General features: G+C 52.9%; 43 protein-coding genes and 2 riboswitches (2 of these 45 only partly in view). Of the genes, 17 read left to right on the top strand and 26 right to left on the bottom strand.

What is annotated here, in order from left to right; all coding sequences use genetic code 11:
• The 10 genes from NSQ73_RS32355 to NSQ73_RS32310 all read left to right on the top strand — a co-directional run.
• A protein-coding gene (locus tag NSQ73_RS32355) for a diguanylate cyclase (RefSeq protein WP_340990718.1) crosses the window boundary here: on the top strand, positions 1-773 show its final stretch. 1,045 nt of this gene lie to the left of the window's left edge; the window shows 773 of its 1,818 coding nt (coding positions 1,046-1,818); its start codon lies beyond the left edge, outside the window; its stop codon occupies positions 771-773.
• A 201-nt stretch (positions 774-974) separates the two neighbouring features.
• Entirely contained in the window at positions 975-2,501 is a 1,527-nt protein-coding gene (locus NSQ73_RS32350) for an MDR family MFS transporter (protein ID WP_340990287.1), read from the top strand.
• 5 nt (positions 2,502-2,506) lie between these two features.
• On the top strand, positions 2,507-3,067 hold the full coding sequence (locus tag NSQ73_RS32345) for a PadR family transcriptional regulator (protein WP_340990285.1): 561 nt from the start codon (positions 2,507-2,509) through the stop codon (positions 3,065-3,067).
• A gap of 235 nt (positions 3,068-3,302) precedes the next feature.
• Entirely contained in the window at positions 3,303-3,521 is a 219-nt protein-coding gene (locus tag NSQ73_RS32340) for a hypothetical protein (RefSeq protein ID WP_039299476.1), read from the top strand.
• Between the two features lie 54 nt (positions 3,522-3,575).
• Positions 3,576-4,553, top strand: a complete 978-nt coding sequence (locus NSQ73_RS32335; RefSeq protein WP_340990283.1) for an aldo/keto reductase — start codon at positions 3,576-3,578, stop codon at positions 4,551-4,553.
• 283 nt (positions 4,554-4,836) lie between these two features.
• The gene (locus NSQ73_RS32330) at positions 4,837-6,126 is read left to right on the top strand and encodes a hypothetical protein (protein WP_340990281.1); all 1,290 of its coding nucleotides are present in this window, start codon (positions 4,837-4,839) and stop codon (positions 6,124-6,126) included.
• A gap of 1 nt (position 6,127) precedes the next feature.
• Positions 6,128-6,724, top strand: a complete 597-nt coding sequence (sipW, locus tag NSQ73_RS32325; protein WP_039299468.1) for a signal peptidase I SipW — start codon at positions 6,128-6,130, stop codon at positions 6,722-6,724.
• A gap of 99 nt (positions 6,725-6,823) precedes the next feature.
• On the top strand, positions 6,824-7,420 hold the full coding sequence (locus NSQ73_RS32320; protein WP_042133025.1) for a TasA family protein: 597 nt from the start codon (positions 6,824-6,826) through the stop codon (positions 7,418-7,420).
• A 69-nt stretch (positions 7,421-7,489) separates the two neighbouring features.
• Positions 7,490-8,080: a TasA family protein gene (locus NSQ73_RS32315; RefSeq protein ID WP_042133023.1), complete on the top strand. Its 591-nt coding sequence runs from the start codon at positions 7,490-7,492 to the stop codon at positions 8,078-8,080.
• 172 nt (positions 8,081-8,252) lie between these two features.
• Complete coding sequence (locus NSQ73_RS32310; RefSeq protein ID WP_042140681.1) at positions 8,253-8,585, top strand: helix-turn-helix domain-containing protein; 333 nt, start codon at positions 8,253-8,255, stop codon at positions 8,583-8,585.
• Positions 8,586-8,733: 148 nt separating this feature from the next.
• On the opposite strand, the gene NSQ73_RS32305 is transcribed toward NSQ73_RS32310, so the two are convergent.
• A complete protein-coding gene (locus NSQ73_RS32305) occupies positions 8,734-8,883 on the bottom strand; it encodes an anti-repressor SinI family protein (protein WP_083442555.1) in 150 nt (49 codons plus the stop codon).
• Positions 8,884-8,911: 28 nt separating this feature from the next.
• Positions 8,912-8,996: riboswitch (cyclic di-GMP riboswitch) on the bottom strand.
• A gap of 518 nt (positions 8,997-9,514) precedes the next feature.
• On the opposite strand from NSQ73_RS32305, the gene NSQ73_RS32300 reads away from it, so the two are divergent.
• Together NSQ73_RS32300 and odhB are read left to right on the top strand one after the other, a co-directional pair.
• Entirely contained in the window at positions 9,515-12,382 is a 2,868-nt protein-coding gene (locus NSQ73_RS32300; protein WP_340990279.1) for a 2-oxoglutarate dehydrogenase E1 component, read from the top strand.
• Positions 12,383-12,440: 58 nt separating this feature from the next.
• Complete coding sequence (odhB, locus tag NSQ73_RS32295; RefSeq protein ID WP_340990277.1) at positions 12,441-13,733, top strand: 2-oxoglutarate dehydrogenase complex dihydrolipoyllysine-residue succinyltransferase; 1,293 nt, start codon at positions 12,441-12,443, stop codon at positions 13,731-13,733.
• 451 nt (positions 13,734-14,184) lie between these two features.
• On the opposite strand, the gene NSQ73_RS32290 is transcribed toward odhB, so the two are convergent.
• From NSQ73_RS32290 to NSQ73_RS32270, 5 genes are all read right to left on the bottom strand, one after another.
• Positions 14,185-15,168: a hypothetical protein gene (locus tag NSQ73_RS32290; protein WP_340990275.1), complete on the bottom strand. Its 984-nt coding sequence runs from the start codon at positions 15,166-15,168 to the stop codon at positions 14,185-14,187.
• Positions 15,129-15,710 (bottom strand): RNA polymerase sigma factor, encoded by a 582-nt coding sequence (locus NSQ73_RS32285; protein WP_340990274.1) that lies wholly within the window; start codon positions 15,708-15,710, stop codon positions 15,129-15,131. Before NSQ73_RS32285 ends, NSQ73_RS32290 begins: the two co-directional genes overlap by 40 nt.
• A gap of 444 nt (positions 15,711-16,154) precedes the next feature.
• Entirely contained in the window at positions 16,155-17,423 is a 1,269-nt protein-coding gene (locus NSQ73_RS32280; protein WP_340990273.1) for an L-lactate MFS transporter, read from the bottom strand.
• A gap of 135 nt (positions 17,424-17,558) precedes the next feature.
• A complete protein-coding gene (locus NSQ73_RS32275; protein ID WP_340990271.1) occupies positions 17,559-18,290 on the bottom strand; it encodes a LytR/AlgR family response regulator transcription factor in 732 nt (243 codons plus the stop codon).
• Complete coding sequence (locus NSQ73_RS32270) at positions 18,287-19,891, bottom strand: LytS/YhcK type 5TM receptor domain-containing protein (protein ID WP_445669724.1); 1,605 nt, start codon at positions 19,889-19,891, stop codon at positions 18,287-18,289. Before NSQ73_RS32270 ends, NSQ73_RS32275 begins: the two co-directional genes overlap by 4 nt.
• A 206-nt stretch (positions 19,892-20,097) precedes the next feature.
• On the opposite strand from NSQ73_RS32270, the gene NSQ73_RS32265 reads away from it, so the two are divergent.
• The gene (locus tag NSQ73_RS32265) at positions 20,098-20,676 is read left to right on the top strand and encodes a nucleotidyltransferase family protein (protein ID WP_340990268.1); all 579 of its coding nucleotides are present in this window, start codon (positions 20,098-20,100) and stop codon (positions 20,674-20,676) included.
• 140 nt (positions 20,677-20,816) lie between these two features.
• Here the strand turns inward: NSQ73_RS32265 and NSQ73_RS32260 are convergent, their stop codons facing one another.
• Positions 20,817-22,334, bottom strand: a complete 1,518-nt coding sequence (locus NSQ73_RS32260; RefSeq protein WP_340990717.1) for a methyl-accepting chemotaxis protein — start codon at positions 22,332-22,334, stop codon at positions 20,817-20,819.
• An 808-nt stretch (positions 22,335-23,142) separates the two neighbouring features.
• Positions 23,143-24,606 (bottom strand): NAD(P)/FAD-dependent oxidoreductase, encoded by a 1,464-nt coding sequence (locus NSQ73_RS32255; RefSeq protein WP_340990267.1) that lies wholly within the window; start codon positions 24,604-24,606, stop codon positions 23,143-23,145.
• Positions 24,607-24,730: 124 nt separating this feature from the next.
• Positions 24,731-24,830: riboswitch (purine riboswitch) on the bottom strand.
• Between the two features lie 215 nt (positions 24,831-25,045).
• Here NSQ73_RS32255 and NSQ73_RS32250 point away from each other — a divergent pair.
• On the top strand, positions 25,046-26,140 hold the full coding sequence (locus NSQ73_RS32250; protein WP_171720320.1) for a GGDEF domain-containing protein: 1,095 nt from the start codon (positions 25,046-25,048) through the stop codon (positions 26,138-26,140).
• A gap of 93 nt (positions 26,141-26,233) precedes the next feature.
• Here NSQ73_RS32250 and NSQ73_RS32245 read toward each other — a convergent pair whose 3' ends face one another.
• Positions 26,234-29,374: an EAL domain-containing protein gene (locus NSQ73_RS32245; protein ID WP_340990264.1), complete on the bottom strand. Its 3,141-nt coding sequence runs from the start codon at positions 29,372-29,374 to the stop codon at positions 26,234-26,236.
• 293 nt (positions 29,375-29,667) lie between these two features.
• Here NSQ73_RS32245 and NSQ73_RS32240 point away from each other — a divergent pair, with 293 nt between their 5' ends.
• On the top strand, positions 29,668-29,811 hold the full coding sequence (locus NSQ73_RS32240) for a hypothetical protein (RefSeq protein WP_171720322.1): 144 nt from the start codon (positions 29,668-29,670) through the stop codon (positions 29,809-29,811).
• A gap of 229 nt (positions 29,812-30,040) precedes the next feature.
• Positions 30,041-32,353, top strand: coding sequence for a TPM domain-containing protein (locus NSQ73_RS32235; protein WP_340990262.1), 2,313 nt, complete (start codon positions 30,041-30,043; stop codon positions 32,351-32,353).
• A 130-nt stretch (positions 32,354-32,483) separates the two neighbouring features.
• On the opposite strand, the gene NSQ73_RS32230 is transcribed toward NSQ73_RS32235, so the two are convergent.
• Positions 32,484-33,365 (bottom strand): LysR family transcriptional regulator, encoded by an 882-nt coding sequence (locus tag NSQ73_RS32230; RefSeq protein WP_340990260.1) that lies wholly within the window; start codon positions 33,363-33,365, stop codon positions 32,484-32,486.
• A 118-nt stretch (positions 33,366-33,483) separates the two neighbouring features.
• Between NSQ73_RS32230 and NSQ73_RS32225 the strand changes: the two genes are divergently transcribed.
• The gene (locus tag NSQ73_RS32225; protein ID WP_340990258.1) at positions 33,484-33,936 is read left to right on the top strand and encodes a rhodanese-like domain-containing protein; all 453 of its coding nucleotides are present in this window, start codon (positions 33,484-33,486) and stop codon (positions 33,934-33,936) included.
• 137 nt (positions 33,937-34,073) lie between these two features.
• Here the strand turns inward: NSQ73_RS32225 and NSQ73_RS32220 are convergent, their stop codons facing one another.
• The 16 genes from NSQ73_RS32220 to NSQ73_RS32145 all read right to left on the bottom strand — a co-directional run.
• Complete coding sequence (locus NSQ73_RS32220) at positions 34,074-39,413, bottom strand: GH92 family glycosyl hydrolase (RefSeq protein ID WP_340990256.1); 5,340 nt, start codon at positions 39,411-39,413, stop codon at positions 34,074-34,076.
• Between the two features lie 25 nt (positions 39,414-39,438).
• Entirely contained in the window at positions 39,439-41,145 is a 1,707-nt protein-coding gene (locus tag NSQ73_RS32215; protein WP_340990254.1) for an S-layer homology domain-containing protein, read from the bottom strand.
• A gap of 23 nt (positions 41,146-41,168) precedes the next feature.
• Complete coding sequence (locus tag NSQ73_RS32210; RefSeq protein WP_340990252.1) at positions 41,169-44,813, bottom strand: PA14 domain-containing protein; 3,645 nt, start codon at positions 44,811-44,813, stop codon at positions 41,169-41,171.
• A 408-nt stretch (positions 44,814-45,221) separates the two neighbouring features.
• On the bottom strand, positions 45,222-46,010 hold the full coding sequence (locus tag NSQ73_RS32205; protein ID WP_039299406.1) for a formate/nitrite transporter family protein: 789 nt from the start codon (positions 46,008-46,010) through the stop codon (positions 45,222-45,224).
• Positions 46,011-46,418: 408 nt separating this feature from the next.
• Entirely contained in the window at positions 46,419-47,513 is a 1,095-nt protein-coding gene (locus NSQ73_RS32200; protein ID WP_039299403.1) for a toxic anion resistance protein, read from the bottom strand.
• Positions 47,514-47,526: 13 nt separating this feature from the next.
• Entirely contained in the window at positions 47,527-48,252 is a 726-nt protein-coding gene (locus NSQ73_RS32195) for a hypothetical protein (RefSeq protein ID WP_340990250.1), read from the bottom strand.
• A 36-nt stretch (positions 48,253-48,288) separates the two neighbouring features.
• Positions 48,289-49,344 (bottom strand): ATP-grasp domain-containing protein, encoded by a 1,056-nt coding sequence (locus NSQ73_RS32190; protein WP_340990248.1) that lies wholly within the window; start codon positions 49,342-49,344, stop codon positions 48,289-48,291.
• A complete protein-coding gene (locus NSQ73_RS32185) occupies positions 49,341-50,174 on the bottom strand; it encodes an HAD family hydrolase (protein WP_340990246.1) in 834 nt (277 codons plus the stop codon). The genes NSQ73_RS32190 and NSQ73_RS32185 overlap by 4 nt, the downstream gene beginning before the upstream one ends.
• Positions 50,171-51,325, bottom strand: a complete 1,155-nt coding sequence (locus tag NSQ73_RS32180; protein WP_336102886.1) for a cysteine protease StiP family protein — start codon at positions 51,323-51,325, stop codon at positions 50,171-50,173. The genes NSQ73_RS32185 and NSQ73_RS32180 overlap by 4 nt, the downstream gene beginning before the upstream one ends.
• Complete coding sequence (locus NSQ73_RS32175; protein ID WP_340990716.1) at positions 51,322-52,614, bottom strand: phosphoribosyltransferase family protein; 1,293 nt, start codon at positions 52,612-52,614, stop codon at positions 51,322-51,324. Before NSQ73_RS32175 ends, NSQ73_RS32180 begins: the two co-directional genes overlap by 4 nt.
• Before the next feature lie 76 nt (positions 52,615-52,690).
• The gene (locus NSQ73_RS32170) at positions 52,691-53,899 is read right to left on the bottom strand and encodes an HpcH/HpaI aldolase/citrate lyase family protein (protein WP_340990245.1); all 1,209 of its coding nucleotides are present in this window, start codon (positions 53,897-53,899) and stop codon (positions 52,691-52,693) included.
• A 232-nt stretch (positions 53,900-54,131) separates the two neighbouring features.
• A complete protein-coding gene (locus NSQ73_RS32165) occupies positions 54,132-54,875 on the bottom strand; it encodes a TerC family protein (RefSeq protein WP_042132991.1) in 744 nt (247 codons plus the stop codon).
• A gap of 27 nt (positions 54,876-54,902) precedes the next feature.
• Positions 54,903-56,225 (bottom strand): TerD family protein, encoded by a 1,323-nt coding sequence (locus NSQ73_RS32160; protein WP_076243522.1) that lies wholly within the window; start codon positions 56,223-56,225, stop codon positions 54,903-54,905.
• 93 nt (positions 56,226-56,318) lie between these two features.
• Entirely contained in the window at positions 56,319-56,900 is a 582-nt protein-coding gene (locus NSQ73_RS32155) for a TerD family protein (protein ID WP_042132987.1), read from the bottom strand.
• A gap of 51 nt (positions 56,901-56,951) precedes the next feature.
• A complete protein-coding gene (locus NSQ73_RS32150; RefSeq protein ID WP_042132985.1) occupies positions 56,952-57,527 on the bottom strand; it encodes a TerD family protein in 576 nt (191 codons plus the stop codon).
• Positions 57,528-57,556: 29 nt separating this feature from the next.
• Positions 57,557-57,671: the 3' portion of a TerD family protein gene (locus NSQ73_RS32145; protein WP_042132983.1), read on the bottom strand. The gene runs 482 nt beyond the window's last position; the window shows 115 of its 597 coding nt (coding positions 483-597); its start codon lies off the right edge, out of view; its stop codon occupies positions 57,557-57,559.

Below are 57,671 nucleotides of genomic sequence, written 5' to 3'. Positions count from 1 at the left end.
GCAGCGAGATCTTCCCGCAGGGCTGTCTGGCCTTCTCCGCAGGCGTAGCCGGGTACCGGCCGGATGTCCACTTCAAGTCAGAGCTGGTCGACCATGCCGATCAGGCGTTGTACTATGCCAAAAAACAAGGCAAGAACATGGTCCACGTCTACGGTAACCAGTCTCTCTTGGAACGTGACATCGATTTCAGCCAGGATGTGCGCGATATTGAGCAGCAGCTTAATCTTTTTATGTACAAGGATCTGGAGACCTTCAAGCATTCCAAACGCGTATTCCGCTATGCCATGGACATCAGCGAGCTGCTGGCGCTGGACAATCTCTCCAAACGGCAGTTCACGCTCGGCGCACTGATCCACGATATCGGCAAGCTGGAGATTCCCTGGGGCATACTTAACAAGAAGGATAAGCTCGCGCCGGAGGAATGGGAGATGGTCAAATGGCATGTCACCTGGGGCAAAGAGATGGCACTTACCAACAATAAATACAAGGATCTTGCCCCTTATATCGAGCTGCATCACGAACGCTATGACGGCAAAGGATATCCTTACGGCTTCAAGGGAGAAGAGATTCCCCGGCTATGCCGGATGCTGACCATTATCGACTCATTCGATGCCATGACGACAGAGCGTCCGTACCAGCCGACCAAATCATTCGCGGAAGCGATTGTGGAGCTGCGGGCCTGCGCGGGAAGCCAGTTTGACCCGGATCTGACCGAGCTGTTCATCAGGTACATAGAAGCCCGTGAGCTGCGTTCAAGCGATGCTGCCATGTAGGAAGAAGCGTGCAACCGCGCTGCGAATAAGGTTCCGCCCGTCAGGGAATACCATACATAGAAGTCCTGCCGTTCTTGTTGTACAAGGGCGGCTTATTTGCGTCCACAATTTACTTTAATTTTGAAAAAAAGATTGCCACCCTATTCAAATTTGAATATAATAAGATTTCATCTTGAATAATGAACGTAAAGGAGTTTGTAAATGCATACTAAAGAAAGCAATCTTAAGCTCGTCGTTGCCGGACTGCTGCTCGGCATTCTGATGTCCGCGATGGATAATACGATTGTGGCCTCAGCTATGGGCACCATCGTCTCAGATCTAGGGGGACTCGATAAAATCGTCTGGGTAACCTCCGCTTATATGGTCATGGTTATGGCCGGAACCCCCATCTTCGGCAAATTGTCCGATATGTACGGGCGCAAGCGCTTCTTCATCTTCGGACTCATCGTGTTCCTGATCGGCTCCGCCCTGTGCGGTACGGCGGCGAGCATCACACAGCTCAGTATCTACCGGGCGATTCAAGGGGTTGGCGGCGGTGCGCTGATGCCGATTGCCTTCACGATTGTATTTGATATTTTCCCGCCGCAAAAAAGAGGCAAGCTCACCGGATTATTCGGTGCTGTCTTCGGGATCTCCAGCGTAATCGGGCCTTTGCTGGGCGCTTATATCACTGATTTCGTCGGCTGGAACTGGATTTTCTATATTAATGTGCCGATTGGTATCGTCTCCTTCTTCCTGATTATGACGTCCTACAAGGAATCCGTCTCCCATGCCAAACAGCGGATTGACTGGGGCGGCGCCTTCACGCTGGTGGCAGGAATTATCTGCCTGATGTTCGCGCTTGAGCTTGGCGGCAATCAGTATGCCTGGGATTCAGCAACGATTCTCGGACTGTTCGCCGGCTTCGCCGTATTCCTGATTGCCTTCATCTTCATTGAGCAGAATGCGGCAGAGCCGGTCATCTCGTTCAACATGTTCCGGGGGCGCCTGTTTGCCACCAGCAGTCTGCTCGGCTTGTTCTACGGTTCGGCGTTTATCGTAGCTACGGTATACATTCCGATCTATGTCCAGGGGGTATACGGCGGCTCCGCCACCAACTCCGGTCTGATCCTGATGCCGATGATGATCGGTACGGTCATCGGCAGCCAAGCCGGCGGTCTGCTCACCACCAAGACGAGCTTCCGCAACATTATGCTGCTGTCCGCAGTGTGTTTCGTTGCCGGAATCTTCTCACTCAGCACACTGACACCGGATACTTCCCGTCTGCTGCTGAATGCGTTCATGGCACTGACCGGTTTCGGGGTCGGGTTCTCCTTCTCCGTACTCAGCATGTCATCCATTCACCATTTCGATATGCGCCAGCGCGGTTCAGCTACCTCCACCAGCACCTTCCTGCGCTCGCTCGGGATGACGCTGGGGATTACAATCTTCGGTATTATCCAGCGCAACAGCTTCACTTCGGAGCTTAGCACGGCCTTCGGAGACGGCGGCCAGGCCTCTTCATTCGGTGATCCGCGTTCTGCTCTGACCCCTGAGGCCCGTGCACAGATTCCGGCACCGGTGCTGGAGAAAATCACGAATTCACTGTCTAGCTCGATCGCACATACCTTCATGTGGGCTATTGTTCCTGCGGTGCTTGCCGTTGTCTTTGTCCTGCTGATGCCCAAAGACCGCCTGACGATTCAGCCTAAGGAATCCCAGCCTGCTCCAGCTTCCGGGCAGAGGTAAGCACCATGTCCATGAAGCTGCTGATTCTGGGGCTGCTGCTGGAACGGGATATGCATCCTTATGAGATTACACTGGTCATGAAGGAACGCACGATGGACCAGTTCATTAAGCTGCAGATGGGCTCCTTGTATTATGCAGTCGACAAGCTGGCCGAGGGCAGCCATATTGAAGCTGTAGAGGTTATCCGCAGCACGGACCGGCCGGATAAAACGATCTACCGGATTACCGATAAAGGCAAGGAATTGATGGAACAGCTCATTCTGCAGCAGATCAAGAAAAGCGATCAGCTGCATCATCCGCTGTACATGGCCCTGGCCCTCTCCCGCTACATTGATCAGGAGAAGGTGGAACGGCTGCTGGAGGAACGTATCCGCGAGACAGAGCACCAGGTGAACTTCGCTTATCAGGTGTATGAGGAGCATATCTCCATTGTGCCCCGCTCGGCACTGCATCTGATGTACGGCCGGTACGAGCACTGTCTGACCGAGCTGAAATGGCTGAAGCGGCTCCATGAGGATGTTGTGGCCCGCAGGCTGAGTGACAAAGGCAGCCCGATTATTCCGTAATAAGTATAGAATTTCAGGAGGATTGTTCCGCCGCCGTTACAGGCAGCCGGGGCAGTCCTCCATTTCATTTCCAAAGCCTGTTCACACAGGAACCTGCAGTTTATCACAGGTTTCTGTGTTTAATTAGCCCGAATTGTGTTTATTAGGGAGCAAACTGCCGGCAAGGCTCAGGAGAATTGTCTAGCACATTCCCATCCTTGCCCTGCAAATATTCCGAAAGGGAAGTGAACTTAAGATGAGCCATAGTGACGATAAGAAGCCGATAAGAGACGAACGTGACCATCCCGAGCAATACCCGACGGACAAACCAAGCTTATTCGACCTTGATGAAAGCGAACAGAATGTAGATCCGATTCCGGTCGAGGATCTTACACTCGAGAAGCAGGAGGAGAAGGATAAGGAAGGCACGAAACACCGCTCCTCCAGCGACAAAAAATACCATACCGGATTCTAAAGGTGTACACTTAACTTAGAGCATTCAAAAGTTATAGCTTATGGAGGGATACAATTGCTGAAAGCGTTACCACTTAACAAACGCGGAATTCCCGCCAGCCGCATTGCGCTGGGCTGTATGGGGCTTGGCGGAGGCTGGGACCATGAACCGGTTACAGCGGAGAACATTAAGCAGGGGCATGAGGCGCTGGATGCGGCGCTGTCGATCGGCATCAATTTTTTTGACCATGCGGATATCTATACCCGGGGCAAGGCGGAGACGGTGTTCGGACAGATCTTCAGGAAGCGTCCGGGTCTGCGTGATGAGATCATCCTGCAATCGAAATGCGGCATCAGGCTGATGGAGCCGGGGGATATCACCAATATGTTCGACTTCTCCAAGGAGCATATTCTGTCCAGTGTAGACGGAACGCTCTCCCGGCTGGGCACAGAGTATATTGATATTCTGCTGCTGCACCGCCCCGACCCGCTGATGGACCCCGAGGAAGTCGCCGAAGCACTGCGCCTGCTTAAGGCAGCCGGCAAGGTGCGCCACTTCGGTGTCTCCAATATGAGTGCTGCCCAGATCAAACTGCTGGAGACCTATTGTGACGAGCCCTTCATCGTCAATCAGCTGCATATGAGCCTGGCCAAAATCAGCTGGGTCGATGCCGTACTCAGCGTGAACCGGGAACAGTGGAAAGACCTCACGTTTCCTGAGGGTACAATAGAGTATTGCCGCGCGGGGAACATCCAGCTTCAGGCCTGGGGCCCGCTGGCCCAGGGGCTGTTCAGCGGACGGCCGCTTGACGGACAGCCGGAGAACGTGGTGAATACAGCGGCCAGAGTACAGGCGCTTGCCGCTGAGAAGAATACAACACCTGAGGCCATCGTCCTGGCCTGGCTGATGACGCATCCTGCAGCCATCCAGCCTGTAATCGGCACCGTCAATCCGCTGCGCATCGCAGCCTGCGGAGGGGCTGATAAGATTGAGTTCTCCCGCAAGGAGTGGTACGAGCTGTACGTCAGCTCACGCGGAGAGAAGCTTCCTTAAGGAGCGGACTTCACTACAAATGGAAAAGGTTATGCCATCCGTATTTGTTATGCGGATAGCATAACCTTTTTTCGTTCTCAATAAAGAACATTTGTGAAAAACAGCGATATATCAAGGTAATTAAAGATAATCAGATGCATTCGTGCTTTATTGCGAACAATTCGCTGAAATTGACATTTTTCTTTTCCCGGGTGCGCAGTGTATGATTTCATTACGAAAACGTTCTTAATAAAGAACGAAAATAACGAATATTAATCAGTAAGCCATGAGAGGGGGCCTACCTTTGTACCCCAGATCCGCCAAACGGCGTAAACGGAAATACACGAAACTCGGTCTTCGGATCCTGCAATCCGGTGTGGCTGTATCTGTTCTTATAATGTATACCTCCAATCAGATTGGCAGTACTTACGGAGAGTATAACACTTCCCAGGAACAGAACACCTCTATCGGGCTCTGCTCCGTATTTCCGGGTCAGATCGAACAGCTGCTGTCAGAGTTCAGCGGACATGTCCGCACAATTACCCAGCTGAAGTCTTCTCTTGGCAGCCACATTACGAGCGGGAACTATAACACTCCCCCGGTCTCTGTAGAACTGTCAGCGGAGGAACTGGATCAGATCTCCAGTGAGATCTCGGAACAAATCCGGCTGGCAAGCGATACAGTTAGCGCACTGGATACACAGCTGAGCCTCAATGCAGGTATCTGGCAGCAAATTCTGCAGGAAATTGGCAGTGCAGCAGCCATTCTGCATCAACTCGGAGGATATATGGTTAATCTCGAACCCAATTGCCTGGAAATCCGTGACGCCCAGTTCTTCGAACAGCTGCAGGAAGGTCTCCATCAAAGCGGGGTGCTGTCGGAATCCCTGACGGATACATTAACGGGCATTGTGCATTATCTGAATACGATTCATGATTTCGGCGGCTCGCTGCCGACCGGTAATCCTGACCGGGTGCTTCTCCGGCAAGAAAGCTTCGGCTTCCCTGCCGAGGAACCGATTTTCTCACTCATGACCAGAGCCTACAATGCAGACCCCAATGTATCTCCCGCCTTACAGTCAAGCTACGATCAGTTAAGTGCAGAATTAACAGTCTCCAGAGACAACCTATCGTCCACAATCTCCACGCTGCAGGAACAGCAGGTACACATTGCTGAAGCGAAGGCGGCGCTGGAGGAGAAAGCCAAGGCTGAAGAAGCGGAACGGCTGGCGCTTGAGAAATCCAAGGCTGAGGAAGCGGAACGGGATGCACTGGAGAAGCAGAAACAAGAGAACGATCAAACCAAGAATAATGCGCCCGCAGCCAGCATTCCTGGAGAAGATAAGACCATCGATGAACCTGCTATAGAAGCTCCTGAGGGAGAAAAACCGGCTCCTGCACCCTCACCGGATGCAGAGGTTACCGCTCCGCCTGCCACACCGGCACCGGAAGCCAATCTTCCGGAGGCGGCTCCAGCGGCAGACTCACCTGGGGAGCTCCCGGATAGCGGTACAGATACCGCGCAGCCAACAGCTACAGTTACACCTACAGCTACACCTGCTCCACAATCGGATACCAGCAAAGGCGGGGAATAATATGCGCATTAAAAAGATAGTCAGCACCACATTGTCCACACTGATATTTATGATTTTCCTGGTGCTGGTAACAGCAGTAGTCATCTCCAAAGCCTCCGGAGGCGAACCTTCCTTCTTCGGCTATCAGATCAAGACGGTGTTATCCGGTTCTATGGAGCCAGGCATCCAGACCGGATCTATAGTAGCGATTAAGCCGGGCGGGGATATGACCCGTTTTCAAAAAGGCGATGTGATTACTTTCATGAATCCCGATAACCTCCTGATTACACACCGTGTGGTCGATGCTTCAATAAACAGTGCCATAGGTGAAGCCAGCTATACCACCAAAGGGGACAATAACGATGCAGCCGATACCTCAGCGGTCAGCTCAACAAATGTGGTAGGCCAATATACCGGCGTCACCGTCCCTTATGTAGGATATGCCATGAATTTTGCGGTCTCCAAAGCCGGAAGCGTAATGCTGATGATTATCCCCGGGCTGCTCCTGCTCCTCTACGCACTGTATTCCTCCTGGAAAGCCGTAGCGGCACTGGAGAAGAAGAATGCAGGGCCAGCGGTGACCGGCGGACCGGATACCCTTCCAGACATTGTGCAATAAACCGATTGTCCTCTCCCGTTTACGAAACGCGGAGCAACAATAAATTTTCCCCGAAGACAGGTAAAGACAAAAAAAGAACGATGAGAGAGGGATGAACAAATGAACGTTAAAAAAACATTAGGTCTCGGCGTTGTATCGGCAGCACTCGGATTAACCCTGGTCGGCGGAGGAACCTTCGCTTACTTCAGCAGTACCTCCACCACTGCAGCTTCTTTTAACAACGGAACTTTATTACTTAATTCGGACCCCTCCGTTATTGTCAATCTCAGCAATCTTAAACCGGGGGATACGATCCTAAGAGATTTTAAATTGAAAAATGACGGAACGCTCAATATTCCCAAAGTTGTTCTGCGTACCTCATCTGTCATTACAGATGCCCAGGGGGATAACGGCGCCCATAATCTCAAAGACGATATTATTGTGACGTTCCTAGTTAACAAGGATAAGGTAACATCACCTGTCCTGGTCGTTTCACTGGCCGAACTTGAGCAGCAAAGTCCGGATCTTGTAGCCAAGGGAATTCTCGGCGGAATCTTTGGTGTAGAGAACGGGGGCATCAAAGCAGGCACCTCAGATAAACTGAGCGTACAGTTTGCCTTCAAGGAAACCTTCCAGCCGCAAAACTACTATCAAGGCGATACACTGGCCCTGACCCTGAACTTCGAAGCCAACCAGGAAAAAGGCGCCCTCAAATAATCTATCTGTATATGCATTCCTGATCACCGATCTTAAAAAAACATAATATACTCGAGGAGGAAATTAATTATGGGTATCAAAAAAACATTGGGTCTTGGCGTAGCATCGGCAGCACTGGGATTGTCTTTAATCGGAGGGGGCACCTTCGCTTACTTCAGCTCCACAGCAACCAGCACGGCAACCTTCGCGGCAGGCACGCTGAAGCTCGGCTCTTCCTTTAATACACCTGTTGCCCTGACCAATCTGAAACCGGGTGATTACACCGTACGCACGTTCACCTTGTCCAATGACGGCACCCTGGATATCAAACTCCTAACGCTGGCCACCAGCTACACTGTAACTGATGCGAAGGGCGATAATGCCGGCCAGGATCTTGGAGATCACTTCAAAATCAAACTTCTCGACAGCTCTTATACCAGCGGTCCGCTTGCCGGCCATGTGCTGTCCGAGATCTCCCTGAAGGACCTGAAGAACACTTCCAGCTATGATCTCGTAACGGCGGGTGTACTGCCGGGAGGCATCGCCGCTACCCAAACCAAAACCTTCAAGATTGCTTTCGAATTCGTTGACAATACCCAGGATCAGAATATCTTCCAGGGTGACGGCTTGGCGCTGAACTGGACATTCAATGCTACGCAAGGTTTGGGAGAAGCTAAATAAGGCTATTAAATTATATACACAAAACGGCATATCCTCCCTCATCCGGGCTGGATATGCCGTTTTGTCTCTCCCCGCCAGCTTCTGGCAGGAACAAGGGTTTTTGTCCGTTTTGCGAATTTTTGTTATACTGATAACAAAAAGTACGGAGGGCGTTGTAATCGTGTCAGATAATATGGGAAGCCGCATCCATAGGCTCCGGCTGGAGAAGGGTTATTCTTTATCCGAGCTTGCGGATAAAGCTGACGTGGCGAAATCATACTTAAGTAATGTCGAACGGAATATCCAATCCAACCCCTCCATTCAATTTATCGAAAAAATTGCCGATGCACTCCAAGTATCCATTCACGTATTACTGTATGGCGGAATTGCAGAAACTGCAGAGCCGGTTCTCGATGGAGAATGGTTCAGGCTGGTTCAGGATGCGATGGCCTCTGGTATAAGCAAACGTGAATTCAAGGAGTTTCTCGATTATCAGAAATGGCGGCTGGAGCAGAAGGATAACTGAAATACCCCACAAAGTGAGGCAGCAGCCTCGATGATTACCCAGGTACTTTGCGGGGACCCCGAAACAACATGTAAATTCCAACAGAAGAGGGCACAGCGTGTACACCGCTGTGCCCTCTTCTGTATGTATCCGTACAATGCTGAATGCCCTACATCGCCTGGAGTGCTTTTTCAGTAAAAAAACGCCGAATCTCGTCTGCCTGGATGCCAGCCTGCTTAGCAGACATTAGCAAATGCACCCATTCTAAATCCAGATCAACTGCCTGCAGTTCGTCATTCCCCTGGTTGGACTTATCCAAGAAATCTCCTCCTAGAATTTTCGCGTCCCCAGGCAGTCCGGCCATCATAGTATTTCTACTTTAGATCCGAGACTTTGTGCCCCTGTCTTTCGGCAGGTTTACCCTTTACTGGACCCTTTACATGAAAGGATCTGAAAAGAATCGATGAAACCGTTCTCCGCAATAACATTATACAAGATCTTACATGAAAAGTGTGTCGTTTTCTGGAATTTTTTTATGTTAAATCGTGAAGACCCTTAGCTAAAATTGCCAATAGCTTGTATAAATAATCCCAATTCATCTTCAATCCGTCCAAATTAGTTTAAATATACTAAATAGATATTAATCCCGTAACACAATATAGAAACAATTACCCATTTCTATGATTTACAACCACCTAAATCCCTTAATTTTTTATTAATTTTAACGATATTTTATTTTTCCGGCTTCACCCGGGAAATTTATGATTGTTCCGTATGAATCCCCTGCTGAATCATACCGTTTTGCGAACGGATTGCACGAAAGTATGAATTGATTACCCTGCCGGAAAGTAGCACAATAAGATGAGAATGAAACCGCAAACATCGCAGCTCCGCTAAGCGGTGTTCCTAATATACCGCATGTGGAGTTTATCCGTTAGGAGGACCTACTCATGGCCGTCAAAGAGCCCTATAACGAATCTGTCTGGAGCAAGTATTACGGTCCCAATCTGGGCTACATTCAGGAGAAATACGAGCAGTTTGTCAAGGACCCCACTTCCGTAGAGCATCATTACCGCGACCTCTTCACAGTATCCGGCCCGCCTCCCCTGGCTCCGGATGCCGTCAAGACGCCTCCCCCCGCCATCTCAGGAGATACAGAGTGGCTCAGGAAAGCCGTTAAAGCTTCCAAGCTAATGGCTAACATCCGAATATACGGCCATATGGCTGCCGATATCGATCCGCTGGAGCGGAGCACCAACCCGATGGCGAAATGGCTGGAGATCGAGACCTATGAGCTGACGCGCGAAGATCTGAATGCCCTGCCGGCTTCATTGATCTGGGAGAATGCCCCTGAGGGCGTGCATACCGCTATGGATGCCGTTCACAGAATGCGCCAGGCCTACACACAGACCATTGCCTATGAATTCGGGCATGTGCATGACGAGCGTGAGCTGCGCTGGCTCAACAGCCAGGCGGAATCCACAACGTCGCCTGCTCCACTGAACCATGCGGAACGCAAAGAGCTGCTGAAACGCCTGATTCAGGTAGAGCAGTTCGAGACCTTCCTGCATAAGACCTTCGTCGGCCAGAAGCGCTTCAGCCTGGAGGGCAATGATGCCCTCGTGCCTATGCTGGATGAAATTGTCCGCGCTGCCGCACATGACGGCGCAGAGCATATCCTGATGGGTATGGCCCACCGCGGAAGACTTAATGTGCTCGCCCACATTCTGGGCAAACCTTATGATATTATTTTCTCGGAATTCCATCATTCGCCGAACAAGGAGCTCTTCCCGTCCGAAGGCTCCATGGGTGTCACCTATGGCTGGAGCGGGGATGTGAAATACCATCTAGGCGCCGACCGCGCCGTCCGCGAAGGCGAAACTGTGCGTACCCGCATCACGCTTGCGAACAACCCGAGCCATCTCGAGTTCGTGAATCCGGTCGTTGAAGGCTTCACGCGTGCAGCCCAGGAGGAACGGGGCACCCCAGGCCTGCCTAAGCTGAATACGGACAAAGCCATGGCCGTGCTTATGCATGGCGATGCCGCCTTCCCTGGTGAAGGCATTGTTGCGGAAACACTTAATATCGGCAAATTGCAAGGTTATCAGAATGGCGGCACTGTGCATATTATCGTCAATAACCGGATCGGCTTCACCACCGAAAGTGAAGATTCCCGCTCCACGCATTACGCCAGTGATCTGGCGAAGGGCTATGAGATCCCGGTAGTGCATGTCAATGCCGACGACCCCGAAGCCTGTATTGCTGCCGTCCGTATGGCCAGCGCTTACCGCCATTTGTTCAAGAAGGATTTCCTGATTGATCTGATCGGGTACCGCCGGCACGGCCATAATGAGATGGATGATCCGGAAACCACCCAGCCGGTGGTTTATGGCAAGGTCCGCAACCACCCTACCGTCTACCGCGTTTATGCGGAACGCCTGCAGCGCGAGAAGGTCGTTACAGCCGATGAGGTGAAGAACATGATTGCCGAGGCCGAGAGTGTGCTGCAGCAGGCCTTCGAGCAGATGAAGGAAGGGAAACAGAAGAACGCCGAGTCCAAGACTTCGGTCGTCCTGGATACGGGAACACCGGTGCACCACCCTACAGCGGTTCCGCTGGCTAGCCTCCAGGAGATTAACCGTGAGCTGCTGAGCGTACCGGCCGACTTCACAGTCTATCCGAAGCTGGAGCGGATTCTGCAGCGGCGCAAGGATGCGCTCAATGACGGTGAACGGGTAGACTGGGCGCTGGCCGAAACCCTGGCCTTCGCTACCATTCTGAAGGACGGCACGCCGATCCGCCTCAGCGGACAGGATTCACAGCGCGGCACCTTCGCTCACCGCCACCTTGTCCTGCATGACAGTGAGAGCGGGGAGCTCTTCTCCCCTCTTCACCAGCTTAAGGATTCCCGCGCCTCCTTCGGCGTCTACAACAGCCCGCTGTCCGAAGCCTCTGTACTCGGCTATGAATACGGCTATAATGTGTTCGCACCGGAGACCTTCGTGCTCTGGGAAGCGCAATACGGCGATTTCGCCAATGCCGCCCAGGTCATTATCGACCAGTTCATCTCCGCCGGACGCGCCAAGTGGACACAACGCAGCAATCTTGCGATTCTGCTGCCGCATGGATATGAAGGTCAGGGACCGGAACACTCCAGCGGCAGGCTGGAACGTTATCTGCAGCTCTCCGCCGAGGAGAACTGGACCGTAGCGAATCTGACCTGCGCGGCCCAGTATTTCCATCTGCTGCGCCGTCAGGCTGCACTCTGCGGACAGCCCGACGCCCGGCCGCTGGTAATCATGGCACCGAAGAGCCTGATCCGCAATCCGCGCAGTACCTCGGCCGGTGCTGATCTCGCATCCGGCAGCTTCCAGCCCGTGCTTCCGGAACCGCTGCTCGGCAGCAAGCCCGAAGAGGTCAAGCGCCTGGTGGTATGCAGCGGCAAGGTCGCCATCGACCTGCAGACTGAGCTGGAAGCCGCCCGCGGACAGGACTTCTCCTGGCTGCATATTCTCCGCCTGGAGCAGCTGTATCCGTTCCCGGAACGTGAGCTTGGCGCTCATCTCAGTTCGTTCCGTTCCCTGCAGGAAATCATCTGGGTGCAGGAGGAACCGAAGAATATGGGCGGCTGGAGCTACGCCGAACCCCGGCTGCGCGCCATTGCCCCGCAGAATGTTACCGTCCAGTATATCGGCCGTCCGGAGCGCTCCAGCCCGGCCAGCGGTTATGCGGATGTGCACAGCTTCGAGCAGCGGCGCATCGTTAGAGAAGCCCTGAAACTAAACGCTCAAGTACAAGCACCTGTACCGTCTTCCTGACAGCAGCAAGGCGGTCTCTCGATAACGTAAACTACTATATTTGGGGAGGTAACGGCCTGTGTCCGAAATTAAAGTACCCGATTTGGGCGAATCCATTTCCGAAGGAACGATCTACAAATGGCTGGTTAAAGAGGGCGACACTGTCGGCCAGGGCGATGTGCTCGCGGAGCTTGAGACCGACAAGGTCAACCTGGAGATCAGTGCGGAGGAGGATGGTGTCATCTCCTCCATCCTGCGCCAGGCGGGCGAGAACGTTGCCGTTGGCGAAGCTATCGGCATTATCGGCAGCGCCGACGGTGCGGCAGTAGGAGGCGGCAAGCCGGAAGCGGCGAGTGCAGCGACGGGCAGCAGTGCCTCTGACGGCGGTAAGCCGGAAGCGGCAAGTGCTCCGGCCGCCTCCGAAGGTGCGGCGGCGGGCTCTGCGGCCCTGGCTTCGCCGGGGGCGCGCAAGCTGGCCCGGGAGCGGGGCATCGACCTCGGCGAGGTCAGTGCCCGCGACCCCATCGGCCGGATCGGCCAGGCCGATGTGAACGGCCATGGCGCAGCCGTGCCGGAGGCCGCTGCGCCTGCAGCTCCGGCGGCGGCGGCGCGGCCGGAGCCGGTGAAGCCGCCCGCGCCGGCGGGCAAGGCGCCGCATGCCGAGGACGGCAAAGCGACCGAGCGCAAGCGCATGTCGCGCAGACGGCTGACGATTGCCAGCCGCCTGGTCGAAGCGCAGCAGACGGCTGCCATGCTGACCACCTTCAACGAGGTGGACATGACCGCTATTCTCGACATCCGCAAACGCCGCAAGGATGCCTTCAAAGAGAAGCATGAGGTCGGACTCGGCTTCATGTCCTTCTTCACCAAAGCCGTGATCGGCGCACTCAAGGCTTATCCGCTGCTGAATGCCGAGATCGATGGTGAGGATCTCCTGCTGAAGAAATACTATGACATCGGCATTGCCGTAGCTGCCAAAGAAGGCTTGGTCGTGCCGGTCGTCCGCGATGCCGACCGGCTCAGCTTCCCGGAAATCGAGCGCAAGATCGGCGAGCTCGCCTCCAAAGCGCGCGCCAACACGCTCAGTCTGCCGGAGCTGCAGGGCGGTACCTTCACGATCACCAACGGTGGTGTATTCGGATCTCTGCTGTCTACGCCGATCCTCAACACGCCGCAGGTCGGCATTCTCGGCATGCATAAGATCCAGCTTCGTCCGATCGCCTTGGATGAAGAGCGGACAGCCAACCGTCCGATGATGTATGTCGCCTTATCGTACGATCACCGGATTGTGGACGGTTCAGAGGCGGTAGGCTTCCTTGTTAAGGTCAAGGAATTACTGGAAGACCCTGAAGCGCTGCTGTTGGAGGGCTAAGCCCTCCTCCCGGGGCATGCTTCATTCCTCATACGTGTGAACACCAAAGGCATCCGTAGAGCGTATTCGCTCTACGGATGCCTTTTTGGATGCCTTTTAATACCTAAATTGAATTCAATCTATTCACTTAAGCTGCTGGCTGCTCAACGATGAATATTTGGACTTCCGGCTGCTGTTTAAGCAAGAGTTGCCCGATTCATCCTTTGCACATGGAGTGCTTATTAAAATCCTGCACAGAATACAACATTTCCCTCAATAACACGGCCTAAATCTATAATTGTTGTACAAAAGGCAGCAATTCCCTCGTTCCAGGCCGATTAACGAAGCTATTGTTGTATTTCATACAACAATCCTCCTGAACAGCCGGTATTTATGAACCAATGTTGCAGTACGTACAACATTTATGCCCGTATAGACTGAACTTAACAAAATCACTCACCAGAACCGCCCCCTACAGCCCGCCCCGGATCAATTTGCCCGCCAAATCCAGCAGCTGCTCCTTGGTCAGCTTCCGGTCACCGTAGGTGGTGACAATATAATACGCATCCTGCTGCTCGTTGTACCAGTTCAGGTAATGGTAGCTTATATCCGGCCGTACCTCTGGCTTGTCGGCGTGATTGTATACGATCTCACGGCCCTCTACCTCCAGCTTCTCTGCGGCCACCTCCGGTCTTAGCATGACCTGCACATTGCCTCCATGCAGCAGGGTAGCCCCTATTTCGATGACCGCCCCTTCTCTGGTATACTTGCCGCCAATAGAAGCCGCTTCGGTCCACGGGATCGCCTTCATGAACAGATTGCGGCCGGTATTCTGCTTCGCCTCAGCCATCAGTTCGTCAAGAGTCTGACGGTAAAGCGGATTTTCATCGCGTTCCGCGACTAAGGGTGAGCCGGGGTGTATCGTGCCATACTTAAATTCATAACCTCCGGCTTCCTTGGGCAATACAGGCGTCTTCAATTTATTCATCTCTCCAAGGAAAGCCGGGTAATCGGTCAGACGCAGCTCCTTGCCTGCAAACTGCAGTGCCGATTCCGCCCCTTCAGGAAGCTTCTCTCCTCTGACGAAATAGGCGATCAGTTCCCCCGGTTTGGCAAAATCCATCAGCTTCCATGCATATTTGTTATACGCAGCCGGCGGTCCCGGATTGGGGTTCTCTGCCTGATGCTGTACCTTCACCTCGCCTGCCTTATTCCGGATCTGAATATACTCCGAGGCAGCGTAGGCTGTTACTGTGATCAGCAGCAGCATAACCAGCATCCCTGTGAACGCAGCCGTTTTACCGGCGAATCTGATCCCGCGCGGACTCCGCTTCTGTTCAGTCCCCCGCACACGGGCCATAACTCTGTCAGTAACCTCAATTACGGATAGCTGCTCTTCACGGACTGCAGCGTCTCTTATATCTTGGTACTCATTGCCGATTCCTGCCCGTTCCATGATATCCCCTCCTCCGCTTGCATCGTTTCCCGCACTTTTCGTTTGATCCGCTCCATCCTTTTGTGCAGCGCATTGGGACTGATATTCAGAATGGCGCTGATCTCCAGAAAGGTCTGCTCTTCAAATACCCGCAGAACAAGCAAATTCCGTTCCTCCAGCGATAGCCGTCCAAGTGCAGCCTCCAGCGCCGGACTGTATAGCCGCTCTTCCAGCGTCTGCTCCGGACCGGCCGCTGCCGCCGTATCGGGACGGAACACCCGCAGGAAGTGCCCCTGCATCCGCCGCCGGCGCAGCAGGTTCAGACAATGATTGCCGGCAATCCGGTACAGCCAAGCCGAGAAGCTAACCGTAGGCTTGTACCCTCTGATGGATTGATAGGCTTTGACCAGCACATCCTGCACCGCATCCTCGGCATCCTGCCTGTTCCCCAGCATCCGGCAGCAATACCGGTAAACCGGCTGCTGAAAAGCATCCACAATGAACGCAAAGGATTCCTGCTCCCCTTGTTGAACCCTGATAATGACCGCCTCTACCTGCCGCATATCCGGCATATTCTCCTGTGACGTTGCCCTCACCTCCTTGCTTGTATAACTTTATAACACCTGACTTCTGCAAAAAGTGCCTAACGGCACAACTTTATTCGAGTAGAAACGGTTTTGCAGGCTTCATCCTATGTAGTCTTTCAATCCAATATAATATAACTTTAGCAGATTTATTGAAGGCTGATTTATGCACGTTCCACCTCTCATCCGGCCCCCTCCGGACTCTTATCCCTCACCATAGAACAAAAAAGAGACATCCCCCTCCGCTCACGCGGAAGTATGGACATCTCTTCTCCGAAACCAGTCTTTTGGTCTCCAACACTCTTTCTTTACTACACTCGTTGCCCGTCATTCTCTTACTTTACGACACTCTTTATACAGTACTCTTTCTCTACGACACTCTTTGTCTCTGTCTCTTTCAAGCCAACATCAACCTATATATGGTTAAGCCGTATGCCGTGAAGGCTTCAGGCTCATTCCCTTTACTTTTGCCTGCCCTGCTACCGGAGGCTTCAGGGAAACCGCCAGGATGCAGGCCAGGATACACAGCAGACCAATCACGATGAACGTAGGCTTGAACCCGCCCAGGAACGCGGCGATGAACGAGCCGGACAACGCACCGATGCCGAAGCCCTGATAGACAATGCCATAGTTCTTGCTGTGGTTTTTCAAGCCGAAGAAGTCACTGACAATCGCCGGGAACACCGTAATATTACCTCCGAAGCAGAAGGCAATCGCCGCCACACAGGTGAAGAATATGCCGTAGCTGAGGGTCGCGTAGCTGAGAGTAAACATCGCTACAGCCGTAACAGCCAGCGTTACACTAATCAGCTTCAAGCGGCTCATGCGGTCGGATAATGCACCCAGAATCAGGCGTCCGGCCGTATTGAAGATCGCGATCATCGCTACAGCATTCGCCGCTGCCGCAACATCCAGTCCGGCCAGTTGCACACCGATATCCTTCACGATGCCGATCAGATAGAGGCCGCTCATGCAGGCGGTGAAGAAGATCACGAACAGCAGGTATGCTTCCTTCGTGCGGAGCATTTCTTTAACAGTGTAGTCTTTCGGCGCGATAACAGCTCCAGCGGCTGTCTTCATGCGATTCCCGGCAGCCGCACCCACCGATGCCGGGGCCGCCACCGGCGCTTCCCGGACCAGCATTGAGCCGATTACGATCATAATCATCACTATGAAGCCCCAGTACAGAAAAGCATTCGACACGCCCGCCGACTCAATCATGCTGCCGTTGATATATTTGAAGATCAGACTGCCCGTGCCGTAAGCACCTACGGATACACCGGAGATCAGTCCCTTGTTCTTCGGGAACCACTTAATTAAGTTGGATAGTGAAGTAATATACGCTGTACCGTCTGCGTACCCCACAACTACGCCAGCCAGCAGGTAGAACATCGGGAGGGAGCTGGCCTGCGAACTTAGAATCAGACCAAGCCCCAGCATAATCCCGGCAGCAGCGGTCAGTCTGCGGAGGCCGAACCGGTCCTGCAGTTTCCCCGCGAATAGTGTCGCGAAGGCCAGGGCAAAGCTGGTGATGGAAAAAGTTATCGAAACAGAGCTGAGCTCCCAGCCGAATTTGCTGACAAGATGGGCATTGAACAAGCTCCAGGTGTAGATTGTACCGAGTCCCATTTGCATAATCACTGTACCTAGCACGATGAGCCACCGCTTGCTGCCTGGCGTAGTCGTAGTCATGGGTGATTCCCTCTTTCTCTCTAATATCGCTTCCAAAGTCGCTTCAAGGCTTGCTTTGCCTCTTCATTGTAGCGAAAAGATGCTGACTTAAGAGAAATCCGGAATGAGATGACGCAAACGGGGAATGAACTGCCGCTAGAGGCGCATGATCTGCCTGAATTCCTTCACCTTGCCGCGGCTGACCGGCACCTCGAAGTCCAAATCACGCAGCCGGAGCAGATAGGTGTTGTTGAACCAGGGGATGATCTCCTTGATCTTGGACAAATTGACGAGATACGACCGGTGGCAGCGGAAGAACTGCTCCTGCGGCAGGCGGCTATGGAATTCGCTGATGCTTAAGGCCATGCTGTACTCCTCATCTTTGGTAATGACGCTCGTTGTTTTCTCCTGCGCCGAAGCATAGTAGATCTCGTCCGTATCGACGACGATGATCTTTTCATTTTTCCACAGATTGACCTTACCGCTGCTGAGCTTGACCGGCTCTTCTTCCCCCTGGCGGCTCCTGGCCGCAATGGCCCCCTCCAGCTTCTGCAGCATCGCTTTGATCCGCGTCTCACTGTAAGGCTTCAGGATATAGTCGAACGCTTCGATCTCGAACGCCTCGGCGGCATGCTCCTTATAGGCTGTGATGAACACAATATAGGGCTTGACCGCGAAACGGCTAATATTATGGGCCAGCAGCACGCCGTCAACCGAAGGAATATTGATATCCAGAAAAATCACATCCACCGTATCCGTCTGCAGATACTTCAGCGCATCCAGCCCGTCTTCGAACTCGGCGGCAATCTTGAAACTGCTGTGTGCCTGTATCAGAAAAGCAAGCTCCTGCCTCGCCAGCACTTCATCCTCGACAATTATCGCTCTCATCGCTGCTCCTTTATCACATCAAAGTAAATTTCCGTACCCTTGGCAAGCCGGCGGATCGTCAGACCCGTGCCATAGATCAGCTTCACCCGCTGGTGCACGTTGTACAGTCCGATTTTGTTCCCTTCCATGCTGCCGCTGTAGACCTTGGCAATCGTCTCTTCACTAATTCCCGCTCCGGTGTCGGCAATTCTCACCCTTACGCTGTCCCCGTGGTCTTTGACTGAAATTTCTACAGTGCCATTGCCCTTCTCCTTCAAAATCCCGTGGACAATCGCGTTCTCCACCAGCGGCTGAATAATCAGGCTTGGAATACGCACCGCCACCTCATCAATATCGTACAGAACGGTCAGGCGGCTGCCGAAGCGGGCCTTCTCAATCTCCACATAATGCTGGACCTGCTGCAGCTCCCGGCGGATATCAATGGACTCATCGGTCAGCTCCAGATTATATCTCATATACCCCGACAGGTTGACGATCAGCTCGCGCGCCTTGTCCGGATCGATCCGGATCGAGGAGATAATGGCATTCAGCGCATTGAACAGAAAATGGGGGTTGATGCTCGTCTGCAGTGCCTTCAGCTCAGCCTTGTTGGCCATCTCCTTGATCCCCTCCACCCGCGAAACCTCCATTAGTGTAGAGATGATCTGTGACAGCCCGACTGCCATTGCCTGCAGGGAATAGGTGATTTTATGCGCATTGGTGTAGTAAATCTTGAGCGCCCCCGTCACTTCACCCTTCTCCTTCAGCGGAATAATGATCAGCGAGCGGATACCCCGGTTCATGTACTCGGTATCGTCATCGCGGATGGTAATCTCCCCGCTCTTCAGCGTCTGCTTGGTCTCTTCACTGATAATCTCATTGGCCTCGGCATAATACTCTTCACCGACACCGACATAGGCCAGAATGAACCGTGTATCGGTAATCGCCACCGCATCCGCTCCGATATCCTCCTGGATAATCCCGCAGATGGTACGCAGCGACTCTGGATTAATATTGCGGAAATACGGAAGCGTCTTATTGGCAATATCCAGCGCAAGCTTGGACTGCTTAGCCGCAATCCGTTCCTTCTCCCCTTCGACACTCTGCACGAGCGTAACAATCAGCCCGACACTGATCTGACCGATAATCATCGGAAAAGCAATCTTCGACACAATATCCACACCCAGCGAATAAGGGTCCGCCATAATCAGAATCAGCGCCATCGTCAGCGCCTCACAGGCCATCCCGGCCGCGATACCGGCGATCCAGCGTCGTTCAGGTGAGGTGCGCCGGTAGATGATCCCCGATACAAGCCCTGCTGTGATGCTTGTAATTAGACACGGAAGCGAGGTGACCCCGCCGATATCAATCAGGAAACGGTGCACCCCCGAGATGATCCCGGTAATCAGCCCGACCCAGGGGCCGAAAAGAATCCCGCCAGCCATAATGGCGATAATCCGCACATTGACCAGCGACCCTTCCACATTAATCCCGCTGTAGGTTCCGAAGATGGCGAACAGGCTGAAGATCACCGTTACAATCGCCAGCTCCTGCGGCGCATATCCCCCTTTGGCAAAAATCTCTTTAAAGCGCGGCAGCCGGGTCAGTACGAACAGACACATCAGCAGCAGCGCTGCCCGCTCAAACAATTGCAGCAGAATACTCAGGTTATGTTGCACATTCACGCCCCCATCGGACAATCTATCGGTTCATTATAAAGCCTTATTTTTCAGAAAAAAAGGCCTTCTGCGAAGCATACACTTTCCGCTCCATCCGGGCTATAATGGATTATTGTCTTCATTTCAGCAGAGAAAGAAGAGATTATACAATGATAATAACCAGTGAAGCAGACATTCTCCGGCGGGTGAGGGAAGATGACTGGATGATGGATATTCTGAAGGCTGCCGGAACTTTGCAATTACCGGACTGGTGGGTCTGCGCCGGATTTGTGCGGTCGAAGATCTGGGACGTGCAGCATGGTTTTACGGAGAGAACACCCCTCGCGGATATTGATGTGATCTATTATGACCCCGGCGACCTGCGGGAGGGAGTGGAGAAATCCTGGGAAGCCCAGCTGAAGAGCCGTTATCCCGGAATTCCCTGGTCAGTCAAGAATCAGGCCAGGATGCATACCGTCAATAACCTGCCGCCCTATCACTCGTCCACTGACGGCATGTCCAAATTCCCCGAGACGGCAACGGCGCTTGGACTCTCCCTGGACGGGAATGGGGAAGTAATTCTGGCCGCACCTCATGGAATTTCGGATGTCATTCAGCTGGTATTGCGGCCCTCGCCTTACTTCGCCACCCATCCGCATCTGCTGCCTATTTATGAGAAGCGGATTGCAGGCAAGAACTGGCAGAGCATCTGGAGCGGGCTGCGCAGCCTCTCCGCTGACGTTACCTAGTCCGGGCCGAGACCCGGTACAACCCGCAAAGAGCAGCAGGTGCTCCCTGACCGGGGCAGCCTGCTGCTCTTTTTTACAAGACAATGTTATCTGCTTCGTACAGTTATTCTTCCTCAGCTATCCCGCCGAAACACTCTAGTTTACACCGCCAGATCTATCCCCACCACACCTACAATCTCTCCGCGGCCATCCTTAATCGCTCTGGAGAGCGTAATGCAGGAACGTTTGGTAATCGCCGAAACATACGGCTGCGAGACGTACTGGCCTTCATTCATGGCCCCGTTCCACCAGTCACGGCGTTTGGCATTCAGGAGTCCTGCCGCAGGCTCGGAGTAAATGAACGTGCCATCCGTCCGGTTGGACCAGATCGCCTGCACATCCGGAACCTTACGGATACAGGAAGCAAGGACGCTGCTATGGCTGTCCGCATCCGGTGAATACAGCTCCTGCTTAGCTGAGAGCTCCTCCAGCAATACCTGCATTTCCTGCAGCCGTCCCTCGTACCCGCTCATCTCAATCACCCCGCGCCCCGCAATTGCATTCACTGATTGCTGCAGGGATTGCGACTCTATGAGCAGGCTGGCGCTGATATTATTCAGCTGGCCGATCTGGGACCGCTGCCGGGTGACCTGCTCCAGCGTCAGGTCCACACCTGCGATGGTCTCGTTGACAATACCCACTGCACCGCTGAGTTCGGCTGTCACCTCATCAATCAGCCTGCTCTGCCGCGCAGCCGCAGCGACCGATTCAGCTACCGCCGTCCCCACCTCTTCTATTCTGTCCGAGATATCGCCGAGACGCCGCTTCACGGTTGCTACTTCATTCACACCGTGCTCAACTGCAGACTGCTCTTTCGTAACCGACTCCAGCACCTGCCGCACTCCGTTATTGATATCGAGCAGCACCTCCGTGGAGCGGTCTACCGAACTCCGGCTCTGGTCAGCTAACTGCCTGATCCGGCTTGCTACTACCGCGAAGCCCCGACCCTGCTCACCCGCCCGCGCAGCTTCAATAGAAGCGTTGAGCGCCAGCAGCGAGGTTTCGTTGACAATACCGACAATCAGCGAGTTAATCTCCTCCACCATGGCAATATGGCCGCTTAGCGTCGTGAATTTGTTCAGCATATCTCCGCTCTGCTCCTGCAGCTCCTCCATGACCTCATCTGTATTCTTCAGTGAATCCACCATTTCAACCATTCCTGAGCGGGTCGTCTGCATGGTCGCCCCCAGCTTCCCGGTCAGCTCCTCTATATGCTGCGTCACCGCCGCTACTCCGCCCATGGTAGCAAATGCACCCTCAATATTGGCCTTAGCCTCATTACTGCGCGTCTGCAAATCCACTTCGTATGCATGTGAATAGTCTGCCGTCTGCTGCAGCCCTTCCGTGTGGCGGCTAATTTCCTCGAGTGCCCCATGCAGCCGGTCCGAGGTGACAACAATCTCATTGCCCAGCAGCTCCACCTTGCCCCGGGATTCCGCCAGCTGCCGGTCCTTGAGGACTCCGCCGTGATAGCTGTCCAGCGCAAGTCCGCCGAGCGCCGCCATTAGCAGCAGATAGATAACCTTATGCATCCAGTACATATCAACCCATAAGCTGTACACACCTATAAGCAGCAGTAAAACAACGACTAGAACAGCCTTCCCCCGGCGAATACCCATCTTCAACGTTCACTCCACTCTATCATGTTATGTATTCTAACATTATATCAGCAGAGTAAAATTAAGGAAACCATTTCTATACCTATCCTACACTTACGGCGTGTATAAAGAACAAAAGGGATATGGCGAGGACGTCAGGGCGTGGAACACGTGGCGTGGAACATGCGGCGAGGACGCAGGGCGTCGAACACGTGGCGTGGAACATGCGGCGTGGACTCCAGGGCGTGGAACATGCGGCGAAGACGCTGCGAGGCATGCCGCTCAGGTATCCGTTCCACCCCACTCCGCACCGCGCCTGCCACAACAAGTGGATAAACGTATCTTAATTTGCCCGTTTCTTACGAATGAACGGAAGCAAGTGGATTAACAGCACCTATTTATGTTAGTTTTCGCTACTTTGGCCGAATTGGGGTAATTTAAGTGTTCTTTTTCCAACTATTGGTTTGGCAGCACCTTTTCGCGCATCAGCAAGTGGAGGAAATCCATCTATTTCTGCTCCGCTAGCTTCAAGCTAACTAGCTCCAACTTTTCCCGCTCCCGCATATCCTTCAGACTCGACAAACCGGTAAAACAGTTGAAACGAGGAGTATTGGTTGGGTTGGGTTGGGTTGGGTTGGGTTGGGTTGGGTTGGGTTGGGTTGGGTTGGGTTGGGTTGGGTTGGGTTGGGTTGGGTTGGGTTGGGTTGGGTTGGGTTGGGCGCCCGGGGAGATTCAGACTCCAACATATAACCTCCCCAAAAAAGGACAGCCGTGTACACCGCAGCTTCTGCGTGTAAGGCTGTCCTTCCCGGCATCCACCTGGGCGGTTCTACAAAACTGCCGGTTGCATGGTGCCCTCTTGTTTAATCTTAGCCATCATTCCCCGGGCGATCCATACTCCGGCCGCTCCGGCCTGTGCAAGGCCGCGGGTAATGCCTGCACCGTCGCCGCCGCAGTAGAGCCCGGAGATCTCGGTCTCGAATTGCTCTGTCAGCTTAGGCCGGGCAGAATAGAACTTCGCCTCAACTCCATAGAACAGCGTATGCTCGGAGGCAATACCCGGTGTAACCTTCTCCAGCGCCTCGACCATTTCAATCAGGCTCTTCATCGTGATGTACGGCAGGACCAGACCCAGATCGCCAGGCACCGCTTCCTTCAGCGTGGGCTCGAGGAACCCTTCCTTGATCCGTGTCTCCGTGGAGCGGCGGCCGCGCAGGATATCGCCGTACTTCTGCACGATCACGCCCCCGCTGGACAGATCATTGGCACGCTTACAGATTTCCCGGGCATATTCATTCGGTTTATCGAACGGCTCGGTGAAGGTATGGGAGACCAGGAGGGCAAAATTGGTATTCTTGGAGCCAAGCGCCGGGTCCTTGTAGGAGTGTCCGTTCGCTGCCATCACGCCGCTGTGATTCTCCACGACAACATGTCCTGAAGGGTTGCTGCAGAAGGTGCGGACCCGTGTCCCCACAGATGTATTGAAGACGAATTTCCCCTCATAGAGATGTTCGTTAATCTCACGCATCACCACATCAGAGGTTTCCACACGCACCCCTACATCCACCTGGTTATTATACATTTTGAGCCGGCGTTTCTTCAGCACCGCAGTCAGCCAGGCAGATCCGTCACGTCCTGGAGCAATCATTACCTGATCCGCCTCATGGCTCTCACCGTTCTTCAAGGTAATGCCCGTAATACGATGTGCACCGTTCTCCTTGACGGTAACAATATCCTCTACCTCAGTCTTGTACAGCATATCAATGCGCGTCTTCAAATATTCGTATATGGATTTCAGGATTTCCAGATTCTGTTCTGTTCCCAGGTGGCGGACCTGCGCACGCAGCAGCTTAAGCCCTGCCGCATACCCCCGCTGCTCAATCCCGCGGATGCTCTCGGTAGTCGGGTCGGTAATAACCGGCGTTGCGCCGTGCTCCAGGTTGATGCCGTCAACATATTCAATCAGCTCCATCACCCTGGAAGGAGGCAGATAATCGGTCATCCAGCCGCCGAACTCGGTCGTGATGTTGAATTTGCCGTCACTATACGCACCTGCACCGCCAAAGCCGGCAGTAATCGAACAGGCCGGCAGACATCCGGCGAATTCCTTACGGCCCGAAGCCGGAGGGCAGAGCTTGATTTTTTCCTCCAGAATCGGGCAATTCCGCCGGTAGATATCATGGCCCTTGTCCACCAGCAGGATCTTCAGCTCCGGCGCTTTAAGTGTCAATTCATAGCAGGCGAATATTCCGGCAGGACCGGCTCCAACAACAATCACATCATATTTACTCATAGGTTCTCTGTTCCTCCCAGGATGAAACGGCTGCCCCTGCAGTGGATAAGGGCTGCTCTGTTTCTGCGATAAATATAAATTCACTTACGCAAACAGCACAAAAATCCCGACCTCTTCATAGGTATGCAAAATGCACCCTATTCGTAGCCAGGAATTTACGGTCCCCTGTAGAAACCCCCAAACCTTATCATTGAGGATATACGAACAGCTTAGCTCATTATTGTGAGCCAATTGGAATTCTACAGAAATTATGCGAATGTGTCAAGGATATATCGCATTAATAATTCGTGTTTGAATTATTATATCAGCATAAATAGCTATAAATACCTAGTGTTAATCACCAAAACACGAACAATGATCACAGTATCGGATTAGGGAGGAAAATCGGGGTAATTGTCGAATATATAAGTATATTGCCACTGGAAAAGAGGAACATCTTATGCACATCCCACCGCCAACTCCTCGCCAAATGTACTGGAACCGTGTCCTCCTCAACACCTTTTGGATGGTCCTGTTTGTTTATCTGGCAAGCCAGCTATTTGTTGCCTTATCCATGTGGGGCCACCGGCCTGAGCTCTCAGGCGGGCAATATTTCATTAACCACATATTGATCCCCGACTCCATACTGCTCGTCTTGCTTCTGATTCTCGAGGTTGTACATAAATGGAAACCGCTGATGTCCGAGTTCTCAATTATTGTCGCAAGCCATCTGTACGGCATTCTGATGATCATGAATCTGAGCACGGAGTTTCATGTGAAGCCGCTGATTATGCTGCTTCCGCTGCTGGTATCCATGATCTATCTGAAGGACAATTATCTGAAGGCTTCCTCAATTATTTGCCTGATCTATATCATTATGCTGTTCCTCAACACAGCCACCTATGACTATACCCTGCGCATCCAGAACATTATTATCACCCTTATCTTCGCAGGAACTTCTCTGGCCGGGTTCGGCGTCATTGCACGGGGACGGGATCTAATGCAGTCACTGGAGAATTCGGTGAAGTCGGAGCAGGATCTGCGCATTCAGAATATTATTATGGACAGGCTGTCCAAGATTGACCCCTTGACCGACTTGTACAATCATAAGACCTTTCATGAATATCTGGGCTGGCTGATTGAGCATCAGCAGAACAATCCTTTTCCCCTGCAGCTGGCGGTTCTCGATATCGACAATTTCAAAAAAGTAAATGACCAGTATGGCCACTGGGTTGGCGATATTGTACTGAAGCAGGTAGCTGCAGTCATGCTGCAGCATATCGGATCGGATGACTTCGCCGCCCGGTACGGGGGTGAAGAGTTCGTTATCATTCTGACCGCCAAGCCGCTGGAGGATTCTGTGCGGATTATGGACAAGATCCTAACCGGAATTGCCGGCCTGCCCATTAATGAAATGGAGAATAAATCGGTTACGGTCAGCATCGGCATGCATGATTATGATGGAACCGATTCGAAGAGCTCCACTTTTCAGCAGGCAGACGATGCCCTGTATGAAGCCAAAAAAACAGGTAAGAACAAAATCGTTATCTTCTAGCTGCGAATAAACATTTTTATAGTTCAAAAAAAGCGGGTCCACAGGCATATTATCCATGCCCGGGACCCGCTTTTACTATGTAATCTATAAGCTCTAATTCAGATGATCTACTTCATAACGCTTCTGCGGCACGAGCAGTTCAATTACTTTGCGCTGCGGCACCGGCCGGCTGATCAGGTAGCCCTGAACCTTGTCGCAATTCGATTCCTTGAGGAAGGCCAGCTGGCTGGCATCCTCCACGCCCTCGGCTACAACATCCAGGCCCATCTTATGCCCCAGAATAATGATCGTCTGGACGAAGGACTCACTAAAGGCTTTATCCGCAAGGGAATCAATGAAAATTTTGTCCATTTTGAGTGTGGAGATTGGCAGCTGCTGAAGATAGCTTAAGGAGGAGTACCCCGTCCCGAAATCATCCAGCGCAATCCGGATGCCGCGTGACTTCAGGAATTCCAGCTTGCTGACGGTGCTCTCGAACGATTCCATAAATATGGATTCCGTAATCTCCAGCTCCAGACTGCTCGGCTCAAGACCGCTCTCTTCCAGACTATCCAGCACAATCTCCACGAAATCATCCTGCAGCAGCTGAATAATGGAGATATTCACTGATATTTTATAAGAGATTCCGGTAAGCTGGTGGATGCTGTTCATGAATTTGCAGGCTTCCCGCAGCACCCATTCCCCGATATAAATTATCAGCCTGGAATCCTCGGCAATCTTGATGAAGGAGAGCGGAGAGACAAAACCGAGTACCGGACTGTTCCAGCGGATCAAAGCCTCGAATCCCGAGATCAGTCCCGTATCGATCTGCACCTGCGGCTGATAATGCAGCTCAAATTCATTATTGTTCATGGCACTCCGCAGATGCTTCTCAATGTTCATCCGTTCATTAAATGCCGTATGCATTGATTTGTCATAAACCACATAAGTGCTTTTTCCTTCTTCTTTGGCCCGGTACATCGCTACATCAGCATTCTTCAGAATCTCCTCCGTCGTCTCCCCGTCCTCCGGGTAGAAGGAGATCCCGATGCTGCAGGAGACGTACAGGTTGCTCTCGCCGATGAGGAAGGATTTGCGGAAGGAGCGCATAATGTCCTCGGCCAGATTCAGCACATCCACGCGGCTCTCTATGTCTTTGAGAAACACTACAAATTCGTCGCCGCCGAGCCGGGAGAGCATGTCCCCTTCCCGGACTACCGACTGCAGGCGCTCGCTGGCCTTGCGGATCAGAATGTCGCCGGATTTATGTCCTAGCGTATCATTAATATACTTGAAGTTGTCTGTGTCTACGAACAGCAGCGCTGCTCTCCCCCCCGGCCGGCGGAAATAATTCTCCATCGTCTCCAGCAGACAGATCCGGTTCGGCAGATTGCTGAGCGAATCCACATAAGCCAGGCGGTGCATGTTCTTCTGATTCTCCAGCAGCATCTCATATTGCCCTACAAGCTCCTGCTGCGTAGCCGTAAGCTGCTCATAGGTCGCTTCAAGCTCCTGATAGCTGTTGTTCAGATTGAACTCCGCCTGCTTCCGCTTACTGATATCAATCAGCGAGCCAAGGAACAGTACGATTTGGTCTCTCGGGTCCACAATTGCCTTCCCCCTAACCTCAAACCAGACGTAGACATCATCCTTGGTCTTCATCCGGTACTCGGTTTCGTAGATCGGAGTCAGCCCCGTAAGATGCTCCTGTCTGGCTTTGCGTGCGGATTCCTGATCATCCGGATGAATGATGCTGAGCACGCCGCCTTCGAAGGAGTTAATCTCTTCCTCGGTGTAGCCCATAACCTCATACCAGCGGTCCGAGAGCTTGTAGAATCCGCTATCCCAGTCGAGCTCCCACATATAGGCACCTGAGCCTTCGGAGGCCAGACGGAAACGCCGTTCACTGACGCCCAGCCGGTTGAACTGGTCCTGCAGCTCAACTTCAGTTGCCGCAAGCTCCTCATAGGTAGATTCCAATTCCTCGTAACTCAGCTGCAGCTTAAGTTCGTTCTGTTTGCGTTCATCGATATCAAGCCCGACCAGGACAAATATATCCTCCGCCTGATCATCCATCCCCTTAATCAGGGTAGTGCGGATGGAGAAATAATGCGCAGCCGGAGAATGCTCCGGGAGCTTCAGCTCCACATTAGTCACATAATCAAGATAAACCGCTTTGGTAAGGAGATCCCGCAACACTGCCGCTCCGCCCTCAAGACCAGGCAGGTCATCGATACTCACGCCGAGCACATCCTTCTCTGAAAGCCCGGTCATTGTCTCGGCATATTGATTGAAGCGCACGCACCGCTTGTCTCCATGAACCGCCCATATGATCATCCCGGTATTCTCGATCACATCCTCGAAGAATTCCTGTTCAGAGTGAATTGTCCGGCGCAGACGCCGGATATAGATCCGGAGCAGCACAGCGCCGAATACCAGCAGGATAGCCCCTATGGCCACTCCTGAGATGATTCTGTTACGGATCATCGACTGATGATAATCCGAGTGAGCGAAGAAATATTGCTGATACAGCTCTTCGAATGCCCCGGAGCGTTCCAGCCGCTCAAGTCTGGCATTCACATAAGACACCAGCTCCGGCTTGGTCTTGCTGATGCCATAAGCGACATCCTGAGGATAAAGATTGTTCATTTTGCGGACAATCGTTCCGGTCAGCCCCTGTTCAACAATCAGATAATCCACAACCCCCTGATTCTCGAACAGCAGATCAATCTCGCCCTTGCGCAGAGCCTCCACTGCTTCAGGTACGGTTGCATATTCTATGTATTGTGAGGATGAGATTCCCACCTTATTCTGCAGAACAGTTTCCGAATACTGTCCCTTGCCTACACCGATTTTGTAATTTTTCAACGTGCCCAGCTTCACTTCTTCACTAAGCTCCTGGCGGGAATAGACGGAAATATAGCTCCTCAGCACAGGTCTGGAGAACAAGGTATCCTGCTTTCTCTCCTCGGTTACGGCCATGAGTCCGGTCGTGTCGATCTTGCCCTCGGTCAGCAGGCTGTATGTACTCTCCCATTCCCCGGTGCTGTATAGAATAAGATAATCCTTTTTCTCAAAAATCATACTCGTCAGATCAATATCAAAGCCTGTCAGATATCCGTTCTGTATGTACTTGTAAGGGGGATATTCCAGTTCTGCCTGGTACTTAATATCCTGTCTTTCGGCGTGAGCGGCAGCGGCGGGTGTAATCATGAGCACGATGCCAATTAGAAGCAAGAGTTTACACCGCTTCATCGCAATTCTCCTTTGTCCCATAAAAATCGGCTAAACGCATTTATATGAAGCTGTATTCGACAAAAAATGGTAAGGTTCCTGCTAGTTATGCTTCAGTTCTGATAAAATGTGCAAATTCTGCAGAATCGTTTATTTATAAATTCTTATATTTTAAAATAAGAAACTTTATATTTGTATTGCTTTTTGGGAGCAAAATGTGGATAATAGCAATAACGGTTGATAATGATTATCATTATTGAATATCTAGTATTCATTACTTGACTATATCTGAGTTAAAAGGAGACTGAACACCCATGAACGCAGCCACCACCCGGACCGCATTACAGGTTGACGATTACCTGGATCTGCTCAATCTTGCTGTAAAAGTCGGAGATATGAAATGGCAAAAAGAGATCAAGTCCAGATTGCAGTATATCCTCTGTCTGCAAACCCGGTAGATTATTCCGCGCACAACAGCTAAGCCTCCCTGTCTATGGCAAGGACGCCATTGCTGTTAGTTATAGAAGAATGGATATGGCCGCATTTCCTTAACGGGAATGCGGCTTTTTTTGTGGTACACGGGGGGATAATTCCGGGACGGCTGCATCTGAGGTCTCCGGAATGTTTAATGATATAATGATTAGCATAATATAACGAACAACAGCCCATAGATCGGAGTGTGCAGACTTGAGAAAAATCCTCGCCTTGGTCTTACTATTATCCTTGCTCCAGATCCCCGGCGTCTATGCTGCGGATATTCCTGTACAGCAGGGAGTTGTTACTGATGAAGCCGGCTTACTTACTGCCCAGGAAGCAGAAGCTATCACCCGGATGGCCGCAACGGACCGCTATACTCTCCATATCCTGACAATAGACTCTCTTGACGGCGCGGACCCAGCCAGTTATGCAGATGAGGTATACGATACCTGGAACTTGAAGACCCGGGATATCCTGCTTCTGATCGCTTACGGAGACCAGCAGACGGAGATTAACTTCGATAATCCGGAGCTGCAGAACTCGCTCAATGCCTGGTCGCAGAACCTCGGCGGAGCTTCAGGCAGCGCGGCAATCACTAAGCTGCTGGAGACTTACTTCAATCCTTATGCCAGAGACGGTGATTTCGCGGGAGGAATCAGCTCTGTCATTAAGGAGCTGCAAGCCGTCGGCAGCGGACCGGGCAGCGCTGCCGGAGGAACTGCTGGAGGTGGTACTGCGGGTAGCGGATCAGGCGGCAGCGGCGGAACAGCCGGAAGCAGTGGATCGGGGGCGGCCGAAACCGGCACCGGCGGACTCTCCTTCTTATCGCTCGCCGCTATTGTTGCCGGAGCCGCCTTACTGGTGTTCCTGCTGTACGTACTGATTACAGGAATGCGCCGCCGCAGCGGGCTTGCCAGGCAGCAGGAACAATTGTCTGACCTGCTGGTACGTGCGAATCGCGCCCTCGAATCCCTTCAGCCCTTCCAGGGAATCGTGCAGGGCAAGACCGGAGAACTGGTCGAGGGTATATCAAAGCGCCTGACCTCGCAGCTGGTCGACATATCAGCGCTGCAGACCACCGGGCAAGGTGCCCTGCCGCCCTTCTACCGCCTGTCCGCCCTCAAAGCTGCAACAGAACAGCTTCAGCAGACGGAAGGTAATTTCCGCACTTCGCTTGAAGAGGAAGAGAAGAATATCGCTGTCATCAGCGAAGCCGACCGGAACGTCAAGCAGCGGATCACCGAATTGAAGCAGGATGCGCCAGAGCTTGACGGACAATTGCAGCAGGCGGCCCAAGCGACCGGCTATCCGCTGCAGGAAATCGCCGAGGACCTGCAGGAGCTGGCCGCAGAAACCGCCAAGGCTGACCAGCTGGAGCTGTTTGACCCGATTGCCGCACAGGATATTACCGAAGAGGCGCAGGAGCGCCAGGAGCAGATTGAGCGGGACCTGCAGGATGTAGATGCTTTTGACGATAAACTGAAGGCGTTCCCCGGGGTTCTGGCCGCTGCCCGCAGCCGCATTGCCGGGCTGATTGAGCAGAACTCCCTGCACAATATGAAGGTTAAGCCCTATGACAGTCTGGAGCAGGCTTCGGCTGCCGCCGGGTCCCTGGAGGCGCCGCTGCGCAGCGGCGACATGGATGAGGTGCGGCGGATCGGTGCCGCGCTGGACGCGCTGCTGGCTGAAGCCGTCGCCATGACGGAGCGCCAGGCCATGATCCGGCAGAGCAACCGCGCAGATCTGGAGACGGTGCGCAGCAAGTGGGGCAGCTTGACCCAGCGGCGCAATGAGCTGCAGGGCAAGCTCACCGAGGCGGGGAACCAGTTCGCCCGCCAGCATCTGGACAGTCTGGAGAAGACGCTTGAGGAGACAGGCGCCGCACTGCGGCAAGGCGCAGGCGAAGTGCCGCAGATAGAGACCTGGACCAGCGATGCACGCGGTGAATATGAGAATGCGCGCAGCGGACTTGACCGGCTGCTAACGCTGCAGGACGAGACTGAAGGCAAATTCAGCAGTATCGACAGCAGTCTGAGCTCTCTGTACGAACGTCTGGACAGCCTGAGAAGGCTGTTCACGGAAGGACAGAGCAGGGTCGATGCGGCACAGAGTCTGCTACATAGCAGAGGTATTGCTGCACAGAGCCGCTTCCAGCTGTCCCTGCTGCCGGAGTATGCCGAGCTGGAGCAGCGACTGTCCGCCCGTCCATACAATCTGGATGAACTGGAGAGTACAGGACGTTCTTATGCATCGCAGATTTCCAGCTTCGTGGAGGAAGCGAACCGGCTTGTCCGCCAGAAGGAAGAGGCAGAGCGGGCGGCCCGCCTGGCAATGATGCGGGAACAGCAGCGGAGAGAACAGGCCCGCAAGCGGATGTCCTCAGGGCCGCCCTCCTCGGGCGGATTCGGCGGCGGACGTTCCTCCGGCGGCTCCTCCTGGGGCGGCGGAGGCCGGTCGTCGGGCGGCTCTTCCTGGGGCGGAGGCAAGTCCGGCAGGAATTCTTCCGGCGGCTCCAAGTGGTAGACGGCGGATTGCCGGGAGCGGCATAGACATATTTAAGACGGCTTCAGCCAGGATGTATGGCTGAAGCCGTCTTTTTCTGAAGAACCTGTATAAGTCTCGGGGGTGGCTGATGCTGAGAATGTAAGATGTGTTATACAGGCTCCTGCAGCTGCATATGGGCAATGAACTCCATGAATACAGGGGATAGCCGCTGCTCCTTGCGGTAGATAAGCTGAATATAGAACGGCTCAAGCTGCCCGGCCAGGGGAATTCCGGTTAACACGCCGGTGCACAGCTCCTCTTCTACCGCATACCGCGGCAGAAAGGCCGTCCCCCAGCTGTGCTTCACGGCCTGCTTGATCCCCTCGAGATTCCCGAACTCCATATCTACACGCGCAGTTATACCGGATTCCCTGAGCACATGCAGCAGCTGCTTCCGGTACGTGCAGGTACTCTCTGTCAGCACCAGCGGTTCCCCCTCCAGATGCTCCGGGGTAACCGCCTTTTCGGCTGCCAAGGGATGCTCCGGATGGGTGATCACATACAGCTGCTCCTCCCGCAGCGGCAGAGTGACCAGTTCCCCCGACGCATACGGAACATCGAAGATCAGACCGAAATGGGCGGTTTTATCTTTGACTGCGGCGATGATATCTTCTTCAGAGCCGGGCTGTACCCGCAGCTGCATTCCGGGATGCTGCTCCCGGTACCGGTGCAGCCGGTGAGGCAGATAATAAGCGGCCAGCGTCTCAATGGCGCCAATATTCAGCACTCCCTGATCACCCCCGGAGATTATCCCTTTAGCTTCCGCACTCAGCGCCAGCATCTGCCGGGCATACGGGAGCAGATTGCTGCCGGCGAAGGTTGGAATCATCCCCCTGCCCGAACGCTCCAGCAGAATGGCTCCGTACAGCTCCTCCAGCTTGGCAATCTGCGCCGTCACACTCGATTGTGCGTATCCCAGCACTTCTGCCGCCCGGGTATAACTTCCGTGGTCCGCCACTGTACAAAAGGTCCGCAAATAGGTTAATTCCATACACAGCTCTCCTGAATTATCAATATTTTCGATATTTAGTATCGCAGACTATAGATAACTCCAATTATAGTTCCCTTATATAATAAAACCAACCCATTTAACCAAGGAGGACTCCGCAATGAAACTACAGGCGAAATCTCAAGTACTGGCTGCTCCGGCGGGAGCCTCCGCAGATGCGGTACGCTATTTCACGGCCAAAGCAGCATTCGAGACCGATGTGGCCGATGTGGCTTACGATCTGCGTGAAGGGATCACCGGCTTTCAGCTGGTCGATGTCCGCGATGCCCGTTCATATGAAGAGGCTCACCTGCCGGGAGCCCTCTCCCTGCCCTCCGGGCGGATAAACCACACTTCTCCGGAGCTGCCCACAGATGATGTACTCATTCTGTATTGCTGGGGACCCGCCTGCAATGGAGCCAGTAAAGCTGCAGCCAGACTGGCTGCCCAGGGCTACCTCGTTAAGGAGATGCTGGGCGGTATCGAGTATTGGCGCAAGGAAGGGGGCAGACTGGAGGGCACCCTGCAGGAGGAAGCGCCGCTGTACTTTAGCATGCCTGCCGGAAAGCAATAATACGGAGCCTTTCCCCTAAGCGTATATTTCCGTGAGAGACGCGGCTTTTTATCATTTTATGAAATTAAAGAAAATCAGCAGCAAAGAAGGCCCATAGGAGACAAGTCTCCTATGGGCCTTCTGCAGCAATCACTCCATCATTTCTTCGTGAAGATTAGTTTATCGAGGTTGCCCACATAATTCAGACTCGAGGTAGTCGAGCCCTTCAGTGAGACATACAGATGCTGCTTGCCGGTCAGTGTCTGACTGAGCAGAGCGCCTGCTGTCTTGTAGTTCCCCCAGGCTCCGCCTGTATTGGGCAGACTGACCGTTCCGATCACGGTACCGTCTTTGCCGCCCAGCCGGATCTCAGCTGTGATGTCAGCCGGGGCACGATTGGTCGGCGCATCGTACTGGATGGACACGTAGTTCTTGCCCTGTACGCCGAAATCAACATTCTCAAAGGAGAACCAGGCTCCGGTAAATGTATTGGCAACTACAGTTCCGCCGTTGTTGCCCTCAGTTTTGAGCGGATTGCTGTTGAAGGTATTTTTGGCGTCAGACCACACGGTCTTGTTCTCAAATTCCACAAGAACATCCGGTTCAGCTGCGGCCAGAGAGAAGGACGCATTGTCAAAATTACCGATATACTTGAAGGTTGAATCCGTTGTGCCCCTAAATACCAGGTAGATGTCCTGCATGCCGGTAAGATTCTTGCTCAGCGCGCCGGACACAGTCTTGTACGTCCCCCAGGCATTTGCAGTCGGCGGTGCTGACAGAGTGCCTGCAAGCTCACCGTCCACTCCGCCCAGACGGACTTCAACGGATGAATCTGCGGCCGTATTCGTTGAATTGCCTGTATACTCCAGCGACCACTGATTCACGCCCGTGCTGCCGAAGTTCATTCCCTTGTACGCCAGCCAGGCTCCGCTAAAGGTATTGGCAACCTGCTTGCCGCTGGTACCGTTCTCGGTCTTCAGCGGACCGCCGTTGGCCGGATTATTATCCGTGGACCAGGCATCATAGCTCTCCAGCTCCAGCTTAGTGTAGTCTGTCCGGATCGCCTGGTAGTCCCAGATGAACTTGTCCAGATTGGCGATATACGGACGATTGCTGTCTGTACTGCCCTTCAGCACGAAGAACAGGCTCTGCTTGCCGGTCAATGTACGATTGAGAATTGCTGCCGCCGCCTTATATTGCGTCCACCCTGCACCGGTATTCTTAAGCTCCACATTGCCGAGAAGCTCGCCGTCTACAGCCCCAAGCCGCAGCTCAAGCACCGCATCCGCCGGTGTCCGGTCAGAGTTTGCATTATACTCGACCGTAATCCGGTTTGTCCCTTTGGTTCCGAAATCGATATCCGCAAAGGATAGCCACGCGCCGGTGAAGGTATTGGCGACCACCGCACCGTTATTGCCGTCTTCAGTTTTCAGCTTATTGTTGTTGAACGTATTGACCGCATCCGACCAGGCCGTGCGGTTCTCAAATTCTACCGTCCCCGTATCCACTACCGGTGGCTGCGGTTCTTCCGCCGGGTCAGGTATAACCGGAGGCTTCACCGGTACCGGCAGCGGTTCAGGCAACGGAACTTCCCCGCCCGGCTGCTCTCCTCCAGGTTCGCCTGGTTCACTTGGTTCACCAGGGTTCTGCGGTGCCGGCTCCGGCTGCGATTCAATAGGATCAGCCAGCCACAATGAGTCGTAGATGTTGCCGTTATAGCTGTCCACCAGGTAGACATTCACCTGATACTTACTGGCGTTCACACTGAAGTTCTGCGTCAGCTCGAAGCCTCCGGACTGGACCGGTACGGCACTGGACAGCAGTGCCTGCTCTCCGCCGTCCATCAGCTGAATTACAGCAACCGCCGAGTCTACATAATCTCCTTTGAGAGTTCCTGATACCTCTACGGTCATATTGCCTGTGCGCTTCACGTCTGCCTTCAGATCGTATACATCCCATAGGATGTCCGAGGTGTACGGGACATTAGAAACCAAGGCATCGCCTGTCATGACATTCCGGTCTTCATTTGCTTGGATGCGTACTTGTACAGCACCCGCCGCAAAAGCCTGCGGTCCGACCGTCTGCGGATTCGCTGCAGCCGTCTTCCAGCTCACACCGCCGTTGGTACTGTATTCATAGTCGGCCGGGCTTGTGAAGCCCTGTACTGCCGTCCAGCCGAAGGTATTGGCTGTATCGTCCACCAGCGGAGCTGTTGGCGCGTCAGGCTTCATCATTTGCTTGACCGTCTCCAGACTGAGATCAAATGCGATATCTGAGCTGCTGAAGTTTACCTGATGCACTTCTGCGGCAAGCACGTTGATGCCTTCCTGCAGATAATCCGGATTGATCTCATAACGGTTCCAGTCACGTTCGTCGCCGACTGTAGCATTGGCATTGGTATCATAAGCCGCAGCCCCGTCCGGCATGTTCGTCCGGATAATCTCATGTCCGTTCAGATAGACTATAGCGCCGTCATCACGGATCAGACCGGCATCCAGCTCCAGTATGTCCTGCAGCTCAGATGCATTGAATGTTGTGCGGAAGTAGGACGTCGTATATTTCTTGCTTGCATCCGGGCCGTAGCCGATCACGGTTCTGGCGTATCCCTTGTTGTCGTAGCCGAGCGGTGCCTGCCCGGAGGACCAGCTGCTGTCATTGAAGCCCGCTAATGTCCAGCCACTCGCCGGGGCTTTGCCCTTATCATAATATTTCCACTCTGAACCTTCGCTGATCAATGAATTCCGGGAGAGTGTGTTCTCAATGTCAGCATCATAATCTGCTGTAGGAGGTGCCGATTTGGCCGAAGCTCCCCAAGCATAATTAGGCGTATCTCCCATATCAAATTCCAGCGTGCCCCCGTTCATCAGATCATCATAGCCGATCCAGGCCTGATCAAACGATTGACCGTTCAGGGTGGCGGATTGGATGAACCGGTTGGCGGAGGAGACATTGTCCGCTTTAATAGTAAAGGTCTTGCCATTATCCAGATGTAGGGTCAGCTCCGAGAAAACAGGTGAGCCAATCAGGAAATTGGCGTCTCCCGGATTGCCGGGAAAAAGGCCCATTGCGCTGTATACATACCAGGAGGACATTCCCCCCGCATCGTCGTCCATAGAAGGCAGATAACCTTCAGGATCAGCACGGTAGACCCGCGATTGGATCGGGTAAGCATACGGCCCGTGGTTGTGGTATTTCTGAGTAACCACCTCGGTAGTATATTCTCTGGCATAATATTGGGTCAGATAAGGATAACCCAGATAGTTGAACAGATAGGGTACGTCGATGTCGGGCTCGTTGATAGCCATGTACTCATTCCGGGCAAAGAAATCCTGCAGCTGCTTCGCCATTTCTGTCTTGCCGCCCATCAGCTTGGCCAGACCATTGATGTCCTGTGTAGCGGACCAGCGGTATGTCCAAAGATTGCCCTGATAGGCATACTTGTCCACTGCGGTTACATCCCCCTTGGCTACCGTTGTACCATTCGGGGTAAAGAATCCGGTCTTAACACCGTTCTCGTCGACCTGATTCTCATTCCACAGACTCTGATAGGAGAGTGCGAGCTTCTTATATTTCTCATATATGCTCTTATCGCCCAGCAGCGCAGCAAGCTTCATCGGAAAATAGGCACTTTTCGCCTTCTCCAGCTTGCCGGAAATTTCGCCGTCCGAAATCGAGAAGTTGTCCGCATCGACTGCCATTCCTTTTAGCGCCGTGTACACGTCATAGTCCGTGAAGCCTTTCGCATAGGCATCGAGAATGACGGCACCGTTGAATTCATTGCGCACCGTCGGGCTTGGCCAATAACCGTCCCCCCATTGCGTGTAGGTCCCTCTGGTCTTGTAAAGGTCAACCAGCGACTTCACCATGTTGTTATACTTCTGCGGCTCCAGCACAGAGAACAGGGAGTATTTGCGGAAATCATCCCAGGTCGTCCAGCCGTTATAGTATTCAAAATCCTCACCAAGCCCGGAAGCTTGGCGTACCGTATTCTCATCCCTGCCCGCCTTGAACGTTCCGGCTGAGCTGGTTACGTTCTTCGGATGCAGGTACGTATGGTACATTTGCGTATAAAATACTTGCTTATTCTCTTCATCTTCATCCTTGATTTCCACTTTGCCCAGAACATCGCTCCAGGTGCTGCGGATCTTGGCATGCTGGGCGTCAAAATCCCAGTCAGCAATATCCTGCTTCACCTCGGCTCTGGCCTGTTCCACACTTAACGCCGACAGACCGACCTTAGCCTGGATCACTTTGCCGCCATTCGTATCGAAATTAACCCAGACTCCGCTGTTCGCCCCGGTACGGACTTCTTCCGTTCCGGTTGTATCGCCCTGCCAGGAGGTGTAGGAATCGAAATCATGGTCAAACTGGATGGAATAATACAGCTTATAATACCCGTTGCCGCATACGTTCTTGGATTGGATCATGCCCGTAATTTCATTGCTGCCTTCCACCTTCAGGTTGGCATCAAGCATTCCGGCATAGGAATTGGAGAGATCCACGAGTACAGAACCCGTCTTCGCGGATGCCGGGAATGTATAGCGCTGGAAGCCGACATTGTCCGATGCCGTCAATTCTACGCCGATTCCTGATGCCAGCGTAACACCGTAGTACCCGGCAGAAGCCTGCTCACTGCTTTTATCGTACAGCTGCTTATATTCATTCACATTCTTCGTGAACGAACGCGTCTCAGGCATCATCAGGATGTTGCCGCCTGCCCCACTGCAGCCTACACCGCTGAAACGTACCTGCGAGAAGCCTTTCAGGTATTTATCCTGATAATAATAGCCGCTGAACGCCCCGCCGTCGCTGTCAGGTCCCAGGGAGACGAGTCCGAACGGCGTCGACGGTCCCGGATTCGTCTGACCGTTATCTCCCAGGGTGTTGATAAGCGGATCAACATAATCCACCGGGTGCAGATTTACTGCAGGATAGGCCGGATATTTCCCGGCATCTACCCCATATACCTGCAGCTCATACAGCCGGACAGTATCGCCGCTCGCTGCAGCTTTGCTTACATAGAACCGGAGATAGCGGGCTGTCACCGGCTGGGGCAGATACCGGTCAACGACCGTCTGCACGTTACCCTGCACAACATCCACATCGCTCCAGCTCTGGCCGTCCTCGCTCTTCTGCAGCCGGAAATTCTGTGTATTCCAGAACGGGCTGTTCGAGCTCTCATTGATACCGGCGTTGTAAACCGTCCATTGGTTAATCGTGTAATCCTTACCAAGGTCGAGCTTCATCCATTTGATCTTGGCGGTTGTATTATCGCACCACTTCGTGTCGTTCTTGCCGTCTACAGCAAATTGCGGCCGTTCATTCACATTGCATTGACCTGAGGCCGTAACTTGTGCATTCAGTGCAACATTCTTCGCCGGGACTACTTCTATACCGGCTTCCGCGGCGGATACCGTAACCGTAAAGGCAGTCACTGAATCCAGCAAGCCAAGCAGCATCAGAACCGACATCAGAATGGAGAACAGTTGTTTACGCATGAGATTCCAATCCCTCGCTTTCATCTTATAGTGAAGAGCCGGTCTGAACCAGACGGCCTACCATTACAGCCACCTCAGCGCGGGTGACCTGCTTCTTCGGCTGGAATGCGGTGCCGTCTCCCTGCATTAGCCCGCTCGCTCCCGCCTCGGCCACACTGGCCGCCGCCCAAGAGGCAATCTCCCGCGCATCAGTATAAGCCTTACCTGCCTGGACGCCTGCCCCAAGCTTGAAGTACTTCGAAGCGTTAACCAGTGCTACCGCCGCTTCCTCGCGGGTAATGCGTTCACTTGGCCTGAAAGCTCCTTCGTAGCCGTTCATAATGCCCATGGTCGCAGCCTCTGCTGCCTGCTTGGCATAATAAGCGCTTGAAGGTACATCGACAAATGGCGCTGAAGCAACATTGGCCGGTGCGCTTCCCGTACGCTCTACAGCCCGCATCAGCAGGGCGGCGAACTCAGCGCGGGTGATGCCGCGGGCCGGTTCATAATGCGCAGCGTCCACACCGTTCACCAGATGTTTGGCGGCAAGAGATTTCACGGCTGCCTCAGCCCAGTGTCCGGTCATATCCGCGAAATTCTTGTCATAGACAAGCAGTGCATATGCAGAGAAATGGGTCGCCTTGAAGGCTACCGTTCCAGCCGTCAACGTGCCAGGTACATATTCAGCACTGTTGCCGTCCACGTAATAAATGCCCGCTAGTTCCGTCTTCATCGAGGTAATCTGCGCTGGCGTCAGCCTGAGGCTAACCTCTGCCGGCTGAGCCAGCTGATGGATCTCAGTAACATTGCTGCCGTTTACCATCTGAATGACCAGCGACAGTAATACGCCAGTCGAAGCATAAGCGGCATCACTGCGGACAGACCCGCCAACCAGTGACTGGGCTTCCTTGTTCCAGCTGGCATTCAGGACAATCCGCAACCGGGTCTGATTATCATCCGAGGTCTTCATTGCACCTGCGGGAAAAGATATCGTTCTTACTCCATCCGTCAGTACAAGTCCTGTATTCCCTGCATTAAGCAGATTAAGCGATTGCTGCGGGAGCTCCAGTGCCACTCCAGCTTCTCCTGCCGTGTCCGGAAGCTCAATTGTGATCTGGCCAGCAGCTTGCTGCATAGCCTGCGCCAGCGTATCTGCACCAATCAGATAACTTCCGTTAATCAGCTCTGGCTTGATCCGGGCATTAGAGGCTTCTCCGGCTCCGGCTGGTATTGGGCTGGCCGCTGATGAAGCAGGGCTGCCCGTTCTAACGGGCTGTGACGTACCCGGATTACTCGGAGTTCCGGAATCCGGCGCCGGTGTCGGTGTCGGTGTTGGAGTTGCAGTCGGCACCGCGCTTGGGGTTGCTGTTGGAGCTGCAGTCGGTGTTCCGGGGCCCGGATTATCCTCCCCCTGAATGGTGAATTCTTGCGTCAATGCAGCTCCGCCGGAACCGGCAACGACGTTATAGCTTCCGGATGGAGCCAATAGCTGGCTTGCCGGAATTGATAACCGCTGTGCATATGCTCCGTCTACAGCCTTCAAGACATCAATATAGAACACCGTGCCGGCCGGGCTGACGATTTTGACTACGACCTGGTCACCCGGCCCAGCTGTCGTTCCAGACAGCGTGATGCTGCCACCGCGCTCAGCCGCCTTTCCGCTCAAATGGAGCGTGAAGGAGTTTGCAGCGAAGACTGCAGCAGGAGAATACAGGAACAATAAGACCATAATGGCCGCTACAACTTTTTTCACCTTCGGATTCCTCTCTTTCCTGATCACTGAAGTTCTACCGGCTTCGCAAGCTGTCCAGGCACTTCCAGGTTGTTGTTGAACTGGTCAAATACAAATACCTTGACCCGGTAGTGTTCACCTTTCACATTGTAGTACTGGGACATCGTCAGATGGCTGCTCGTAAGCGGGATAGCGTTAATCAGCAGCGGAGTATCTCCGTCCATCAGTTCGAAGACAACATAAGCGCTGCCGGTATACTCCGCGAGACGATCCAGTGAGACCTCTACCTGAAGCTGATTATCGCGCTTAAGCACACCCTTTATCTCGTACGTATCGGTATGATCATTTGGCGTGAACGGCTTGTCCGAGAGCAGTGCTGTTCCTGCTGGCGTACCGGCTGCCATATCACCTTTGATGCGCACCTGCACCATGCCTGCTGCGTAGCTGCCGTCATGGATCGGCTGCGGGTTCACCGTGACTGGCTGCCAGGTTTCGCCTCCGTCCAAGCTATATTCATAGTCAGCTGCTTCAGGGTAGCCAGGTACGAGTGTCCAGCCGAAGGTGTTGCGGGCATCGTCAATGACCGGAGCGGTCGGTGCCGCCGGATGCTCACCGCCGGAGAACACGGTAGCTTCCGAGGAATTGTCCCGCTTGTCTACGGCTTTGACTACAAACTCATAATCCACTGCCGGATTAGTTCCCGTTACCTTATATTCATACTGGCTGCGCGCTTCTTCCACGGGTACATAAACACTCCAGTTCGTCCCGAGTTTACCGTTCTTCTCATAAATCCGGAAGCCTCTGACGGCATCAGCGTCACTCTTGTCGGCTGGTCTTACCCAGGTAAGTACGGCCGCCTTGTCCTCTGTCCTACTGGCTGCTAGCCCCTCCACCGGTTCGGGCTTGCTGTCATCACGGACAATTGTGTACGTATCGAATGGAGCTGCATCGCCCGATTTGTACGAATTGATAGTGAAGCTGTCTTCCGTCATCGTGATGCCGGAGTAGATCGGTACTTTAGGCTGCTGATATACATTGGCATAATACGGATTTACACCTTTTTGGATATCGTAATATTTCGTACCGGCGGAATTATTAATCATGTACAGCGTACCGTCAGGGTTCAGCGGATTGCCGTCGCCGTTTTTTTGAATATCCGTTACCGCTTTGTCCTCATACATCTGGTACGAGCGCATGAAGGTATGGTCATGACCCTGCAATACCACATCGATACCCAGCTCATCGAACACCGGAACCATCTTCTCTCTCAGCGCCAGAATATCACTGTCCAGTGCATGGTTCCCGAGCGAATAGACCGCCTTGTGGAAAGCAACCACTTTCCATTTCTTGTCCGTTACAGCTACCTCACGCTTCAGCCAATCAACCTGCTGTTCGAAGGAATTACGCTGCCGCTCGTCCCAGCCCATGTCCATCGTGTTCAGCACCATGATATGGGCATCGCCGTAGTCGTAGGAATAGACACTGCCTGGAGGAAGCGGATCATCGATTGAATCATTCGGATAGTTGAAATGATAATAATAGTTATCGTTATACGGCCCTTCATGATTGCCGACAGCCGCCATCAGCGGAAGCTTCATCAGCATGTTCTGCGGCTTGCCGAAATAGTCCAGCCACTGTGACTCCAGCGATCCGGCATCGACCTGATCCCCTGTCATTACCAGGAACTTGGCATCCGGATAATCATCCAGCCCGTTCTTCAGTGTTTTGGCCCATACCTCATAGTCGTTGGTATTTGCACCTTGGGAGTCAGTCATATAGAGGAAGTTGTATGCCTTTTCGTTCTCCCCCTCAGTCGTGAAGCTGCCAGCGGTGCTCCAGTTTCCGTCACTGCCCACACGGTATTTATAAGCAGTTCCGGGAACAAGTCCGGTAGCAATCGCTTTATGGCTGATAAAAGCGCCTGTTGTCGAGTTTGTAATTTTCAGATTAAGCGCCCGGGTGTCAGCAGGATCTCCAACAAAGCGCTGCTTCACTGGGGAGTCAAAGTCCTGGTCTGCCGGCACGATCTCTACAATGCTGTCCATAATCCCCGCTGGTGCGCTGTCGGGTCTTTCATAGCTTGTATACCAGGCGAAGGACCGGTTGGTCTTCGCTTCATTCTGGAAGGACATTGCAATCGCAATCGGTGAGTAATCCAAGGCCTCTGACATATTATCAGGACTATAAACGAAACTGCCCGCAGATGTACCGTCTGTAAACTTCAGTCCTGCCTGCCCGTCATAGGAGATGTTCACAATCTGCCCAGGCTTCACGATGGAGCCAAGTGTCAGTGTAAGCTGATCAGGAGCACTGCCTTGAACCGCATTCAGGAGCGGAATCACAGCTGTGTCCGTCTTGACTGTGAGATGGCTGGCCAACTCGGACGAAACCGGCTGCAGATCACCCGTGAGCTGCAGTGCTACACTGGTACCGCCAGAATCTACGCTGCCGTAGATAGGGCCATTGTAATCAACCGGAAGGTAAAGGGCTGAGGCAGGTATAATCTGCTTCGTTATCCCCGGACCCGACCAGCGCAGATACAGGTTCGATCCGCCGAAATCCTCGAAATATTCTACTTTTAAGTTGTGCTTCACTCCGCCTTGCAGTGTAATCGGAGTGCTGGTCTGTTCCACATCCCAGTCGTTAGTCCAGTGGTCGATCACAAGCTGGTCGTCAAGCCACATCCGGAAACCATTGTCGCCGATCATATAGAAGGTATAGTCGCCGGACTCCGGCGCCATGATCTGGCCTGTCCAGCGGATATTTGCATCATCCGAACGTCCGTTCCATGTCTGGAGAACGGGGTCCAGATTGCTGAAGTTAATCTGGGAATCAATTCGTGTGGACTTATAATCACCGAACTCAAAGGTCTCGGTACCGGTGTAATATTGACCAAGTAATCCGTGGTCTTTCGAGGCGGATACCCCTGCAGAAGCGTTGAGTTCGAGGGAGAAAAACGTATCGGAGCTGCCGCCCCTGTCCTGATGTACCTCGGCGGCAATTACATTTGTGCCCTTCAGTAACAGAGCCGGATCGATATTGAAGTTATTATCGAGCCGCTCGTCGCCGATGGCCGAAGAAGCATAAGTATTATAGAGAATCGTACCCGTCGGCAGGTTCGTGCGGTAGACTTCCTGACCGTTCAGATACACAACTGCGCCGTCATCCCGGACCAGCGTAGCCGCGAGCTTAAGGATAGCTGCCGGGTCGTCAATCTGAAATTCCTTGCGGTAATACGATGTTGTATATTTTTGGCTTGAATCCGTGCCGTAACCGATCCAGGTGTTCAGATCCAGCCCTTTGCCGCTGCCGGCATAGCCGAGCGGGGCTTGTCCCTGCTTCCAGCTGCTGTCATCGAAATAGACATCCTGCCAGACCGTAGCCTGATCAGAACCGTCATCCAGATACACCCATCCACTGTCCTTGGCGATCAATGTTCCCTCTGCAGCAGCAGCTGACATGGGAGCATCCTCACCGGCAACAAGAGATATTTCTCCGTCTGCACCGCTGGCGGCAGGCTCTGCAGCAGATGCTGATCCTGAGTTATCCGTTCCCTCAGCCGGATTAGCACCTGTGTCTGCAGGCTCTGCACTGGCCGGTAGTAACGGCACATAACCAGCGGTGAACAATGAAGCCGTCAGCAATGCAGCTGCAAGCATTCGGCTTAGCAGCTTAAACCTCTTCTTCACTTCTTTTCCCCCCAAATGAAAGTTATGATCATTTGGAAATGATACGTTTACCGGGCGAACTGTTCAATGCATGCTTGGTAAAGCCAGGATGAATTTTATGTAAAATTTGAAGAAAAGTATTTGGAAATTAATTCATTATAATATATAATTATTCACGTTTTTCCAAATCACCTCTCTTACCCGCTACTGCCAAATAACCTGTGTCCCTTATAAGTAGCCGACGAAGCAGGGTTAGTTGTAATTCCGGCATTCTAAAAGGAAATGTAATCGGGAGGTTAAAACAGCTATGAAATTTACTATGAATTCCAGCAGGAACAAACAGCTTGTGTGTATATTTATCTCAACAAAAAGCAGAAAAGCGTTCCTCCATAACCGGAGAAACGCTTTTTGGTTTATTTTGCAGCCGCTTTAATGAGACTCCTCATCCAGAAACGGCTTATTCACATAGTAATACATCACGCCCATCAGCACCCCGCCGCCAATGAGATTCCCGAGCGTAACCGGGACAAGATTATGCACAACGCCTCCCCATGATATGGTGCCGGGGTGATCCAGCACGAGGGCAATTGCGAAGGTACACATGTTGGCAATACTGTGCTCATAGCCGGAGATGAAGAAACAGAAGACGAATAGAACCATGGCGAACATTTTGGCTCCGTCGCTTTTCATCGACATCGGGACGAAGAAGGCCAGACAGACGAGCCAGTTACAGAGAATAGCCCGGAAGAACAGCTGCAGCGCCGGGGCTTCCATCTTGTGAGCCACCACATTCAGCAGAAACCCGTTCACAGAGGAATCATAGAATAATCCGGTCAGAAAAATCAGCAGGGCGAACGCCGTAGCCCCAAGGATATTACCGATGTAGCTCACTACCCACATCCGCACTACCTCAGTCCATGCCATCTTGCGTCTCAAGGCCGCGTAGGTGTAATAGAAGGTATCTCCGGTAAATAAATCTCCCCCGCCGTAAGAAATGAGGATGATGGCTGCGCCGAACGTAATCGCAGCCATCGGATAGGTCATCGGCGATTGTTCCATATAGAAGAAGTTGCCGGTCTTAAACGCTACGATAACGCCGAATCCGATAAACATGCTGGCGAGCATGGCTCTGGCAATATACCGCAATATGCTTTGCCGGAAGATCTTCTGTTTCTTCAGTGCCAGCTTCTCCACCTGCAGCAGTGCCTCGTTCTCCATTTGACCTCCGTCTTAGCTTCGTATTTTCAGTGATTGTAGAGGCTGCTGTACAGCCTCCGGGTTATTATACCCAATAAACCGCTGGAAATTGCTTGAACCACAGAGCGTCAATATTTATGGAGCCTGCACACTATCCGAACCTGCCTTACAGGCCTCTATCATCCGGGTCATTCAGCCTGGCAATAGCTTCCGCTTTCTCACTGCTGGCTACGACGATAAGCACAACTATCAAACATCCCAGAATCATCCGCTTATCCCCTCTTTCTCCACAGGTCGCCTTAGTGACAACTTATGTGGGAGAGCGGAGCATTATGAATGCTGATTATCATGACAAAAAAAGCCCGCTGATCCCCATCAGCAGGCTTATTGCAATCCTTCGTATATGCTTACGGGCCGCAGATCAAATCATCAGTTCAAAAAGCTGCTCAGCCCATTCTCCGCCTGCTTCAAAGCCTGCGGCTGCGAGCCCTCATTAAGCCCGAGCCGGTTGTTCAGCTGGGTGTTGATGGTCGTCATTTTGGACGTATAATCCTGGCAGCTCTCGATAATCCGCCGGTTGGACTGCTCCGAGGTATCCAGGGCACTGAGCAGATCGCCTATTGCCTGATTCACAGCTTCGAGTGACATGGACGGCTTGGAGAGCAGCTCCGTGGTCTTCTCGGTAGTTGTACGCAGCAACCGTGCGTTCTCCTTGAACTGATCCTCGATCGTCTTGTTGGTGGCTTCCACAGCGTTAATGACATTCTCCTGATCAGCCAGGGACATGGCAATCATCGCCGACACGGTGATCAGGTTAGAAGTCTTATCAATCGCGTTGTTTACGGAATCGATCAGCTTATCATTATTGTCATTGATGATATCCGTTGCCGCAATCGCCTGATTGTAGAGCAGAATCATTTCAGTCATGGACTGAATCCGTACCATTACCTTGCGCAGTCCCCGTTCCAGATACGCCTTGCGGAATTCGTTCTCCGGCTTGGCGATTTCTACCTCGAACAGCTCCTTCAGCTTGTTGCCGAAGGCAATTTTGGTCTGCAGATTATAAATCTCCTCCATCGAGGTGCGCTTCAGCTGGCGCATGTTGACGATGCTCTCTTCCAGCGTATCGCGGCCGTCGCGCAGACCGGTAATGATGGCATCAATATTGGTACGGACGGACTGATATTTGTAGACATAATTTTTGAGCGGACTCTTGCGCAGCATTTTGCCGAAAAAGCTGACATTCTTGCTCTGCTGCAGCGTCTCGCACTCATTACGCAGCTTCATAATCATATTCGGCACCTCCACCCGCTTGCCGCTCATCAGGTCATTGACCGGACGATCCAGCAGCTTAAGGGTTTGTCCCGCTTTTTCCTGCGTCTTCACGCCAAGCTTGCCGATATCATCCATCAGGGAATCCAGGGCTACAGTATCGGTCTTGGACACCTTCTCAATTAACTGGGAAGCTTCCTCCACTACCTTCTGTTCATCTTCTTTTCTCAGCTCGATCAACTGCGTGGACATGGTTTTCCTCCTCCTATAGTTCGGAACTGCTGTAACGCTGATGAATCAGTTCCGCCTTGGTCTGAAGTTCCATCAGGTCTTTATGTTCGATCGTAGACGCAATATCGGATATTTTGGTATCGACATCACGCAGACCGTTCAGCAGCATTCTCCGGTTTCTCGTCTTGGCTTCGCCGCCCAGCCTCAGGAACGGATTGATCACACCGTTGAGATCCTTCAGCACCAGTCTGCGGACGGTGTGGTTGATCTCGCCGTTGCCGAGTTCCTGCAGCAGAGGAATCACACGCTGCAGTCTGGCGAACAGCGCCAGTGACTTCTCGACGATCTCATTGTCCAGCGTATCCTTCTGCCCTTCAGATATAATCATATCCTCCAGAATGCTAAGATACTCCACTACCGGAGCGAATTCCGCTCCGATGGTAATCTCCCCTCTGGTCTCAGCTCCCGCTTTGACCGCAGGAGCCTGTCCCGGCGCCGGGAGTTGGCCTGCGGCCGGGGCGCTGCCAGCCGGGGACTGAAGCGCCCCGGCTGAAGCTGCAGGGGCCGCTGCCGGCTCTTGGCCGGCGGGAATAACCTCCACCGGGAGATTCACTCTTGTGCGCCTGAAGCCCGGCACCGCAAGGGCGGCCCCGGCAACCGGAAGCAGCAGCGAGATCAGCTCGGGCAGGAACCCGCTGGTCAATACAGCCACAACATAGCCGGCCCCGGCGTATACCAGTACTTTGAATTTAGCTTGCATTCCTTCTCACCTCTTATGAGCGTGAATGCTCCACACTCAATTCACGGAATCCGTAACCACGGATTCTCCGTTTATTTTCATGATCAGCGGCTGTTCAACATGGCTTGCCAAGACATTGTGCGCGAATTCTACAGGCTGAACTTCGCCGCCCAGGGCGCTTTTGACTGCCAGATAAGGGAAGTTAATCCCGGACAGACACGAGATATGCAGGCCCCCGGACATCCGCGGATTAATCTCAAGCAGCTTGGGTACATCGCCGCTGTATTTCATCTGGACATTGAAATTATAAGGAATCCGGTAGGTCTCGGCCACCCTGCGGGCAACCTCTTCCAGCTCCGGAATATGCTCCATCAGCCGCAGCCGTCCGCCCGCCTTACGGCGCGGGACAGCGGCAAGCAGATTGCCATGCGCATCTGCCAGACAATCAATACTATATTCATATCCCTCCAGCAGCTCCATAACCATCAGATTAGGAAAACTCTCCGCTCCGGAAAGAATACGGTAAGCGTCCTCGAAGGAAATCAACGGCGTTACATGTCCAAACAGCTCTTCCAGCGGGCTGCGGTTATTATCTATAATCCGGAATCCGAGACCGCCCTCTGTTTCGGTCGGCTTGAAGCACACCTTATGTCCCTTGGATACGAGTTCTTCATAGGCTTCCTTGAACTGCTCTGCATTACTTACGACATGATAATCTGGAATCGTCATGATTCCGTTAGACTTCACACTCTCATAGAACTTGCCTTTATCCATAATCATTTCCAGCAGATCCTGATCGCGGCAGACCAGCACCTTCGTCCCGATGGCATCGAACAAGGACACATGCCGGGCGATATCCAGCATATGCAGCCGCGGAACGAAAATATCAATCTCATTGCGGCGGCAAAAATCAACGCAGAACTGCACGTATTCGATTCCCGTAAGCTCAGGCTCGGCCCCCGCAACATCAGCACCCTGCAGCGACATATGGCGGATATCCGGGTGGGTGGCGAATATTTGAACCGGGATGCCGTCTTCATTGTTCCGGATGAGATTCATGTAATGAAAAGCCACGGAAAACCAGCGATTGAAATAAATATTTACCTTTTTCATTGTGGCCCAACTCCCAATGCTGTCAAATTATTATAAATCGTTTGAACATACTGCATAATCTCATCCCCGGCAAATACACCCGATTGCTTCGTGAAAGGATACTCTAAGTTTACTAGACCCGCCTGCTGCTCGGCAAATATTTCTCCGTGACAGGGGGCAATGGCATAGTCCGCAGCCGCCAGCAGACTCTTGTCCAGCAGGGAATCGCCTGAAGCGACCATCGGCTCTGACCGGACGGTACGGCGGACATGAAGGATCGCGTCACTTTTGTTCACGGCCTCCGGCACAATGTAGAGCTTGCGCCCCTGCAGCGATACCTTCCAGCCCAGTCCATCCAGCCGCTCAGCCATGCGGGTGATCTCATCCAGCGGCAGAGAATCACGGTGCACTACGAAGGTGTAGAACAGCTCGTCACAATACCGCTCGCTGGTAATCCATTCTGCCCGCACTACAGAGCGGACAATCCTGCCGGCTTCCTCAGCCGGCACGGACCCGCGTTCCACCAGCCGCCCGACAGCCGCCCGCCATTCCTGGTCCACTACCCCGTTCACGAGAATGTTGCCTCCATTACTGGTAACGGCATAATCCGGAATAACGGTCTCCTGGAACAGGTTGATCCGCCGGTACTGCGCGATGGTGCGCGTAGTCACCGGCATGAAGACGATCTTCGCCGCAAGCTCTTTCAGCATATCCAGAGCCTGCTGCGATATATACGAGACCGTTCTGCCATCAATCACTTCGGCCGGCACCAGACCGGGGGCATCCCCGGGAACTCCGATGGCATTCAGAGAGTAGATCAGCGTACGGTCCAGATCACTGGCGTAGATCATTCACTCTCCCCTTTCAGCGGCTTAATGATCCCGCAGCAGGAATACGTCAGTCCGGGGAATACCTCCACAGGTACACCACGGTCTTCGGCCAGCAGCAGAATATGCCGCAGGTTGGGATTGTCCAGCCGATCAACGAGGATTCTCCAGGGCACTCTGCGCAGCAGCACACGCGTGGTCTCGCCAACCCCCGGCTTCACCAGATTGATATTATCAATGCCGAAGGTCTCCTGGATACTGCGTATATCAGCCAGCCCCTGCCAGGTAATCTCCGGAGGATCCGCCTGCATCTCTTCAGCAAGCTTCAGCCCCTCCGCAGCCACCTCACGAAAATAAGGAGTCACAGCTTCCACGAATACATTAGACAGATCACTATCCAGCCATTCCTTATAGAATTTGGCACCATGGAACTCCTCCGGTCCGATCAGATCGTCGCGGAGCACGGTACGGCTCATCAGACCGGATACCGTAGAGTTCAGGCAAGCGCTTGGGATCAGATAATCCTCCCTTGTGCCGAAGGTTCCCGAACAGTATCCGGGATCGGCGAGAACCGCCAGATCATCATTCAGGGTAATCCCATATTTGCTGTACATGCTCCCGCAGGCCTCGATCAGCACCTGGCGGATAGCCCCTTTGCCGGTCCAGCCGTCAATGAACTGCAGCTCCGCATCGCTTCCGTGCTGCTGCAGCATATATAGCACAGCGTTCTCATCGATACCTTTACCCCGGATAATCGAAATACTGTAATGCGGCAGATCCGCTTCATAGCGCTCCAGAATATACCTTTTGATCAGCACGCCTATCGGGGTACCTGCTCTGGCCAGTGAGACCAGCACCGTATTCGCCGTTCCCCGCTGAGCCACAATCATCTCAGATACGGCAGCTACTGCAAGCGCCACCTTCCTCGCGGTATGCTGCAATGTCTCATGGAACAATTCGATATACTGCTCCGTCGGCTGGTATTCTACAGGGAGCATCTCTGAGTAATGCACGCCCGACTGGATAGCTTCCTCCCGTTCGGCTGTTCCCCGCTCCAGGGATACATCGCTGAGGTCCTTGAGCAGAAAAGTAACATCTGAAGCAGGGTAGCTGCCCAGCGGAACCGGAGGGGATATTCTTCTGTTCATTATCTCTTCCATTTCGATTCCCTTCATATCCGCGAGCCTCCAGTTTCAGGTTCAGAGGCCAGTATAATAAGATGCACCTTATTGCCTGCCAGCCTCTGCAAAATATCCGTCATCGGTTCAATCCGCTGCCGCGGCACATCCCGCTCAAGCAGCACAAAGATATCATCATACTGGCCGGGATCCACATTATAGATGAAATTGGTGATTTCTGTGTCGCCTGCGGACGGATACGCTGCTGCACTGTGCACACCGTAATCGGCACGGCGCTGCGGATGGATCGGACTGCGGGTAGAGGATTGATAGGACACGCGCTCACCCATCTCCGCGGCAATCCGCATCGGCAGATACATGAACTCGCCTACGCCCATCACCAAAGTGCGGGAGCCTTCCCGTAAGTCACGGAGCTTCCCGGCCACCCTGCTGACGCCTTCGTCAATCCGCCGGTTATCTGCAGATTCCAGACCAAAACGGCCGCTGTATTTCAAATAGGGGGAGAGATTCACAACACCCTGCGCATCCGCAGAGGACACCTGCAGCCGCTCTAACCCGTCCTGTATATACGTGGTCACTAGCTCTGCAACTGCTGCGGATGGCTCTGCGCTTCCGGCTTGCGGCTTCAGCAGAGGGGTTCCAGTCACCTCAATGCTGCCCTGCAGCAAAGATAAGGCGGTGATTCTAATTCCCAGCTCCTGCTCCAGATCACGGTAAGCCTGAATATTCGCGGTGCTCCGCCAATCCAGAAGCGAAGCCACTACATACTCCCGGCGCGGGAATTTGGACTGGATATCACGAATGGTATTGATCGCCGTATTGCCGGTCGTAATCTCATCATCCACCAGCACAATCGGCTCTGTTCCCGATAACAGCTTGGGATTCAAAGCATAACAGAGATGATCTACAGCATGGGAATGCTCCTCTTCGAAGGTAACTACCGACTCCAGTTCAGGAATATTCTCACGGGTCGTATGAATATATGAGGCTCCGCCGGCAAACATGTTGTACATGCTGTGACCCAGAGCGGTAGCGGTTTCGGCAAAGCCGATAAATAAGGCAGGCTGAGGCAGCACCAGACGTGCAGCAAGCAGATCATGATAGGCCTCTTCCGCGAATTCAGGATGAATCAGGCCATGAACCGCCTGGCTCATCAGCTTGTCCATGATCTCCCGTTCAGCGCTATCCGCACTCATCTCTAAGTACAGGAGAAGGGCAAGTGCCGCTCCGCTAAGCAGAGGGGTATAGGGACCTACAGGAATATGTTTGCCAAGCACTTTGCTGACGAATAGAAAAGAGCGTTTCTTGTTGATACGGGCGGCCATGGAGAATAAGGCTTCCACGGGCATATGAAAGGGGTTGGAGGTTTCCGTTACCGTAACCTGCAGATTCTCGACGATATTAAACGTGTGTATATTCGTTCTCGGGTAGTAATCCGACAAAATGCTGTTGTTCATGTAACACCCCGTATATTTGAGATCGTAGTAAAATACGTCTAGCCCAGTTCAAATGCGGCTTAATTTCATTCATCTTGTTGTAATATTCGCTCTTGAACACTCCGCGGCTGCCATCATTGCTCTCCACAATACTTAAGGCGTCCACATATTCTTCATGCATTACTGTATACATCGCCTGCACGGGTCTGAGATGGGAAGGATGAATGATCGTTTTGCCCACAATACCGTTTTCCTTGTCCAAAATCACTTCACGGATCAGGCCATCCATCGAGCTGGAAATGTATTTATTTCGCATCTCACGGCCATGTTTGCCATAGGTATCTTCAAAAGGAGTCTCGCGAAGCTGAGGACGCAGAACCCGGTGTCCTTTGCTGGCGAAGTATTCCCACACGGGTCCTGAGATGACATACCCTTCTTCCACACGGCCAAATATATTAATAATATCCGACATGCAGTCGCGGATCGGCGTCAGGTCATAGATGCTGATATCGGGACTGCGCCGCAGTCCGAACAGGCTGGAGAAATCCGTTGCTCCAATTCTGACATTGAGCACATATTCGCGGTATTGCCCCAGCAGATCACGGATGGCCAGCAGGCTGTCCAGCCGGCTCTCCCGGTAGATGATTGGAGCATTCTCCAGAATCGGCATTCCGTACAGCACAGGGGCTGAATAAGTACGCGTATTATTGTAGTCGGCAATGGCCTCAAAAAATTCCATACCGTTCAGGACAGAAAACTTGGGAAACACAAAACCGGTCAGCATCGTTATTAAAGAACCCAGCCGGAAAATCAGATCCCGCAGCTGCTCCGGATTGCGTACACGGATGAACAGCAGCGGCAGAATGCCACCCCGCTCAGGATCATTTTCGGCGTAAGCGGACAGGAAGGCGAGATGCCTCACCACAGATTCTTCGGCATAGTCAACCTCACCATCCCCTATGGCATCCTCCAGATCTATGATTACCGTAACGAGCCCCGAGGCTCTCAGCTTAATAATATCTTCGGCAACACTGGACCTTGTAGCAGGCATATAAAGGGCAGCTCCGACGGCATAAGCCAGTAAATCCTTGCTGGTTGTATGATCAAATGAAACCGGCGGAACATGAAATAATGAAGTTTCCTGTTCTTGCGTAAGGTAATCGAAATATCTCAAGGCCTTTCCCCCTTAATGTTGTGCCAAGCACAAAACGAATAGCCTCTCCATATAGAGACAAGCAGAACCGGCTATGCCGTCCTCTCGGGGACGGCATCCGGCTTTCTCAAATACAAGCAAAGGCCATGCTATAACATATAACGATTACCCGGAAGCACGCCGGAGTCCACCCTTCCCGTGAACTCCCCGGCTTCCTGTACAGCTATGAATCTAAAGCTATCCATCAGGGGAATCAGGCTTTGCGGTTCGCCTCTTTTTTGCGTTTACTGGCGCTGTACACAATGGTACCCACAAACACTGCAATCAGAACCGTGAAGAAGATCACATGCGGCATCTCATACCCGAACGCACCAGCAAGCATTTTACCGGCAATAAGTGCAATGAGCAGGAAGGCTGACTGTTCCAGTTCAGGGTATTTAGCAATCAGCTTGAGGAATACCTGTGCCACGCCGCGCATCATCAGCACGCCGAGGATACCCCCCAGGAATAGCACCCAGACTTGATTACTAAGACCGAATGCAGCAACTACGCTGTCAATACTGAAGGCAATATCCATTAATTCAACCAGGAGCACCGTCCTCCAGAAAGAGGTGCCTTTGTTCTTCGTCTCCCCTTCTTCTCCGCCACTCTTAAACAGACCTTTATAGGCAATGTAGAAGAGATACAGAGCACCTAGAGCCTTAACCTCCCAGAATCCAATCAGGAAGGTACCCAGACCAATCGCCAGGAATCTGAATAAATAAGCGCCGAGTATCCCGTAAAACAGTGCCTTACGCTGCTGCTCTTTCGGTAAATGCTTAACCATTACCGCCAGCACGAGCGCGTTATCTGCGGAGAGCAGGCCCTCCAGCAGAACCAGACTCCCGATAATCCCCCAGCTGACAGGATCAGAGAGCGTCGCTACAACATCACTCCAGGAGAAGAAATGCCCATAATTCTCACTGATACTCCTAAAAAAATCACTGAACCAGTCCATTCCACTTGCGCCTCCGGTAAAATAAAATTATTTGCTGCCTGCTACCCAGCGAAGCCCCCAGCCATAGGCCTCATCCATCTCCTTATGACCGCTGAAATATTGCACAAGCCGTTCAATACTGAAGGTCTCGTTGCCTACATTCCGGATCAGCGCGATGGCGCACATGCCCTTACGGTTGTTATGCTCGTCCAGATTAACGACAATATCCGGTCCTCCATCCTGCTTCAGGGTAACCACCCCATCCGCCTCGGACCAATTGGTAACTCCCTTGTAAATAAAAGAAAACACTAAAATTCTTTCGATTTGTGCAACCTTACTTCCGTTTATACGCAGATTCTCGCCGGATGTTACGGAGCCTGTCCGGTCATCCCCATCCAGCATGATGTACGGCGGCTGCTGCAGGTTGCCGAACGCATTACCCAGTGCCTGCACAACTCCTTTGCTGCCGTTCTTGAGTTCATACAGGCAGGCAAGATCGAGATCCACGCCGCCCTTGTTACGGCTGAACAGTCCACCACCCTGCTTCTGGTTCCAGTTCAGGTTGATGACGAGCTCACCGAGACCGGAGGCTGATTTCTTCAGGTTGATGGAATCGCCCTTCTTCTTCAGCTCAATCTTCTTCAGATTGAGATTCAGCGGCGGTGCGGGAGCTTCCGTCTGCTTCGGCGCAGGCGGAGGAGGAATTACTATAGCAGGTCTGGCTTGCTCCACCTTCGGTGGCGGCACCTGAAGCGGCGTGCGTTCCGGCGGTGCCGTCTTCTTCTCAGGCTGCGGTGCAGCCGCCGGAGCAGGCTCATCCTCCACTTCTATGCCATAGTTGCCGCACAGCGCTTTGAGTCCGCCGGAGAAGCCTGCAACGATCGCACTGAATTTCCATTCTTCGCCGTATCTATATAATTCTCCTACCACAACAGCTGTTTCCACAGAGAAATGATTTCCCAGGTTACACCGCAGAATTTCCGCCCCTGTCGCCTGATCCAGGATCCGGCACTGGGCCTCGCTCATCTGTCCGAACATTTGCTTGCGGTTCTCGCCATCATACAGGGTAAGGGTAAAGGCTATCTTCGCGATACCTGCAGGAATCTTGTCCAGTCCCACCTCGAACTGCTTAAGTCCCCCCGAAGCTGCACCCGGCACATCCTTATATCTGATATAAGGCGTAGACGGGTTATTATAAAAGATCAGATCATCGTCACTATTTACTTTGCCTTGCGCCCCGAGCAGGAACGCAGAGGCGTCAATATCCATGGAAGATGGAGCTTTCCACCCGATCTCTACAATGATATTGCGGATTCCCGGGTTTCCTTTGGTCAGGTCTGCTTTCTGCCCTTTAACTACTTCAGTACTCATTCTTACGCCACCTTTATAAATGGATAAGAGTGCAACTTATACACTTTTGTCTATAAAAAGGGCAGGATCGATGATGATCCCGCCTTTGAAGCATTATTGTGCATCCAGTCCATAATTCTTGCATAGAGCGCTGAGCCCGCCGGCAAACCCGCTGCCGATCGCCTGGAACTTCCAATCCGCCCCATGGCGGTAGAATTCACAGAAGACAACAGCTGTCTCGGTGGAGAAATCCTCACCCAGGTCAAACCGCAGAATCTCGCGGTCGCTGGAAGCATCTACAACACGAACAAATGCGTTCGATACCTGTCCGAAGTTCTGCACCCGCGTCTCATAATCATAGATCGTCACTGTAATCCCAATGCGCTGAATATTCGCCGGCACCAGGCTGAAATCTACAAGAATCTGCTCATCGTCCCCGTCGCCTTCACCTGTACGGTTATCGCCTGTATGGGTTACAGAGCCTGTCCCGCCGCTTGGGTTGTTATAGAATACAAAGTCGTCTTCGCCTTTGGCTTTGCCGTCCTCATGCAGCAGAAATGCTGAAGCATCCAGGTCGAAATCCTTGCCGCCGCTATACTTGTTTGTATCCCAGCCAAGTCCTACAACTACCTTCGTCAGGCCCGGATTGGTCTTGGTAAGATCAATCCGCTGTCCTTTGGAAAGACTGATCGTCACTGGCAAAAACCTTCTTTCCTCAAAGATTTAATTCCCGGAGTCATCAGGGTCTTATTGCAGACCGTAATCACGGGTCAGTCCGGAGAGGCCGTCTTTGTAGCCGCTGCCGATGGCATTGAATTTCCACTCTGCACCATTGCGGTACAATTCGCCGACAACAACGCCGGTTTCAACGGAGAAATCTTCGCCCAAGTCAAAACGGATCAATTCTTCACTGTTCGCATCATTCACGATACGCACATAAGAACGGGAGACTTGTCCAAAGTTCTGGCTTCTGGCTTCCGCTTCGTAGATTGTAATGGTGAACGCAATTTTATCAACATCCGCAGGAACATTGAGCAAATCAACTTGAACCTGCTCATCGTCTCCGTCGCCTTCACCTGTGCGGTTGTCGCCGGTGTGAACAACGGAAGCGTTCTCGTTCTGCTTATTGTTGAAGAAGATGAAGTTTGTTTCTTTATCCACTTTGCCGTTAGCATTGGTCAGGAACACAGACACGTCGAGGTCGAAGTCCTTACCGCCATCGTATTTATTCGTATCCCATCCGAGGCCGACTGTAATTTTGGACAAGCCCGGATTAGTTTTGGTCAAATCGATTTTTTGTCCCTTGGATAAGTTAATAGCCATGAATAGAACCCTCTTTTCTCAAATTGGAATTAGATATAACGTTCAGCCAGTTGATTGATATGTGCTGCGTGCGCGCCTTCACCGATAGCTGCGAATTTCCACTCTTCGCCATGGCGGTACAGCTCGCCGCAGATCAGTGCCGTG

Origin of the sequence: Paenibacillus sp. FSL R10-2736 (assembly GCF_038000245.1) — a bacterium.
Lineage (GTDB): Bacteria > Bacillota > Bacilli > Paenibacillales > Paenibacillaceae > Paenibacillus_AQ > Paenibacillus_AQ phytohabitans.
Note: the sequence above shows the minus strand (reverse complement) of the source record. Positions and strands in the feature narration are given on the sequence as shown.

What these genes read in the sequence shown, in the direction of transcription:
- NSQ73_RS32350 (WP_340990287.1), top strand. Translation starts at nt 975, where the DNA reads ATGCATACTAAAGAAAGCAATCTTAAGCTCGTCGTTGCCGGACTGCTG.
- NSQ73_RS32345 (WP_340990285.1), top strand. Translation starts at nt 2,507, where the DNA reads ATGTCCATGAAGCTGCTGATTCTGGGGCTGCTGCTGGAACGGGATATG.
- NSQ73_RS32340 (WP_039299476.1), top strand. Translation starts at nt 3,303, where the DNA reads ATGAGCCATAGTGACGATAAGAAGCCGATAAGAGACGAACGTGACCAT.
- sipW (WP_039299468.1), top strand. Translation starts at nt 6,128, where the DNA reads ATGCGCATTAAAAAGATAGTCAGCACCACATTGTCCACACTGATATTT.
- NSQ73_RS32320 (WP_042133025.1), top strand. Translation starts at nt 6,824, where the DNA reads ATGAACGTTAAAAAAACATTAGGTCTCGGCGTTGTATCGGCAGCACTC.
- NSQ73_RS32315 (WP_042133023.1), top strand. Translation starts at nt 7,490, where the DNA reads ATGGGTATCAAAAAAACATTGGGTCTTGGCGTAGCATCGGCAGCACTG.
- NSQ73_RS32310 (WP_042140681.1), top strand. Translation starts at nt 8,253, where the DNA reads ATGGGAAGCCGCATCCATAGGCTCCGGCTGGAGAAGGGTTATTCTTTA.
- NSQ73_RS32300 (WP_340990279.1), top strand. Translation starts at nt 9,515, where the DNA reads ATGGCCGTCAAAGAGCCCTATAACGAATCTGTCTGGAGCAAGTATTAC.
- NSQ73_RS32290 (WP_340990275.1), bottom strand. Translation starts at nt 15,168, where the DNA reads ATGGAACGGGCAGGAATCGGCAATGAGTACCAAGATATAAGAGACGCT.
- NSQ73_RS32285 (WP_340990274.1), bottom strand. Translation starts at nt 15,710, where the DNA reads ATGCGGCAGGTAGAGGCGGTCATTATCAGGGTTCAACAAGGGGAGCAG.
- NSQ73_RS32280 (WP_340990273.1), bottom strand. Translation starts at nt 17,423, where the DNA reads ATGACTACGACTACGCCAGGCAGCAAGCGGTGGCTCATCGTGCTAGGT.
- NSQ73_RS32275 (WP_340990271.1), bottom strand. Translation starts at nt 18,290, where the DNA reads ATGAGAGCGATAATTGTCGAGGATGAAGTGCTGGCGAGGCAGGAGCTT.
- NSQ73_RS32270 (WP_445669724.1), bottom strand. Translation starts at nt 19,891, where the DNA reads ATGTGTCTGTTCGTACTGACCCGGCTGCCGCGCTTTAAAGAGATTTTT.
- NSQ73_RS32265 (WP_340990268.1), top strand. Translation starts at nt 20,098, where the DNA reads ATGATAATAACCAGTGAAGCAGACATTCTCCGGCGGGTGAGGGAAGAT.
- NSQ73_RS32260 (WP_340990717.1), bottom strand. Translation starts at nt 22,334, where the DNA reads ATGGGTATTCGCCGGGGGAAGGCTGTTCTAGTCGTTGTTTTACTGCTG.
- NSQ73_RS32255 (WP_340990267.1), bottom strand. Translation starts at nt 24,606, where the DNA reads ATGAGTAAATATGATGTGATTGTTGTTGGAGCCGGTCCTGCCGGAATA.
- NSQ73_RS32250 (WP_171720320.1), top strand. Translation starts at nt 25,046, where the DNA reads ATGCACATCCCACCGCCAACTCCTCGCCAAATGTACTGGAACCGTGTC.
- NSQ73_RS32245 (WP_340990264.1), bottom strand. Translation starts at nt 29,374, where the DNA reads ATGAAGCGGTGTAAACTCTTGCTTCTAATTGGCATCGTGCTCATGATT.
- NSQ73_RS32240 (WP_171720322.1), top strand. Translation starts at nt 29,668, where the DNA reads ATGAACGCAGCCACCACCCGGACCGCATTACAGGTTGACGATTACCTG.
- NSQ73_RS32230 (WP_340990260.1), bottom strand. Translation starts at nt 33,365, where the DNA reads ATGGAATTAACCTATTTGCGGACCTTTTGTACAGTGGCGGACCACGGA.
- NSQ73_RS32225 (WP_340990258.1), top strand. Translation starts at nt 33,484, where the DNA reads ATGAAACTACAGGCGAAATCTCAAGTACTGGCTGCTCCGGCGGGAGCC.
- NSQ73_RS32220 (WP_340990256.1), bottom strand. Translation starts at nt 39,413, where the DNA reads ATGCGTAAACAACTGTTCTCCATTCTGATGTCGGTTCTGATGCTGCTT.
- NSQ73_RS32205 (WP_039299406.1), bottom strand. Translation starts at nt 46,010, where the DNA reads ATGGAGAACGAGGCACTGCTGCAGGTGGAGAAGCTGGCACTGAAGAAA.
- NSQ73_RS32200 (WP_039299403.1), bottom strand. Translation starts at nt 47,513, where the DNA reads ATGTCCACGCAGTTGATCGAGCTGAGAAAAGAAGATGAACAGAAGGTA.
- NSQ73_RS32195 (WP_340990250.1), bottom strand. Translation starts at nt 48,252, where the DNA reads ATGCAAGCTAAATTCAAAGTACTGGTATACGCCGGGGCCGGCTATGTT.
- NSQ73_RS32190 (WP_340990248.1), bottom strand. Translation starts at nt 49,344, where the DNA reads ATGAAAAAGGTAAATATTTATTTCAATCGCTGGTTTTCCGTGGCTTTT.
- NSQ73_RS32185 (WP_340990246.1), bottom strand. Translation starts at nt 50,174, where the DNA reads ATGATCTACGCCAGTGATCTGGACCGTACGCTGATCTACTCTCTGAAT.
- NSQ73_RS32180 (WP_336102886.1), bottom strand. Translation starts at nt 51,325, where the DNA reads ATGAAGGGAATCGAAATGGAAGAGATAATGAACAGAAGAATATCCCCT.
- NSQ73_RS32175 (WP_340990716.1), bottom strand. Translation starts at nt 52,614, where the DNA reads ATGGCCGCCCGTATCAACAAGAAACGCTCTTTTCTATTCGTCAGCAAA.
- NSQ73_RS32165 (WP_042132991.1), bottom strand. Translation starts at nt 54,875, where the DNA reads ATGGACTGGTTCAGTGATTTTTTTAGGAGTATCAGTGAGAATTATGGG.
- NSQ73_RS32160 (WP_076243522.1), bottom strand. Translation starts at nt 56,225, where the DNA reads ATGAGTACTGAAGTAGTTAAAGGGCAGAAAGCAGACCTGACCAAAGGA.
- NSQ73_RS32150 (WP_042132985.1), bottom strand. Translation starts at nt 57,527, where the DNA reads ATGGCTATTAACTTATCCAAGGGACAAAAAATCGATTTGACCAAAACT.